Origin of the sequence: Mangrovicoccus sp. HB161399 (assembly GCF_013184745.1) — a bacterium.
Classification (GTDB): Bacteria; Pseudomonadota; Alphaproteobacteria; order Rhodobacterales; family Rhodobacteraceae; genus Mangrovicoccus.
Genome location: NZ_JAATVU010000029.1, coordinates 1 through 55419 on the forward strand (window position 1 = coordinate 1; position 55419 = coordinate 55419).

Genomic DNA, 55419 nt, shown 5'->3' on the forward strand with positions numbered 1-55419 from the left:
TAGAGGCGTCCAATATGCTGCCGGTGACTACAGGCGGCTTCTCGATGCCTGGAAAGCCGTCGCCTCGATGAGCCGGAAGGGAGATTGCCTCGAGTTCAAGCTGGTCCGCGCCAGCGGATCGGATGATCCGGGGGATCATCCGAAGGCGCAGAACGCTCCCATGGAAAGCTTTTTCGGCTCCTTGAAGAATGAGCTGGTCCACCGCACCAGGTTCCGGTCTCGCCGCGAAGCCAAGGCCGAGCTGTTCGAGTACATCGCGATCTTTTACAATCGCCAGCGCCGCCACTCGAGCATCGGATATCGCACGCCGGAGCAGGCAAGGATCGACATGGCCGCCAAGATGGCCGCATAGTGAATATCGGCCCAGTCCGGCATCCGGGGGCAAGCTCAGATGCGCCGGGCGCCCGCATGCTTGAGGAGGCGGTAGACCTGCGTGATCGCGGTGAAGGTCTTGCCGGACCCGGTCGCCATCTGGACGAGAGCCCGGGGCTTGCCCGCAGCCAGCGAGATTTCCAGGTTGGTGATGGCGCTGACCTGACAGTCGCGCAGGCCATCCGTGTTCAGCGGCGGCAGGCAGCTCAGGCCGCTGCGGAACGACGCTCTGGCCGTCGCCCAGGCCTTGAGCGTCTCCGGACGGTGGAAGGTGAAGACCTCCCGCGACCGCGGCGCCGGATCACGCCCGTCGGTGAATCGGGTGATGATCCCGGTGCTCTCGTAGACGAACGGGAGCGGCGCAGAGCCGGAAACCCATTTCAGCTGCGCATGGGCGTAGCCGGAGGACTGGTGCTCCACCGTCGTGAGCTTTTCTCCCCAGGAGTCCGGCTTTGCCTCGACAACGCCTACCGGCTGGCGGTCCGCGAAGAGGACGTAGTCTGCCGGGCCGTTGTCGGTCTGGTACTCGCGCACGGCAATGCCCGGACCCGCGCTGAAATCCATGGCGGCCTTGTCCTGAACGACCCAGCCTGCCGCCTGCAGGCGCTGATCAATCCGGTCGCGTGCCAGCTGCTCGGGTGTCTGGTTAATGGTAGGGGACATAAAGCACCTTGTTCCAAGTCCCTTGGACGATGAGGTAGTTCGCGTTTGTTCGCAACTGCTTCCGGAGCCGGATCACAGCGATGCCCGGAGACTTCCAAGAGGGGCGACCGAGCTTGAGAAGGCCTGCGTGTTGGTGCGCGCCTTGTGTCAGCGTCCCCCTCGTCAGCCTTGAATTTGAGGCGCAACAGTCTGGCGCAGCGCCTCGTAGGGAGTTGCCTTCGGCCGTGGGGGCTCATCGGCGGGATGGCCTCCACCGCCCCCCATGCACCGCCGCGGCCGTCACCATGGCCACGCGCACGTGCCTGGCCACGCGCCAAGCACTTCACGTGCGCTCTGCCCACGCGCCGCACGCGCAGTCCGAAGGACCTTAGAGCTTCCGGCAATGGCAGCTTCAGCCTTGCCCCGAGCCGCCCGGTCCGGCGGCACAACAAAGGTACAAAACATGACGACCCACTACGACGACCAGGCTGGCTTCAACTCGGAGGTCTACCTCAGCACGCGCGACCTCACCCGAGAGGAGGTCGCAGCGATAAAGGTCCTGACAGGCGTGAACATGGATCCGCCGACCGACGACTCCGAAGAGGGTGCAGGGGACGACGCTGACGGGAACTACCCGCTGGCGATCTTCATCGTGAACGCCCTCATGTTCGACGCCTGCCCGCCTCTCGACTTTGACGATGAGGAGACGGTGTCAGACCTCGACACATTCGCGCTGTACTTGCAGGACGCGATGCACCTGATGACCAAGCAGACCGACCCGTCGGCCTTCGCTCAAGTAATTGCATCCATGACCGTCAGCGCGCAGGTCGAGGATTGGCAACGCGTCGAGGGCGCAGAGGGAGCGCCGACACGTTGGCAGCAGTATCTAGCCGAAGCGGACCGATTCCGGGCTGAACGCCTGGTGTCGCCCAAGAACAGCTGAGCTAGGCAAGGGTGGCAGCGCGTGTCGCTGCCACTCACAAACCTTGGGAAGCTGGCCAAAGGGTGGCGGACCTGGGTGGTCCCTTCGCAGCTGTCCGGAAATAGTCCGGAAAAACCACAGGGCCCCGGCACGGCAGCTACTCACCCCATGGCTATCATCTTATATTTCCGAAGAAATTTGGTGCCCCCACACGGACTCGAACCGCGGACCCACTGATTACAAATCAGTTGCTCTACCAGCTGAGCTATAGGGGCATCCATCAGGGCTCCCTGCCGTGCTGCAGAAAATGCCGGCATCAGTCAGGGCCTTGGACTGAGCTTCGGATATCAGTTGCTGCCATCCGCTGCAAGATGTGCCGGAACTTCCGATGAATGCGTCCGGCGCGGCCCCTCAGCACCTTTCGCCTTGGGAGGGCGGCAGTGGCCCGCGCGCCGCTCTCGACTTGGAGGCGCGGCTTGGCAGCCGGCTCACGGCCAGGGGTAGTCGGCGATGTAGATGCCTTCTGCTTCCAGTGTCGCGACCACCGCGCGGCGGAGGGTGACCACATCGGCCACCGGGATCGCGCGGCGCCGGGCAACCTCTTCCTCGGTGAAGGGCGTGCTGCTGCCATCGGACCATTCGCCGAGAATGTAGTTCATCACCTCCGCGATCTGGGCGTTGCCGAGCGATGCCCCTACCACGCCGGGCACGTGCATCATGTAGGTGCGGCCCTCGTCCAGGCCGGCGATCGCGCCGACGGAGCCGGGGAAGGCGGGCACGCCGCCTTCGACCGTGCCCTCGCCAGTCATGCCGTGGCAGCCGGCGCAGCGCAGGATGTAGTCGCTGCGCGCCTTGCCTTCGCCGGCCTGGAGCGGCGCGGCCAGCAGGGCGAGCAGCAGGGCAGGGGGAATGCAGCGGCGCATGGCGGTCTCCCTATTCGCCTGCCGGGCGCATCGCCCGAAGATCGGCATGCGACGGGTGCGCGTCGCGCGCGGCGGCGATGTCGGCCTCCGTCACGTCGGTGGCGAGCCCGCCCAGATCCTGCAGGACATAGCTCGCGGCGGCGGCCAGGTCGGCGTCTTCATAGCCCGCCACCGGCGGCATGATCAGGCCGACATAGGTCTGGCCTGCGGCCTCGATCCTGCCCGCGAGGCCGGAGGTCACCACGCCCGAGACATAGGAAACGGCCCGGTCGCCCAGCCCGGACCAGAAGCCGGGGCGGTTCAGCGCGGGCGCCAGGCCCGGATTGCCGATGCCCCCCTCGTTGTGGCAGGCGGCGCAGGCTTCGGCGAAGACCTCTGCGCCGTCGGCGGCAAGCGCGGGCAGCGCGGCGGCGGAGAGGAGGCAGCCCGCGAGGGCTGCCTTCAGCTTGGAGGTCATCGGGGTCACTCCGCCAGGCCGACGACGACCGACACGGTGCAGTGATAGCCCTTGTCGGTATTGGCCATGCACCAGTTGATGTCGTTGTAGAGGCCCATGCGGTAGCCGGGGCGCTCGCCTTCGGACGTGTAGCAGAAGGTCGCTGAGGAGACCATCGGCTTGCCGCAGCAGTCGTTGTAGCTGACCAGGTAGTCCTTGCCGTCCTCGGGGTTGGTGCAGGTGCCGACCCAGCTGACCGCGGAGGCGGAGGAGCCGGGCGGGCAGGAGGTCAGCGAGCCGCCCGAGGTCGAGCAGAGGTTGCCGTCGAGCGCGCAGTGGCGCCAGTAGCTGCACTCGTCGGACTCGGCGGCGCCGGCGGCGGAGGCGCGGCGGTCGAAGGGCAGGATCGGCGTGGCGGCTGCGGCGCCGACCATGGCCATCCCGGCCTTGGACAGGAAGCTGCGGCGGCCGACATTGCGGGCGGAGCCGCGCGCGGTCTTCTCCACCGCCTTGTCGAGGCCGCCAAGCAGCCGGTCGATGAACTTGGACATGTTGGGGGATCCTTTCTGTCTGAAATCCGGATCAGGCACTGAGGGGGGCGGACATCGCCGCCTGGAGCGAGGGGACGCCGGTCTCGGAGGCGGTGAACAGGCTCTCGAGCTGTTCGCGCGAGTTCACCAGCCCCTTGGCGAGCACCGTGCCGTGCGGGCCGATCAGCACCGCGAAGGGCAGCTTCGCGACCTTGAAGGCCATGCCGAGCTCGGAGCTGAGCACATACGGGAAGCTGCCGAGATCCTCGGACTCGATCAGCCGCCGATGCGCCGCCTCGCGTCCGTCCGAGGCCAGCACCACGTCCAGCCAGCGCGCTTCGTCATCGCGGATGGACCGGATCGCGGGCAGCAGCGCCTTGCAGATCGGGCAGGTGGTGGAGAGGAAGAAGACGAGCTGCGCCCGTCCCTCTCCGCCACCGAGCGGCAGGCTCTCGCCGTTGAGATTGGGCAGGGTGAGCGCCGGAACCGGCGCTCCGATTTCCGGTCCGTTGTCCGAGATCATCGCGCCGACGGGCGAGACGCGCTCGAACAGGATGCCGATCTGGCGGGCCAGCGCGAAGACGACCCCGATCAGGACCAGCACGGTGATCCACAGGACGATGTTCGTGAAGATCAGGAGTTCCATGGTCTTGGTTCCTTCCTTGGGTCAGGCGGTCCGCCGGATGTTGGGGAGATGCGAGGCGAGCTTTTCCGCGACGCCGTAGACGGCGAAGAAGGTCAGGCCCGCCGCGAGGCTGACGAGGGCGCCGGGAACCCCCACGGGACCGGCGGGGATCAGGGCTATGCCGAGGGCCAGGCCGGACAGGAGCGCGTTGCGCCCCAGCGTCAGGCCCGAGACCACCTGCGGGGCGCCGCCGCAGCCGCAGTCGATCTCGCTGCGGCCGTTCCTCAGGGCCAGGCCCATCAGCACGCCGTAGCCCGCGAACAGCCCCGCTGCCAGCAGCCCGCCGGAGGCGCGGGTCGCGGGCAGGAACATCAGGGCGATCGCCAGGATCTCCGCCGCCGTCAGCGCCCGCACGATCGGGTAGGTCCAGGCCGCCGGGACCAGCCCGTAGCCCTGGGCGAAGCCCACCGTCTCGTGATAGGCGGATGCCTTGTGCCAGGCGGCGCGCGCCAGGACGAGCACCGTGAAACCCGTCACCGCCGCCGAGGCGTAGGGGACAAGCGCCTCCATGCTACCGGTCCAGCTTCAGCAGCGTGACGAAGCCTGCGCCGGTCTCGAATTCCTCGGCCATCGCCAGCGAGACCTCGTCGCCCATCGTCACGTCGTAGCGGACGACATTGCCCTCTTCGGTCGCGCCGTAGAGGATCGGCTCCTCGGTCTGGGTCACCGCCAGGCCGTTCTCGTGATGCGCCGGCGAGCGGCCGACCACGGTCTTGGTCTCCATGTCGATCGACCAGATCTCGGTCGCCGGGTTCTTGTGCGACCCGTCATAGGTATCCGAATGCATCAGCACGAAGGCGGTGTCCGTGGGGGCGTTGTAGGCTATCAGCTCGGAGCCGGAGGGCGCCCAGCGGCCCAGAACGCCTTCGGTCAGCGGCGCGGTCCCGGTCAGCACCGGCGCCTCGCCCGAGTCGTCGACGAAGTAGAGGTTGCCGTTGAACGAGACGAAGACCAGCTCGCTGCCGATCCGCACGCCGTTGGTGAACAGCGCGTCCTCGTCGACGTCGAAGATCTTCTCAGACTTGGCCGGGTCGCCGAAGCTGCCGTCGGCGGCGAAGCTGTAGCTCGCCAGCGTGCCGTCGCCGCAGATCGTGGTGAATTTCAGGCCCTCGACGGCCGGGAAGGCGCCCCAGCAGCCCGGGGTCGGGATCTCGGCCAGCTGGGTGCCCGCGGCCAGGTCGACCACGGTGATCGAGGTGGCGGGGGTCGCGTTCTGGGCCAGCAGGTAGCCTTCGTCCGCGGTCAGCGACAGCAGCGCGGGCTGCGATTCCACATGGGCCAGGCGGTTCGAGATCTCGAACTCGCGGCGCACCGACAGGGTGGGCACGTCCCATTCGTGCATCACCACGGTCACCGGACCGTAGGTGTAGCGCTCCATGTAGACCGAGGTGGTGTAGAGCGTGCCGCCGTCCTTCGACAGCGCCATCTGGGCCGTGGTGCCGGGGCCCATGTTGCCCTTCACGGCGAAATCGTCCGCGCCCAGCACGTCGACCTTGCTCGGTCCGGCCCAGGCCTGGTCCATCACGAAGACGTTCGGGCCCTCGGAAATGGTCTCCTCGATGGTCAGCGTCTCGGGAACGAACTCCGCCGTGCTGTCCTGGGCCATGGCCTGGCCTGCAGCCACGGCAGAGGCCAGCGTGACGGCATAGGTTGCTTTCATGGTAATTCTCCTCACGGGTACTCGGAGCGGGCATAGCGGCGCCGCGGCCGTGCCCGCTATCCAAGCTCGGCCGGAAAATGCGGTGAAAAAATGGGCATATGGCAAAATCCGGGCCACGCTGCCGTGAACGGAAGCTGGGAGCCGCGGCGCCTAATGTCTAATCATATCCCATCGCCACCATCCGTGGCGGCAAGGGGAATCATCGTCATGGACATGCAGCAACCTGCGGGCGCGGCCCGCCGGGCGGCGCGCCTGTCGCGCCGGGTATCGCAGAGCTTTCTCGAGCACGAGCAGGCGCTGGACGGCTGGGAGCAGATCTACCGCCAGCTTTCGGCCGGGCAGTTCTCCGGCCGGGTGGAGGCGCTCGAGATCGGCGGGATGTGCCTGCAGCGAGAGCGGGTGGAATGCTGCGTGGAGAACCAGTTCCGCGTGCCCGAGGGTTCGGTGGTGATCGGCTTCAACCTGCCGGGCTCGGACATGTACAATTCCGATCTCGGCCCGGTTGCCGCCTGGGAGCCCCTGGTGATCGAGAGCGCGCGCGACCACCGGGTCTATGCCCGCGGCTGCTTCGACGTGCTGATGGTGAGCTTCCCGCAGGACCGCCTGCCCGAGGAACTTCGGGCGACCGCGCGGCTGGCCGACGATCCTCAGGGGCAGACGGCGCGGTGGCTGCTGTCGCTGCTGGGCAGCGTGCAGTCCGGCCATGCCAGCGACAGCCTGCTGCAGATGGCGCCCGACCTCGTGGCCGATGCGCTGTCCTTCTGGGGCGGCACCGCGGCGGTGCCGGACCTGCCCGCGCGGCGCAGCATGGCGCTGTTCGACGAGATCCTGGCGGCGGCGGAGACCGCGCTGCCCGAGGCGCTGTCGGTGACCGGCCTCGCGGCCGCCCTCGGGCGCCCCCGCGCCGAGCTGCGCGCCGCCTGCCGGACGGTGACCGGGGTCGACCTGGCCCAGTTCCTTCAGGCGCGGCGGCTCAGCGAGGTGCACCGCGTGCTGGCGGCGGGCACGGCGCAGGGGACCAAGGTCTCGGATGTCGCGATGGATCACGGCTTCCTGCATTGGGGCCGCTTCTCGCAGGCCTACCGCAAGATGTTCGGCGAGCGTCCTTCCGACACGCTGCAGCGGCCGGGCCCGGCGCTGCGTGCGGCCGGACCCCTGCTTGCCTGAGCGGACTCAGCGGCGCTGCGGAACGCCCGGCAGCGCGCAGAGCATCTCGTAGAGGAAATTCGCAGCGATCACGGCGGTGTTTCCGGCCATGTCATAGGGCGGGGACACTTCCACCAGGTCGCAGCCGACGAGGTTGAGGCCCGCGCAGCCGCGGATGATCTCCAGCCCCTGCATCGTGGTCAGCCCGCCGACCTCCACCGTGCCGGTGCCGGGCGCGAAGCCGGGATCGAGGCTGTCGATGTCATAGCTCAGATAGACCGGCGCATCGCCGATCTTCGCGCGGATCTCGGCCATCAGCGGCACCAGCGAGCGGTGCCAGCACTCGTCGGCGCGGACCACCGTCCAGCCCTGCTTCTGCCCCCAGTCGAACTCCCCCGGCGAATAGCCCGAACCCCTCAGCCCGATCTGGAACACCTTGTCGTTCTGCAGGCAGCCCTCTTCCCAGGCGCGGCGGAACGGGCAGCCATGGGCAACGGTCTCGCCGAACATCTCCTCGTTGGTGTCCGAATGCGCGTCGACATGGATCAGCGCGACCGGACCGTGGCGTTCCTTCATCGCCCGCAGGATCGGCCAGGTCAGCGTGTGGTCGCCGCCCAGCGTCAGCGGGATGGCACCGTGGGACAGCACCCCCCGGTAATGCTCCGCGATGATCTCCACCGATTTCTTCAGGTCGTAGAGGTTGATCGGCACGTCGCCGATATCGGCGACCTGCAGGTGCTCGAAGGGCGCGGCCCCGGTGGCCATGTTGCAGGGGCGGATCATCCGGCTCTCGTCGCGGATCTGGCGCGGCCCCAGCCGGGTGCCCGGGCGGTTCGAGGTGCCGATGTCCATCGGGATGCCGAGGAAGCAGGCGTCGAGCCCTTCGGCGGTGTCCTGCGAGGGCAGGCGCATCATCGTCGCGGGGCCGCCGGTCCGGGGCATCTGGTCGCCGCCGAGCGGCTGGTTGAAGCGGTGGCTGGTCATGTCAGGTCCTTTCGCGGGCGGGCCGGATGGGCCGCGGGGAGGTGCGGCATCCGGAAAATCTCGGAAAATTGCGGAACCGTGCGGGAACGCGCCCTGTTGGTCTTCACGTAACCTTCAGTTCGCAACTTGGAGTCAGTCATTTGGAACAGCTCGCCCGACGTCTCGGCCTCAGGACCGACCCGACGATCTTCTTCCTTTCGGCAGGCATCACTGTGGCGTTCGTGCTCGCGCTGGTGCTCTTTCCGGAACCGATCGGCAGCGCCTTCGCGGCCGGGCGCGCCTGGATCGTGACCAATCTGGGCTGGTTCTTCGTGGCGGGCGTCAATCTCTGGCTCGGCTTCCTGATCTGGGCGGCAGCCTCGCGCTACGGCCATATCCGTCTGGGCCGCGAGGGCTCGCGCCCGGAGTATTCCAATCTCAGCTGGTTCACCATGCTCTTTGCCGGCGGCATCGGCACCGTTCTGATGTTCTGGGGCGTGGCCGAGCCTATCAGCCATTTCGCCGCTCCGCCGCTGCCGGGCGTCGATCCCTTCACCGAGGAGGCCGCGCAGGACGCCATGTCCATCGCGATCTACCATCTGGGGCTGCACACCTGGACGATCTTCACCCTGCCGGGGCTGGCCTTCGCCTATTTCATCAACCGCTACGACCTGCCGGTCCGGGTCAGCTCGGTCTTCTACCCGCTGCTGGGCGAGGGCATCCACGGGCCGGTGGGCAAGGCGATCGACATCGCCTCGATCCTCGGCACGCTCTTCGGCGTCGCTGTCTCGCTGGGGCTCGGCTCCAGCCAGATCGCGGCCGGGCTCGACGCGCTCTGGGGGACCGGCGACGGGGTCACGGTGAAGGTCGCGATCCTTGCCGTACTGACCGTCGTGGCCGTGGGGTCGATCGTCGCCGGGCTGGATGCCGGGGTGAAGCTCCTGTCGAACATCAATATCGGCATGGCGGTCGGGCTGATGGTCTTCGTGCTGGTCACCGGCTCGACCCTGTTCCTGCTGCGCGGCATCGTCGAGACCTTCGGGCTCTACTTCTCCAACCTGCCGCACCTGGCCTTCTGGAACGACATGCTGGCCGACGAGAACCCGTCGAACGACGGCTGGGGCTGGCAAGGGTCCTGGACGGTGTTCTACTGGGCCTGGACGGTGACCTGGTCGCCCTTCATCGGGCTTTTCGTGGCGCGCATCTCGCGCGGCCGGACGATCCGCGAATTCGTCTTCGGCGTGCTGCTGGCGCCGTCGCTCTTCACTCTCGTCTGGTTCGCCATCTTCGGCTGGCAGGCGATGGAGTTCGACGGGCTGGGCCTTGCCGCGCGCGAGGCGATGGGGGGCAGCGCCGGGCAGATCAGCGATGCGGTGGCCGAAAGCGTGCCGCTCGCCATGTTCGCCTTCTTCGAGAACTTGCCCTGGACGCCGCTGATCCAGGGGCTGGCCGTGGTGATCGTGGCGATCTTCTTTGCCACCTCCTCGGATTCGGCCTCGCTGGTCGTCGACATGCTCTGCACCGGCACGGCGCAGCCCGGCCCGGTGCACCAGCGGGTGTTCTGGGGCGCGGCCGAGGGGCTGGTCGCCGCCATGCTGATCGTGCTGGCGGGCGAGGCCGGGCTGACCGCGCTTCAGGAGGTGATCACCGTCGTCGGCCTGCCGATCTTCGCGCTGGTCTGCATGATGATCCCCTCGCTGATCCGCGGGCTGGCGCTCGAGGACATCGACCATGTCACGGTCGGCGCGCGCCCGGATCTGGAGGAATTCGGCCATGGCGCGGAGTCAGGCGCCGTGGCTGGCCAGCCAGGCCGTGATCATGGCGCGCAGCCGGTCCCCGGAGAATGACGGGAAGTGCCCGCCATGGACGGTCCTGACCGGCAGGGACAGGAGCCGCTCCATGGAGCGGACGTAACCGGCGGCATCGGCATGGTAGGTGTCCTCGATCAGCGGCCCGTCATAGACGATGTCGCCGGAGATCAGGATGCCGGTCGCCGCCTCCCAGAGCGCGATGCCCCCCGGACTGTGGCCCGGCGTGTGGATCACCTCGAAATGGCGGTCGCCGAGGTCGATCATGTCGCCATCCTCGAGGATCCGCGTCGCGGGCGCGGCCTTCACCGCATAGGTCGCGGACTGGTAGGGCACATCCGGCAGCGCGTCGAAGATATCGTCGGTGACGTAGGGATCCGCCAGTGTCGAGGCGCGGGTCGGCGCGGCGAGGATATCGGCCTCGCAGCGGTGGCAGAGCCGGTCAGGGAATTCGTGGTGGCAGCCGACATGGTCGAAATGGGTGTGGCTCGCAACGGCGTCGAGCGGCCGCTCGCTGACCAAGGGCACCCATTGGCGCAAGCTGACGACGCCCATGCCGCTATCCACCATCATGTCGCGGTCGCGGCCGCGGACATGCCAGATGTTGCAGCGGTAGAACTCCTGGATGAACGGCTCGTCGATCCAGGTGATGCCATCCCCGACCTTGCGCAGCCGGTACCAGTCCTTCGGGGGAATGCGGGTCATGCGGCCTCCGGCAGGATGACGGGATCGCGGCCGAAGAGCTCCACCTCGGCGCCGATCTCGGGGTGGCTGCCCTGCGGGAGGTGCGCGACGAGGCGCATGTCCGGGGCCGAGAGGGGCGCGAAATGGCAGCGGTGATGCGCGCCGAAGAAGGCGGCCTCGGTCAGGCGGGCGCGGCCGAGGCTGAAGCTGCCCGTCAGTCCGACGCTTTCGGGGCGCAGGCAGAGGATGCCCTCCGAGGGCGGAACGGGCAGGGGGCCGAGCGGACTGGCGACGCCGCTGCCGTCGGGACGGACCGGCAGGCGGTTGAGCTCGCCCATGAAATTCGCCGAGAACAGCGTGCGGGGGCGCAGATAGACCTCTTCCGGCGTGCCGCAATGCTCGATCTTCCCGGCATTCATCACCACGATCCGGTCGGCGATGGCCATGGCCTCTTCCTGGTCGTGGGTGACATGGATGAAGGTGGTGCCGACGCGGCGCTGGATCGACTTCAGCTCGTCCTGCATCTGCCGCCGCAGCTTCAGGTCGAGCGCGCCGAGCGGCTCGTCGAGCAGCAGAACGTCTGGCTCCGCCGCCAGAGCGCGGGCCAGCGCTACGCGCTGCCGCTGCCCGCCCGACAGCGCATGGGGCTTGCGTCCCGCCTTGTCGTCGAGCCCCACCATGGCGAGCATCTCCATCGCCTTGGCATCGCGCGCGCGCCGCGCCATCCCGCGCATCCTCAGCCCGAAGCCGACATTGTCCCTGAGCGTCATGTGCGGGAAGAGCGCGTAGTCCTGGAACATGGTCGTGGTGGGCCTGAGCTTCGGCCCGACATGGGTCATGTCCCTGCCGCCGATCAGGATCTGGCCCTCCGAGGGCGTCAGGAACCCGCCGATCAGCGACAGCAACGTGGTCTTGCCGCAGCCGGAGGGCCCGAGCAGCACGACGAACTCGCCGGCATTGATCGACAGGTCGATGCGGTGCAGCGCGGTGAACAGCTCGAACCGGTGCTCGACGGCCCGGATTTCCACGTCAGCAGTCATTTGGAAGCCTTTCGGAATAGCGCGAGTTCCAGCGTCACGACCAGGAGGACCGAGACGAGGAAGACTAGCGAGCCCACGGCATTGGTCTCGGGCGAGAGGCCGGAGCGGAGCATCGACCAGATCTCCACCGGCAGGGTCACGTCGAAGCGGGTAAGCAGGAAGGCGATGATGAACTCGTCCCAGCTGAAGGTGAAGGACAGGAAGAAGGCCGCGGCCAGCGAGGGCGCGATCATCGGCGCGAGGATCAGCAGCAGGACCTGCGCCTCTCCCGCGCCGAGATCGCGGGCCGCCTTCAGCGCGGATTTCTGAGGCGCACCGATCGCCGCCGACAGGATGGCAAAGCAGAGCGGCAGGTTGATCACCACATGGCCGATCCCGGTCGCCATCAGCGAAGGGCGGACGCCCGCCCAGTTGAACATCTGCAGCAGGCCAAGCCCGATGATCAGGTAGCTGACCGTCATCGGCGCGATGATCAGCCCGCGCATCAGCGCCCCGCCGGGCAGGCGCGTCTGCGCGAAGCCCGCTGCGGCGAGGAAGCCGAGAGCCAGCGCTACCGCCGAGGACAGCAGCGCCACCAGCATCGAGTTGCCGAGTGCCGCCATCAGGTCGCGGTCGCCCAGCACCTTTGCGTACCACTCCGTCGTCGGCCCGTTGAACGGCGGCACCGGCAGGCGGCCGTCCTGGAAGGAAAAGACCACCAGCACTGCCACCGGCAGCAGGATGAAGCCGAACATCACGGCCAGATAGGCCCAGGAAAGATAGCGCATCAGACCCGCTCCATCTTCAGCCAGCGCGCGCACGCGGCATAGGCGAGGGTCACCATGACCATCAGCACGACCGACAGGCCGGAGGCCAGCGGATAGTCGCCGCGCCGCCCGAGCTGCAGCATGATCAGCTGCGGCAGGCTGAGCTCGTTGTTGCCGCCGAGGATCTGCGGCGTGATGTAGTCGCCGATGCACAGCACGAAGGTCAGGAAGGCGCCGGTCATCACCCCGGGCAGGGTCAGCGGCAGGATCACCAGCCGGATCACCTGCCAGCGCGACGCACCCAGGTCTTCGGCCGCGCGGGCGTAGTTCGGCGAAAGCTGCACGAGGTTGGAATAGATCGTCAGCGTCAGCAGCATGACGAAGAAATGGGTGAAGCCGATCACGGTGGCGGCGCGCGTCGCCAAGATCTGCACCGGCTCGGCGAGGATGCCCAGCCCGGTCAGCGCGTTCATGATCACGCCCTTTTCGCCCAGAACCAGCGCCCAGGAATAGGAGCGGACGACATAGGAGGTCCAGAACGGCAGCACCGCGAGCAAGAGCGCCAGCCGCCGCCAGCGCGCCGGGACCCGCGTGGCGATGATCCAGGCCAGCGGCCAGGCGAGCAGCACCGAGAGCACCGTGACCGTTGCGGTGATCTCCAGCGAGACGCGGATGCCCTTGTAGAGCGACGGATCGGTGAAGATCCGGGCGTAGGTCCCGAGATCGGGACCGGGGACGACCGTGCGTCCCTCCAGATGGCCGAGGCTCATCCAGACCATCGCCGCGAAGGGCAGGACGAAGAAGGCCCCCGTCCAGAGCAGGGCCGGCGCGGCCAGCCCCGCGCCCAGGCGTTTCTCGGTGCGCTCGATGCTCATGGCGTCAGTTCTGCAGCATGTCCGTCCAGAGGTCCTGCATCGCCGTGTCGGTCTCGGCATCCGGGACCGGGTAGAGCTGGGCGCGGGCCAGGTAGCCTTCCTGCTCGTCCCAGCGCAGCACGGATTTCTGGTCGTCGGTCAGAACCTCGCCCGCCGCCTTGTTCGCGGGCATCCCCCAGTAGCAGGACGATGTCGCCAGCCGTGCCTGGCCCTCGGGCGACAGGATGTACTTGATGAACTCGACGGCCAGATCGGGCTTCTCGGTGCCCTCGACCATGGCGATGGACTGGGTCCAGACCAGGCCGCCCTCCTCGGGGATGGTCCAGTCGAGATCGGGGTTCTCCGCGTTCAGCACCGCGGTCAGCCACTCGCCGCCGCCGACCAGAACGTCGACCTCGCCGGTGGCCAGCGCGGTCTGGCTGCCCACCACGTCGGACACCTGGCGCGAGGCGGCGCGCAGCTTCATCAGCGGATCGCGCAGGGCGTCCAGCGCGGCGGCGTCCAGATCGGCGGTGTCCACGCCCTCGGCCAGCCCGACGATCCCCAGCACCGGCATGTAGTAGTCGTAGATCGCGATCTTGCCGTCATACTTGCCGGACCAGAGCGATTTCAGGCTCTTCATGTCCTCCGGATCGACCGCCGCCTTGTTGTAGGCAATGGTGTTGTAGCCGTATTTCTCGGTCACGCCGTAGAGCTTGCCGTCCACCGTCATCGCATCCGCCAGCGCGACCTCCCGAAAGGTGCCGGAGGTGTCGATAGCGCCCTCGGGCAGCGGCGCGAGAAAACCGGCCTCGGCCGCGCGGGCCACGTCGACCCCGTCGATGACCATCACGTCCCAGTCGCCCGGGCGGGATTGCTCGAGGATTGTCAGGCCCGCGGCGGTGCCCTCGTATTCCTTGACGTTGACGCGCACGTCATGGGCCTTCTCGAACGGCTCCAGCAGCGCCGCATCGGCATGGTCGCACCAGATCAGCGCGTTGAGGTTCTCGGCCGCCTGCAGCGCGGTGGTCGAAAGCAGCCCGCCGAAAGCGGCAAGGCCCAGGGTTTGCATCCTGAAGGTCATCTATGGTCCCCGTTGTCGGTTTTCTTGCTGTTTTTCCGGCTTCAGCTTGACCAGCTCAAAATCTGTAGTCAATCTGAACTTGAAGTCACTACAGGTTTTTCGAAATGGCAGGTCTGCGCGAGCGGAAAAAAGCGGCAACGCGCAAACGCATCCTCGACTGCGCGGCGCAGATGTTCCGGGAGGACGGCTACGAGGCGTCGCGGATCGAGGACATCGCCGAGGCGGCCGAGCTGTCGGTGGCGACCTTCTACAACTACTTCGGATCGAAGGCGGATCTGCTGCTGGCCGCGGTGCTGGAAGAGACCGCGATGGTGATGGAGGCGGTGGAGGCTTGCATCCGCGCCCCGGTCGCGACGCTGGAGGAGGGCTTCGGCGCCATCGTGGCGACCTATTTCCGGACATCCTTCCAGTACAGCTCGCGCGAGGTCTGGCGGATGGCCGTGGCGCGCACGATGCTCGATCCCGAGGCGGAATTCTCGCGCCGCTACATAGAGATCGACCGGGAGCTTTCCGATCAGCTCTGCCGCTTCCTCGCCGAGATGCAGGGCAGGGGGCTGGTGCGGGCGGATGTCGGGACCGAGCCGGCCGGGCGGCTGCTGTTCAACAACGTCAACATGAACTTCATCGAGTTCATGCGCGCCTCCGCCATGACGGCGGAGGAGATCAGGTCGAAGGTAATGGCCGAAAGCGCGCCGCTGCTGTCGCGGCTGGCGGCCTAGCTAGCCTGCCGCGGCAGGCTCCGCCGCGCGGGGCGCGGGCTCCGGAACGGGCTCCGGGGCGGTCATGTCGTCCCAAGCGGCCAGCTGGCGGCGGAAGCTGCGGATCACCGCGGGCGGGTCGTCCTGGATGGTGCTGGTCATCAGCCGCGAGGTCTGGCGGTGCGAGGTCCAGGCGATCAGGCAGGGCGCCATCAGCAGCGGGACGCCGACCGGCATCAGCCAGGGGATCAGCCGAGGCGCGAAGACGGCGGCGACGGCAAAGAGCAGGATCCCCGCGAGGCTCATCCACCAGCTGCCGGCGAAAGCGGTCTTCAGCGGCACCTCCGCGCTGTCGCGGCTTGCCGTGGGCCAGCCGCCGTCGCGGCCCGACAGGATCTGCCACAGCGCGCGCAGCTGGAACATCATCAGCAGGGGCGCGATGACCGAGGACAGCAGCAGCTCCGTCATGGTCGAGACGAAGGTGTTGCCCGCCCCGCCGAATTCCTTCGCCCGCCCGGTCACCAGCGCGTGGCCCAGCACCAGGAACTTCGAGATGAACAGCAGCCCGATCACGCCGGCGAAGAGGCCGACCGCGGCTGCGGTGCGCTCGCCGGGGAAGACCGGAACCGGGAAATCCGGCATCGGGAAGTAGTTGATCGTGCTCTCGGTCGCGGCGGCGGCGAGGCTGAGGATCAGGAACAGCGCCCAGATTGCCGGCGCCGTGTAGGCGACGATCCCCTGGAACAGGGCGAAGCGGCTCCAGCCCTTCAGGCCCGGGGCGAAGATCAGCCGGCCGTGCTGCAGGTTGCCCTGCGCCCAGCGGCGGTCGCGCTTGGCGTATTCGATCAGGTCGTCGGGGCCTTCCTCGAAGGATCCGGTCAGGTCGGGGTCGATCCGCACCTGCCAGTCGGCCCGCGCGAGCAGCGCCGCCTCCACCGAGTCGTGGCTCAGGATGTGCCCGCCGAAGGGCGGCTTGCCGCGCAGTTCGGGCAGGCCGCAGCTCTGGGCGAAGGCCTTGACCCGCACGACGGCATTGTGGCCCCAGAAGGATCCGGTGCGCCCCGCCAGCGCAGTCAGGCCGTTGCAGTAGATCGGCGCGTAGAACCCGGCCGAGAACTGCATCATCCGGCCGAAGCGCGAGCGCGCGCCGATCACCCGCGGCAGGCTCTGCAGCAGGCCGACATTGGGCGACTCTTCCATGCGGCGCACCATCTCGCCGATCGTGGCGCCGGACATCAGGCTGTCGGCGTCGAGGATCAGGGCGAAATCGTATGCGCCGCCGGAGCGCATGATGAAGTCTTCGATGTTGCCGGCCTTGCGCCCGGCATTGTCGGTGCGGCGGCGGTAGAAGATCCGGCCCGTGCCGCCGGTGACGTCGAGCAGCCGCGCCAGCTCCTCTTCCTCGCGCTGGGCCACGTCGGCCTTGCGCGTGTCGGAGAGGATGGCGAAGTGGAACTTCTCGGCGATGCCTTCGGCCCGCAGGTCGGCATCCATCGCCGCGATCCGCGCGTACACGGCCACGGGGTCCTCGTTGTAGACGGGGACGAGGATGCAGGTCCGGCTGGCGATCGGGCCGTCATGCGTCGGGCGGCGCGGCACAGGCGTGACAAGTCCCGTCACGCCCTGGCAGGCGCCCCACGCGATCCACCACGTGGCCATCGCGATCACCACCGCAATCACGACATCGAGCAGGACGATGCCGACGCTTCCGGCGTGATAGATGTAGAGCGCGCCGGCCAGCACGCCGGCAGCGGCAGCCGCGGCAAGGCAGATCGCCCGCCGCACCCACGTGGCTAGGTCGAGCATCGGCTTATCCGTGCAGGCCGCGCCAGCTGACCAGGGCGATCAGCACGGTCAGCCAGGACATGCCCGGCCGCATTTCCGCGGAGGCTTCGAGAACTTGTTCCGGCATCGCCATCGGGCTGTCGGGAAGGGCAGTGACCGTGGCAAGCGAGTCGGGGACGTGAATTGCATCAGGCTTGGTCATTTCGGCACCCATTGATAGGTCCAGGTTTCGGAAAGGACACTGTCGAAACCCTCGAGCCATGCTCTTAGTTCCAACGGATCTGCGCCGGACGGCCTGACATCGAAAACCAGGCGCCAGAGCCCGGTTCCCTCGATCCTGCGCAGGGCGGGCGTGTCCACCAGCCCGCCGTTGACGGTGACCTTCGGCTGCACGGAGTCGATCTCCGTTACGCCGTCCAGCCGTCCGCCCTTGAAGTCGATGACGAATTTGCGTCCGCCTTCTTCGTTCTTGCTGCCCGATACTCCAGCTTCCCCGCTTGCGGTAGTCACCACATAGGCAAGTTTTTCTTCGTTTTGTCCCGCCAGATCGCCCCAGAGCATGCGATAGCGGTATTCCTTGCTGGACCCGGCTTCCGCAGGGTCGGCCGGCCGCCAGTAGGCGACGATGTTGTCGGTCGCCTCCTGCTCGGTCGGGATCTCGATCAGCCGGACATAGCCGGTGCCCCAGTCGTTGAGGGGCTGCACTTCGATGGAGGGGCGCTTCTCGAAGCGCGACTCGGCATCGGAGTATTCGTCGAACTGCCGGTCGCGCTGGTAGAGCCCGAAGCTCTTGATCGCGGTGGCGTTGATCCAGGACTGGCCCAGCCGCGGCGGGTTGGCGAGCGTCCGCCAGATGCGGCGCCCGTCTTCCTGCCGGATGCCCAGCCCGTTGCTGTCATGCACCTGCGGCCGGTAGTCGTGGAACCGGCCGGGCGTGGTGCGGTCGAACAGGAACATCGAGGTCAGCGGCGCGATGCCCATCTCCTCGACGGTCTCGCGGAAGAACAGCCGTGTGGTGACTTCCATCTCGGTGATGGCGCCGGGCGTGATCACGAACCGGTAGGCCCCGGTTACGCGGCGGCTGTCGAGCGCGGCATTGACGATCACCGTCTCCACGCCGGGCGCCGGGCGCTCGAAGTAGAAGGCGGAGAAGCGCGGGAATTCCTCGGCGCGGCCGGTGGCGGTGTCGATCGCCAGCCCGCGGGCCGAGGCGCCGTAGACGCTGCCCTGGCCGAGCGCGCGGAAATAGCTGGCGCCGAGGAAGGCGACGAGCTCGTCGAAACGGTCGGCGGTGTTCAGCCGCGACAGCATCCGCCAGCCGGCGACGCCGGGGATCGGCGTGCCGGGCTCGAGCCGGCCTTCCAGTTCCTCGCGGTACTCGAAATCGTCGGTGGTGAAGTTGAACGGCTTGGCCGTGCCCGAGGACACGTCGAACATCGCCACCGCGTCCGGGAACAGCCAGCCGCGATGGAAGGCGTGAAGCCGGAACTCGTCCGTCTTCTCGTTCCAGCGCGCGGCTTCCGGACGGAAGGCAATGTTGCGGTAGGAGTCATAATCCAGTCCGTCGAGCAGCAGCGGCGGGCGATAGGAGCCGGGGTCGGGCTGTTCTGCCCGTTTTTTCATCGCCTCGGCGAGCAGCTCGAAACTGAACGGCTCCCCTTCCGCCATCGGTGCTCCGGTATTGGGTTCGGCACGGACCATCGGGGCAAGCGCCATCGACAGCCCGAAGGCCGCAGCACTGCCGAGAAGTCTCCGCCTGGAGCACCCTGAGTCGGTCGTCATACGTTTGCTATCCCGCATCCAAGTTTGCAAATGCACAAGGTTTCCGGTCTCGTGCGTGAATGACTGGTTAACTGGTGCCCTGGCCGGGGGGTTCCCGCCCTGTGGTAAATCAAGGTCCTGTGGCGTGCTTCTGCCCAACGGAGCGAGTCGCTGCCCAGTATTCCATCATTATATCGGCAAACTCTTGCTGCGTGTGCATAATAAGCTAGCTGCCGCGGCGGGACATGGGGGATTCCGACCCCGCTTACAAGGATTTCCGGAATGACGGATGAAAAAATTTGCGTGGATAGCCGGATTGCCACAGCCCGCGCCGCCGCAGCCCGCTCCATGGCCCGCGCGATCTCCGCGACGGGGCTGTCGCAGCACCGCGCGGGCTTCGGCTGGCACGTGGTTCCGGCCCGCGGATCGGTCCTGGCCTCGATTCGCCCGGACCACTGGGATCCGGAGCCCGACTATTTCCACCACTGGGTCCGGGACGCCGCCATCATCGCCCGCGCCATGCCGCTGGCCATGGCCGCGGATGGCGACCGGGAGGGCTGGATGGCGCGGCTCAACGACTACATCGCCTTTTCCCTGCGCATTTCGGATCCGGCGCGGCGGGGCCCTGCGGCCAATCCGCTGCGGCCGACCACCGATGCCGAGCACCTGCAGTTCCTGCGCCCGGATGCGGAGCTTGCGGCGCTGCACGGATCCGCCTGGCTGGAGGAGCCGCGCTGCGCCGCCGATGGCGGGCCGGATCTCGAACGCTGGGCGCGGCCGCAGGATGACGGGCCCGCGCTGAGGGCGCGGTCGCTGCTGGCGCTTCTGGAGGCCCTGCCCGGGCTGGACGGCGCAGAGGCCGGGCTGCTCCTGCGCCGCGACCTGTCTCATCTGCTGGAGGTCGCCGGCCGTCCCGCCATCGGCCCCTGGGAGGAGGAGCCGCCGCGGCGCTGCAGCTTCACGCTGATCGCGCAGGCGGATGCACTGGAACGCGGCGCGGACTGGGCGCGCGGGCGCGATCCGCGCTTCGCCGCCGCGCTGAGGGCGAAATCCGGGGAGCTGACGGTGCTGCTCCGGCAGGCGGAGGAGCCCGATGGCAGCCTGCGCGAGAGCATCGAGATGCCGGGTCGCCACGATATCGGCACGGTCATGGCGCTGCTCGATGTTGGCCGCCGCGACGGACCGCTGGCGCTGGACGGGCGCTGGATGGCGGCGACGGTGGCGGCGCTGGAGGCGGTGTTCAGCGAAATCTACCCGATCAACGCGGGCCGCGCGGTCCCGGCGATGGGGCGCTGGCGCGAGGATGTCTTCTTCGGCGGCAATCCCTGGTATCCCTGCACGCTGGCCTGCGCCGAGCTCGACTACCGGCTGGCGGCGATGCACCGCGACCGGACCCGGTTCGGGCGCGGCGAGGCGCGGATGCAGATGGTGCTGGATCTGGCGCCGGAAGGCGACGCGCTGCCCGAGCAGTTCGACCGGCTGACGGGGGCCCCCCGGTCCTGCCCGGCGCTGACCTGGTCCTCGGCGGCCTTCCTGCAGGCCGCCGAAGCGCGCGATCTCGCCTGTCAGGCGCTGGGCGGCAGCTGAGGTGACGAGAATCCCAGCGCGGCCAGCCCGCGCCGGATCTCCGGCCGCTTCATGACCAGCTTCCACAGCAGTCCCGAGCGGTGGTTTTCGAGCCCCACGACGATCGGCCCCTGGTCGATCGCCAGACGGCTCTCCGCCACCCAGCCATGGTGCAGGCTGAACCCGTCGACGAAGCCCGCCTCGCCGAAAATCCTGTCGCCCAGATCGTCATGCATGTGCCGGACCGCGGGCATCGCCTCGTCCGGCACCATCGGGAAGGAGGTCAGCACCGCGGTCGGCGTGATCACACCGGTATCCTCCTTCGGGGAATGCGCGACATAGCCGGTGTGGTCGTCGCCCGCGGTCAGCCCCCACAGATCCGGCCCGTAGCCTTTCCAGCCATGCGGGTTCGCCAGGCAGTGCGCGCGGTTGATCAGCGCGTGGTTCCGCGCCAGCACGCCGTAATCGGCATAGGCGTCCTTCAGTCCGCGCGGATCGATCCCGAGGAACGGATACTGCGACAGGAAGAGCGGGCCGCCCCAGTCGGGCCCCAGAGGCAGCGGGATGCCCGCGAATTCCCAGCCGTTCAGGAAGCTGCGCGCCTTCGCCCAGCGGTCATGGTAGATGCCTGCGGGGATGCGGTGCGCCGGGTCCTCCGCCCCGGCGCCAAGCACGAAGACCGGGAAGGCCTCGTTCCAGCCGCCGAGATCCAGCGCCTTTTCGGGGAAGGGCCGGCCGGGATGGGCGTGCCACATGACGCCCTTGGGGCCGACATGCGCCGACCAGTCGATGCCGTGGACAATCGCCTCCATCCGCGCGGCAAGCTCCGGCACGTCGGAGAAATACTCCGCCGCCGCCAGCAGGCCGATGGCCAGGAAGGACGTCTCGACGATGTCGCCGCCATCGTCCCCGGCCATGAAGGGGATCACCTTGCCGGTCGAGCCGAAATAGAAATGCGCATAGACCCCGTTGAAGCGGTCCGCCGTCTCCAGGAACCCGGCCAGCTTTTCCAGCCGGTCGAGGATTTCCTGCCGCGGACGCCAGCCGCGCTCGGCGGCGGCGACCTGCGCCATGATGCCGAAGCCGGTGCCGCCGGTCGTGACCGTCTCCTCGACATCGTAGCCGAAGGCCCCGGCGGAGCGTTCCCGCGCCATGCCGCTGGCAGGATGGCTCCAGTCGAGGAAATAGCCGGCCGTCGCCTGGGCGATCCGGTCGCGCAGCTGGGCATCGTCGAGCCCGGTGGTCACGCCCCCCATGTGATCTCGACCGATTTGGTGGCGCGGCTGTCTGGCCCGACATGCACGACGATCCGGCCCGGATCCCAGACTTTCCTGGCTTCGGCCAGGCTGGGCGCGACGTGGTAGCTCAGCATTTCCGGCGTGATCTCGAAGGTGACGCGCTTGGTCGATCCCGGGGCGACCGGCACGCGGCGGAAATCCTTCAGCAGGCGGCCCGGCCGGGTGATCTGCGCCTCGGGGTCGGAAATGTAGAGCTGCACCGTCTCGGTCACCGCCCGCTCCGACGTGTTGGTGATGTCGACATGGACTTCGGCCATGCCGTCCTCGCCGCCGCCGGGCACGTCCGCCACGACATCGGAATAGTCGACATGGCCATAGGTCAGGCCGAACCCGAAGGGGTAGGAGGCAGGCACCGCGCTGTCATCCAGATCCAGCCAGCCGGTCAGGAACTTCTGGAAATGCCCGGGGAAGGGGCGGCCGGTGGGTTCGGTCGCATAGCTCAGCGGGGTTTCGCCCGGATGCACCGGCAGGGTGACGGCGAGCTTGCCGGTGGGTTCCGCCGCGCCGGTGAGGATGTCGGTGACGCCCTCGGGGCCGGCCACGCCGCCATGCCAGGCATAGAGCAGCGCGTCGACCTGCTCCGGCACCTGTCCCAGCGCCAGCGGCCGCCCGGCGAAGACCACCGCCACGACCGGCGTGCAGCCGGCCGCCAGCTCGGCGACCAGCCGCCGCTGCGGCTCCGGCAGGTCGGGGCAGAGGCGCGAGGAGCTTTCGCCCGCATGTTCCTTGGCTTCGCCGATGGCAAGGATCACCACGTCGGCGGCCTCGGCCGCCGCCTTGGCTTCGCGGAGCAGCTCCGCCTCGTCGCGGGGGTCGGGGGTGACGGTGACGCCATGGACGTTCAGCCGGTCGACCATCCATTTTTCGCGCACGAGGTTGGCGCCGACCGCCGTGGTCAGGGCGGCCCAGTTCTGGCTGCGCAGCGCGTCTTCCAGGCTGACCACGTCGCGCGCATCGCCCGAGACCGACCAGGTGCCCAGCATGTTGGCGCGGTCCGACCCCAGCGGCCCGATCAGGGCGACCTTCTGGCCGGGCTTCAGGGGCAGCAGGTGGTTGTTCTTCAGCAGCACGCAGGAGCCGGCCGCGGCCTTGCGTGCCAGAGCGCGGCCCGCCTTGCGGTTCGGCGTGGGGGCCAGCGGGTCCATGCCCTTGAAGGGATCCTCGAACAGCCCCTGCAGCGCCTTGAATTTCAGGACGCGCAGGCAGGCGCGGTCGATCAGCCCGCGGATCGTCTCGGCGGAGATCGACAGGCCGATCTGCGGCGCGTCGAGGCCGTTTTCGGCCAGACCCGGCAGGTGGCGCAGGTAGTCCTCGCCGACCATGTCCATGTCGATCCCGGCATGGAGCGCGCGGGCGACCACCATCTCGGGCGTCCCGATGCCGTGGGCGGTGAGCTCCTTGACGCCGGTGTAGTCCGAGACCACCAGCCCGTCGAACCCGGCGGTGCCGCGCAGCCAGCCCTCGATCAGCGGCTCATGGGCATGCATCGGCATCTTGTTGACCGCGTTGAAGGAGGCCATGACGCCTTCGGCCCCGGCTCTCACCCCCGCCTCGAAGGGCGGCAGGTAGATGTCCAGGAGGTCCTCCCAGGCCATGGTCGCGTTGTCGTAGTCGCGCCCCGACTGGGTGGCGCCATAGGCGACGAAGTGCTTGAGGCAGGCCGAGACCCGGCCGCCGTTGTTCTCCTGCAGCCCGCGGGTCATCGCCTCGGCGATGCACGACGCCAGATAGGGATCCTCGCCCGGGCCCTCGGCGACCCGGCCCCAGCGCGGATCGCGGCTGATGTCGATCATCGGCGCATAGACCTGGTGCAGCCCCTCGGATGAGGCCTCTTCGGCGGAGAAGGCGGCGCAGGCGCGGATCAGCTCCATGTCCCAGGAACAGGCTTGGGCGATGTTGAGCGGAAAGATCGTGCGGTGGCCGTGGATCACGTCCTCGGCGAAGAACAGCGGGATCCCGAGGCGGGACCCGGCGATTGCGCGTTCCTGCATCGCGCGGGTGGAGGCGCGGGACTTGGTGCCGAAGATGGCGCCGACCTCGCCCGCATCCAGCCGCTTCGCCAGCGGCGTCGAGGTCTCCGCCCCGGTGGTCAGGCCCTCGCCCGCGGCGAGGAGGTTGAGCTGGCCGATCTTCTCTTCCAGCGTCATCCGGGCCAGCAGGCCCTGCGGATCGTCTTGCGTGGTCACGTATGGACCCCCTTGCTACGGGGTCACTCCGCGACGAGCTGCGCGACCCCCAGATTGCCCTTGCCGACAGGACGGACCATGCCGATTCCGTTCCGGATTCCAAGCACCGCGTTGTAGAACGGCAAACCGTCCGGATCATGCGGCACTTCCTTGCCGTGCAGAACGGCAAGCACCGAAGTCTCGGGAAGTTCCTCGCGGATCGTCATGTGGAATTCCGCCGTGGCGACCATGTCCATCGCCGAGGTCGCCTCGTCCAGAAGCAGGACCTCGGGCTTGTGGAGCAGGATGCGCGCCAGCACGAGGCGCTGCTTCTGCCCGCCGGAGAAGACGTTCCGCCAAAGCTGGCCGTCGTGCAGCTCCTCCTTCATGGCGCCGATGAACTGGCCGAGTCCGACGCGGTTCAGGACATGTGCGACCCGGATGTCGTCGAACGCGGTTTCGCGGGAAGGGTAGGTGGCCAGAGCCTTGAGCGTCAAACGGTCGGGCAGGTCGGGCTCCTGCCCGGCGAAGAACAGCCGGCTGTCGTCGCGGCGGCTGACCGTGCCGGTGCCGTAGGGCCAGAGCCCTGCCACGGCCTTCAGCAGCGAGCTCTTCCCGCAGCCGTTGCGGCCGTGGAAATAGATCCAGTCGCCCTTCCACAGCTCCAGCCGCGGAACCGAGACGAAGGCGTCGGCGCCATGGCCGCGGTGGTTCAGCGACAGGCCGGTGAGCTTCAGCACCGGGCCCGACCCGTGCGTGGCCTGGCGGAACTCGTTGACGCCGGTCTCGCGGTAGAAGGCCTCGCGGTCCTGCACGCGCTCCACCGCCCGGGCCAGCTCGGTCAGCCGGTCGGCATTGGCGCGCAGGTTGGCGATGGCGGGCATCACGTTGATGAACCAGGAGGTGTCGGCGATCAGCGCGGCGGTCAGTTCCGAGCTGGCCGCGAAGGTGCGGAAGCTCATCTGCCCGGCCATGTAGGCCGGCAGCGCCGGAAGATAGGCGAAGAGCCGCGAAGACAGGAAATTGTAGCTGTCGGTGAACAGCAGCATCCCCGCCGACCAGCGGTTCTGGCGGCCCCAGGTGCGGTCGATGTCGCCATAGAGCCGCTCGTTCACGTCGCGCTGCACGGTCTGGCCCTTGGAGGCCGCGAGCCGGGTGACGCGGTTCAGCATGGAGTTCCACTCGCCCCGCCAGGCGCCGTCATGGCGCTGGCGCAGCACGGTCAGGGTCTCGATCACCTTGCCGATCATCCAGGCGATGGCGGTGACCGTGGGGACATAGGTCAGCACCAGCAGGCCCGACAGGATCGCGGTGCCGTGCAGGCCCGGCTCGATCACGATGGCCTGGGCGAGGCCGGGCAATCCGAGCGCGGCGATGCCGTCCCGGGCCCAGGCGGCCCAGCTGTCGAGGAAGGCGACCGCCTGGCTGCGTTCCAGGAGCGCCTGCGACACGAACCAGATCGAGGCGATCGCGCCCCACAGCCCCATGGCCAGGCCGATCACTCCGCCGAACAGCCCGATCGAGCATTCGTCGATGCGCTGGTCGATGGCGTCGGGCAGGCGCTGGGCGCCGGGTTCGCCGCCCTTGTCCGAGCTGAGGTCGAGCGCGACGCGCTGGTCGGCCAGCACGGCGGCGTCGAAGCGGCTGACCATCCAGGAGCGCGCCTTGCGGTGCAGGTGGCTCGACATCAGATGGCGCGCGGCGACGCCGGCGGACTTGCCGAGGAAGATCGCCACGAAGACGACGGCGGCGGTGAAGAGGATGCCGACCGCGTCCTCGCCGGTGTTGAGGTTGCGGTGGAAGCCGGCCAGCGAGGCGATGAAATCTGCGCTGGCAGTGGCGGTCCAGACGCTTGCCTTGCTCAGCAGGGTCGTCAGCGCGAAGATCGCAACGGTCAGCAGCCAGGCTTCGCGCCAGCGCTCGGATACCCAGTAGGCCGTGATCAGGCCCCAGAAACTTGTGAACTTCTTCATGCCCGTTCCCCATTCGCGGAACCCCGGGAGAGCATGCTTGTTGACACAGGTTAACAAACTGCCTAGCGGCAGTGCCTGGGTGTCTGTGACGTTACGTGCAACTCGCCTGAATTCCTGTTTTCGCCCGCGCCCCGGTCTTTGGTGAGGTCTTCATGAGCCCTTTCCTTGTAGGCGGATTTTCGCCACCTGTCCAATTATTGATGAATTTTTCAGGTCTAAATAGAGGTTTTCCGGATCACGATTAACGGCTCCGAAGGATTTTCCGCCGGCAGATTCGGTCAGCGCGGGAACCTTTTCGGGGAGCTGCGCGTTTAGCGCGACTTCCGCGGCCGATTCGTTAACGCCGGAACGGTCCGCGCGGCGCCTGCTGCCCATCGCCGCGCGGCCGCTGCCGCGCTTGACCGCGGCGGCCCGGCAGCCCAGCCTGAACGCATTTCCGCCACCGGAGCCTGTCCATGACCGTCCGCGCCGCCGCCCTCTGCCTCGCCGCCTTCTCCCTGCCTGCCGCCGCCCAGGACGCGCCGTCCCGCATCGCGGTGATGTCGGCCTTCGCCCCGGAATGGGGGATGCTGGTCGAGGCGCTGGAGGGCGCGGAAAGCACCAGCCTCAACGGCGTGACCTTCGTCACGGGACGCCTGGCGGGCCAGGAGGTCGTGCTGTTCCTGTCGGGCATTTCCATGGTCAATGCGGCAATGACGACGCAGCTGGCGCTGGACCATTTCGACGTCTCCGCCATCGTCTTTTCCGGCATCGCCGGCGGCGTCGACCCGTCGCTGCATATCGGCGACGTGGTCGTGGCCGGGCAGTGGGGGTCCTACCTGGAGGCGCTGCTGGCCCGCGAGACATCGGACGGCTACATGCAACTGCCCTTCGTGCCGACGGATTTCCCCAATTACGGCATGATCTTCCCGAAGGCGGTGGAGGTGATGCGCGAGGGCATCGACGCGCCCGAGCGGAAATTCTGGTTCGAGGCCGATCCCGCCCTGCTGGCCACGGCGGAGAAGGTTGCCGCCGAGATCGAGTTCGAGGATTGCGCGTCCGAAACCGATTGCCTCAGCGAGCCCCCCGAGGTCGTGGTCGGCGGCAACGGCGTCTCGGGCATGGCCTTCCTCGACAATGCGGATTTCCGCCGATACGTCTTCGAGACCTTCGACGCCCATGTGGTCGACATGGAAAGCGCGGCGGTCGCCCAGGTGGCCTGGGCCAACCAGGTGCCGTTCATCGCCTTCCGCTCGCTGTCGGATCTGGCGGGCGGCGGCGAGGGCGCAAACGAGATGGGCACGTTCTTCGCGCTGGCGGCCGGAAACTCGGCGACTTTGGTCACCGCCTTCCTTGCGGCGCTGGAGTGACAGGTAACGATCTGCCGCCGACGCCTGTGGACAAAGGGTCGCGCTTCCGCTAGAGGTCCCCATTCCTTGCGCCGGGACGGACCCCGCGCCGACCCGATGGACACGCCCCCATGATCACGACCCTCCAAGATGCCCTCGCCGAGCGCGGGTATGACAGCCTGACCTCCGTCCAGGAGGCCGTCACCAATCCCGAGCTCGCCGACAGCGACCTTCTCGTTTCCGCGCAGACCGGCTCCGGCAAGACGGTGGGCTTCGGCCTCGCCATCGCGCCGACGCTGCTGGGAGAGGCCGAGACGCTGGGCCCGGCGGCCGCGCCGCTGGCGCTGGTCGTGGCACCGACGCGGGAACTGGCGCTGCAGGTCGCGCGCGAACTGGGCTGGCTCTATGCCAAGGCGGGCGCAAGGATCTCGACCTGCATCGGCGGCATGGACGCCCGCGACGAGCGCCGTTCGCTGGAGCGCGGCGCGCATATCGTCGTCGGCACCCCCGGCCGCCTGCGCGACCACATCACCCGCGGCTCGCTGGATCTGAACGACATCCGCGCCGTCGTGCTCGACGAGGCCGACGAGATGCTCGATCTCGGCTTCCGCGAAGACCTGGAATTCATGCTGGGCGAGGCGCCCGAAGAGCGCCGCACGCTGCTGTTCTCCGCGACCGTGCCGCGCACGATCGAGGACATGGCGCGCACCTACCAGCGCGACGCGGTCCGCGTGACCACGCTCGACAAGGGCTCGCAGCATACCGACATCACCTACCAGGCCGTGCAGGTCTCGCCGGGCGACGAGGAAAACGCGATCATCAACCTGCTGCGCTTCCACGATGCGCCGACCGCGATCGTCTTCGCCAATACCCGCGCGGCCGTGACCCGGCTGTCGGCGCGGCTGGCGAACCGCGGCTTCCTCGTGGCCAGCCTCTCGGGCGAGCTCAGCCAGGACGAGCGCAGCCATGCGCTCCAGTCGATGCGCGACGGCCGGGCGCGGGTCTGCGTGGCCACCGACGTGGCGGCGCGCGGCATCGACCTGCCGAATCTCGATCTGGTGGTCCATGCCGACCTGCCGCAGAGCACCGAGGCGCTGCTGCACCGTTCGGGCCGGACCGGCCGGGCCGGGCGCAAGGGCATCTCGGCGCTGATCGTCACCGACCGCGCCGTGAACAAGGCGGGCCGCATCCTGAAATGGGCGAAGGTCCAGGCGGAATGGGTGTTTGCGCCCTCCGCCGACGAGATCCTCGACAAGGACGAGGCGCGCCTGCTGGATGACGAGGCCTGGTCGCAGGAGCCGAACGAGCGCGAGGCCGCTTTCGCCGCCAAGCTGATCGAGGCCTTCACCCCCGAGCAGATCGCGATTGCCTGCTTCCGCCTCTACCAGAACAAGCTGTCGGCCCCCGAGGAGCTGAACGTCGCGCCGATGCGCAAGCCGCGCGACGACCGCGAGCCGCGCGAACGCGGCGAGCGTCCCGAGCGCCGCGAATTCGGTCCCTCGGTCTGGGCGAAGCTGTCGATCGGCCGCGACAAGAACGCGGAGCCGCGCTGGATCCTGCCGCTGCTGTGCCGCGCGGGCGGGCTCGACAAGACCCAGATCGGCAAGATCCGGGTGACGGATGAGGCGACCTATGTGGAACTGGCCGAGGCGGCCGGTCCGGGCCTCGGCGCGCATCTGGGCGAGGGCGGCGTGCTGGAGGACGACATCCGCCTGGAGATGGTCGACAGCGTGCCCGACGAGGTGACCCGCCCGGCGCCCCGGCGCACCGGTGGCCCGCGCCGCGACCGCGACGACGATGCCCGTCCGCACCGCAAGGGCCCGCCGCGCCGCGACCGCGAGGCGGCAGCCGAGGGCGGTTCGTCCTACCGTTCCGCGCCTGCCGGCGACGCTCCGCGTCCGCCGCGTCCCGTGCGCCGCGAGGAGGGCGAGTTCCGGCCGAAGAAGCGCGAGTTCTCCCGCGACGGCGACCGCGACGAGCGCCCTAAGAAGCGCGAATTTTCCCGTGACGGCGATGCCGGCGAATTCCGCAAGAAGCGCGACTTCGACCGTGGCGGCGACGACAAGCGCCCGGCGGCGAAGCCGAAGGACGCGCGGTTCGGCGATGCCTCGAAGAGCTTCCGCCGTCCCGAAGCGGGCGAGCATTCCAAGTCGCGCCGTCCCGCGGGCGACAAGCCCTGGGCCAAGAAGGACGGCGACGAGCGTCCGCGTTCGGGCTTCGGCAAGCCGCGCGCCGCGGGCGAAGGCGCCAAGCCGCCCTACCGCGCCAAGACCGAAGGGTTCCGGCCGAAGACTGCAGGCGCCAAGCCGCGCCCGGCAGGCGGGCCGAAGAAGCCCGGCAAGAAATTCTGAGAACACAGGAAGGGGGCCCGCGCGGCCCCCTTTTTCATGCCGCCGGATCCCCGCGGCCGGTCCGGTGCAGCCCCGCCGGGCAGGGTATCCCCGCATCTGCCCTGCCACAGGGCAAGCAGGTCTTGGGCAGGGGAGTCGTGGCGCATCATCGACCGGAAGGCGGCTGCGGGAGCTGCAGCGAAGCGCCCGGCGGGCGCGCCCGCTGGCTGCGGATGCGTTGCCTGGTTTCAGGCGCTCCAAGGCCACGCTGCCCGTGAGGCAGGCTGCGGGCCTGCCAGAACGCGGATACCGGAAAGCTGCCCCCGCCAGCGCGCCCGGTGCCGGTCCTGCCCGGGGCGGCCGCGCAGATCGCCTCAGCCCCCGCTGCGCTCGCCTGCCTGTTTGCCGGACCGGAGCAACGCGGTGCCGGATGCGTCAGTCGAGCCGTTTCTCGTAGAACACCCGGGCGAAGCCGTCCTGTTCGCCGCGGCCGGTCTCCACGTAGCCCAGCCGCGGATAGATCGACAGGTTCGCCTCCATCTTCTGGTTGGTGTGGAGCGTCACCAGCGGCAGGCCCAGCCGCCGCGCCTCCGCCTCGCAGAAGGCAATGAGCGCCTTGCCGATGCCCTGGCCCGCCGCTTCCGGCAGCACGCCGATGGCATCGAGATGCATGGCGCCGTCCTCGGGGCAGAAGATGACGTAGCCTGCGACCCTGCCTGTGGCGTCTGCCGAGACATGGGTCTGCCCGGCGGCGATCTTCGCGGCGAAATCGGCATCCATCGGGGCCGGGCGGCGGCCGATCAGCGGCACGTAGCGGGCGAAGGCCGCTTCGGCGCAGGCGCGGATGGCTGCTTCGTCCGCGGGAAGGGCAGGGCGGATCATGGCGGGCTCTCCTCTGGCTGGGCCCAAGAAAAAACCGCGCCTTTCGGGGGCGCGGTTCGCAAGGTCCGGGACGCGGGGACGCGTCAGACGCGCATCGGCATCACGACATAGACGGCGGAGGTGTCGGAGCCCTCGCGCATCAGCGTCGGGTCGCCGGAGCTGTTGAACATGAAGACGGCGTTCTCGCGGTCGACCTGGGAGGCGATCTCCAGCAGGTATTTCGCGTTGAAGCCGATCTCCAGCTTCTCGTCGCCATAGGCCACGGCCAGCTCCTCGGTCGCGGCGCCGCTGTCGGGCGCGTTGACCGACAGGACCAGCCGGTCCTCGTCCATGGAGAGCTTCACCGCGCGGGAGCGCTCGGACGACACGGTCGCGACGCGGTCCACCGCCTTGGCGAAATCGGCGGCATCGACCTCCAGCCGCTTCGGGTTGTTGGCGGGAATGACGCGGGTGTAGTCGGGGAAGGTGCCGTCGATCACCTTCGAGGTCAGCGTCACGTCCGGCGTGGCGAAGCGCACCTTGGTCTCCGAGACCGAGACGGCGATGTCGGCATCGTCTTCGTCCAGCAGCTTCCGCAGCTCGCCCACGGTCTTGCGCGGCACGATCACGCCCGGCATCTCCTCGGCGCCCGAGGGCAGCTCCGCGTCGATGCGGGCCAGCCGGTGGCCGTCGGTCGCGACGCAGCGCAGCACGCGGCCTTCCTCGGACTCGGCGACATGCATGTAGACGCCGTTGAGGTAGTAGCGGGTCTCCTCGGTGGAGATCGCGAATTTCGACTTGTCGAAGAGGCGGCGCAGCACCTCGGCCTTCACGGTGAAGTTCGAGCTGTACTGGCTCGAGGGCATGACCGGGAAGTCTTCCTTCGGCAGGGTGTTCAGCTGGAACTGCGACCGGCCGGCCTCGACGGTCACGATGTTGGAGGTCGGGTCGGCATTCAGCGTCACCAGCGCGCCGTCGGGCAGCTTGCGGACGATCTCGTGCAGGGTCACGGCGGAGACCGTGGTCGACCCGGCGCGCTCGACCATGGCCGGGGCCTTGTCGACGACCTCGATGTCCAGGTCCGTCGCGCGGAAGGTGACGTCCGATCCCTCTGCCTCGACCAGGACGTTGCCGAGGATCGGGATCGTGTTGCGCCGCTCGACGACGGACTGTGCCTGCGATACCGCGCGAAGCAGTGCGGCACGTTCGATGCTGATCCTCATGGCGCGCAACCTTTTCCGGTGGGACGGGATTGCGACACTATCCTAAAGGCCCGTCGGCTCAAGCCCCTTTCGGCAGGTTTTACAGGCGCTAACGCCGAATGCCCGCGGATGCGGCAGAATGACCACACCGCCGGAGGCGTCACGCCTCCAGCGATCGGCGCAGCAGCTCCAGATCGTCTGCGATCTGGGTGTCCTTTTCCTTCAGTTCCTCGATGCGCTTCACGCCGTGCATGATGGTGGTGTGGTCGCGCCCGCCGAAGCGGCGGCCGATTTCCGGAAGGCTGCGGGTGGTCATGTACTTGCACAGGTACATGGCGATCTGGCGCGGCCGGGCGACGGTGCGCACGCGGGTCGGGCCGATCATTTCGCTGAGGCGGATGTTGTAGTGCTCGGCCACGCGGCGCTGGATCTCGTCGATGGACACCTTGCGCTCGGAGGCGCGCAGGATGTCGGCGAGGCAGTCCTGGGTCATCGCCATGTCGATCTTGCGGCCGACCAGCGAAGCCATCGCGAAGAGCCGCATCAGCGCGCCTTCCAGCACGCGGACATTGGTGCTGATCCGGTGGGAGAGGAATTCCAGCACGCCGTTCTCGATCGACAGCTGCGGATACTGCTCCGCATAGGCCTCGACCTTCTGCTGCAGGATGCCGAGCCGCAGCTCGTAGTCGGTGGGGTGCAGGTCGACGACCAGGCCGGACTGCAGCCGCGACACGATGCGGTTCTCCATGTCCGACATCTCGGTCGGCGTGCGGTCGCCGGAGATGACGATCTGCTTGTTCTGGTCCACCAGCGCGTTGAACGTGTGGAAGAACTCCTCCTGGGTGGAGTCCTTGCCGGCGATGAACTGGACGTCATCGACCATCAGCACGTCGACCGAGCGGAAGAGCTGCTTGAAATCCATCATCTGCTTCTCGCGCAGCGCCTGCACGAAGCGGTACATGAACTGCTCGGCCGAGAGGAACAGGATGTTCAGCCCCGGCTGCTGCTGGCGCATGTGCCAGGCGATGGCGTGCATCAGGTGGGTCTTGCCCAGGCCGACGCCGCCGTAGAGGAACAGCGGATTGAAGGTCACCGGGCCGCCCTCGGCGACGCGGCGCGCCGCGGCATGGGCCAGCTCGTTGGGCTTGCCGACCACGAAGGTGTCGAAGGTGTAGCGCGCATCCAGCGCGGCGCCGTGCACGTCGGTGCCGTTCAGCGAGCCGCGCGGGCGGGCCGGAACGGCCTCGGCCTGGGCTGCCGGAGCAGGGGCTGCGGCAGGCGCGCGTGCTGCGGCAGCGGCGGGGGCAGGGGCCGCATCGGAATCCGCGGTGGCCGGCACGCGGTCGCGGATGCAGGGGGTGCGGGCGGCGGCATTGGCCACCTCGAAGACCAGGCGGCTGGCCTCTTCGCCAGCCTGGTGCAGGCTGATCAGGATGGCATCGCCGAAGTTGCGGTTCACCCAGGTCCCGAAGAAGCTCGTCGGCACGGAGAGCCGCACGACGCCTTCCTCGCAGGAACGGAACGAGATGGGTTGGATCCAGGTCTGGTAGTTGTTTTCCCCGACTTGCTGACGGAGTGCGCCTTGAACCTTGCCCCAAGTCTCTTCGGTCATCTGCTCCAAACCCGTATCCTTGACTGCTGCCACGTGCAGCTTGACTGCTTCACTCATCTTTGCCGCCCGTTCCTCCCTGCCCGGAGGACAGAACAGCCGTTCCCGCGCAGGGCGCGGGTTGGCGGCCGGAACACGGCCGCACGGAAGGACCCGGGCCCGAACGATCGGCCCGGAGCACTTCCGGTTCATTTCTGGACATTTTGACCGGCTGGCCTGGCAGGGCCGATGAGCCGGGGTCCGCGTGCAGGTCTTCCTGCTTCTGCGGACGCGATGCGTTGGTCAAACCGGAGAGGGCCCTGTTCTGCCTGTGACAGGGCGGGACCCTCCGGTCCGATCAGCGTATCCATGTCCCCCAAGTACGACGCGAGTCGCCTAGGAAATTTATCAACGCCGCCGGAGGGGGCGCAACAGAACTTCGAAGTTGACAGGTTTTTAAGGAAATCCGAATCCGACAGCGTTGCTGAATTAGTATTTCCTAACAAAAAAGAACGCGGCGGACGATTTTCATCGTCAGCCGCGCTGGGGTCCGGAGTCCGGAGGCGCCCGGCCGGGCCGGGTGCGCAGGTATCTCAGTAGCTTCGCTGCCTCCGCCCGCGAAGGGGGCAGGGGCAAAGCCGGAGGATCAGGCGATCGCCTTCACGCGGGCGGAAAGACGGGACATCTTACGGGCCGCGGTGTTCTTGTGCAGGATGCCCTTTGTGACGCCGCGCATCAGCTCGGGCTGGGCGGACTGCAGGGCAGTTGCAGCGGCGGACTTGTCGCCGGTTGCGATGGCTTCTTCCACCTTGCGCAGGAAGGTGCGGATCCGCGACTTGCGGTTTTTGTTGACGGCGGCGCGGCGCTCGTTCTGGCGGGCGCGCTTCTTGGATTGTGGCGTGTTGGCCATGTGACAGCTTCCCAACGATTGCAGGGTGAATTTGTGAAGCGCGTCGTTAGACCCGACTCGGCCGTAAGTCAAGCGCCTGTGGACAAGTTCCGGCCCTATTTGTCCCGGAACTGCGCTTCGCGCTTCTCGAGATAGGCGGCCATGCCCTCTTTCTGGTCGTTCGTCCCGAACAGGGCATGGAACATGCGCCGCTCGTAGAGCAGCCCTTCGCGCAGCGGCATCTCGAAGGCGCGGTTCACCACCTCCTTCACCGCGCGGGTGCTGACGGTGGATTTCTCGCCGATCCGCGAGGCGGCGGTGCGGGCTTCCTCGGCCAGCTTCTTGACCGGCACGACACGGCTGACGAGGCCTGCGCGCTCGGCTTCCTCGGCCGACATGAAGCGCCCGGTCATCAGCATGTCCATCGCCTTGGCCTTGCCGATGGCGCGGACCAGGCGCTGGGTGCCGCCGAGTGCGGGAATCACCCCCAGGTTGACGTCGGGCATGCCGAACTTGGCGCTGTCCGCGGCGATCACGAGGTCGCACATCATCGCCAGCTCGCAGCCTGCGCCCACGGCATAGCCCGACACGGCGGCGATCACCGGCTTGCGGCAGCGGATCAGAGGGTCGGCATCGGGGCCGTAGTAGCTGCCGCAGAACAGGTCGGCGAAGCTCGCCTCGGCAAGCTCGGACACGTCGACGCCCGCGGAGAACACCTTCTCGTTGCCGCACAGCATGATGCAGCGCACCTTGTCGTTGCGGTCCGCCGATTGCAGCGCATCGGTGAGTTCGGCGGTCATCAGCTTGTTGAGGGAGTTCTTTGCGTCCGGACGGTTCAGCTTGATCTGGGCGATGTGGTCATCGACCTCTACGATCAGCGTCTCATAGGCCATGGGGACTGCCCTGATTGTTTCAACAGCCCACAGCCTTAACAGCCTCAGCCGCGCGTTCAAGCTATCTTTGGCATTTCGGACAGTAGAAGGACGACCGCGAAGACTGGACGATTCGCGTTACGGTGCCTGTGCAGCCGTCGGTCGGGCAGGGCTGCCCTTCGCGATCATAGACACGGAATCCGTGCTGGAAATAGCCCAGATCGCCCGAAGCCTGACGAAAGTCGCGCAGCGAGGATCCGCCGGCCGCGATCGCCTCTTCCAGCACCTGCCGGATGGCGGCGTGCAGCACCGCGATCCGCGCCGCCGAGATGTGCCCGGCAAGCCGCTTCGGCGAGATGCCCGACCGGTGCAGCGCCTCGCAGACATAGATGTTCCCCAGCCCCGCCACGATCTTCTGGTCGAGAAGCGCCGCCTTCACCGGGCTCGCCTTGCCGCGGAACGCCTCGGCCAGATGCGCCGCGCTGAAGGCGTTGCCCAGCGGTTCCGGCCCGAGCTTGTCCAGCAGCTTGTGGCCGGTTTCGGTCGGGAACAGGTCCATCGCCCCGAAGCGGCGCGGATCGTTGAAGGTCACCCGCATGCCGTTGTCGAAATCCAGAACCACATGGTCATGCTTTTCCGGCGCGGCGTGGCCATGGACATAAGTTCCTATGGCAACGGCATTTTCATCCTTCGTCACCAGCATCCGCCCGGACATGCCGAGATGGATCAGCAGCGTCTCGCCGCCGTCGAGATCGGCCAGCAGGTATTTCGAGCGCCGCCGCAGCGCCGCCACATGGCGCCCGGCCAGCCGCTCGGCCATGCGGTCCGGGAAGGGCCAGCGCAGGTCGGGGCGGTTGACCTGGGCACGGGTGATCACGGCATCGGCCATCACCGGCTCCAGTCCGCGGCGGACGGTCTCGACCTCGGGCAATTCGGGCATGGGATCCTCTCGGGACGTTCACAGACTGCCGCAGGAGCGTGAGCCGCTATCGCGTTGCTCCCCCGGCGGGGCGTCCTATAAGGAGGGTGAAACGACCGAGGCGGCAAGACCCATGAGTGACGCGGAAAGCAAGACCACCCATTTCGGTGCCAAGACAGTGCGCGAGGACGAGAAGGCCGGGCTGGTCCATGGCGTCTTCTCCTCGGTGGCGAACAAGTACGACGTGATGAACGACGTCATGTCCATGGGCATCCACCGCCTGTGGAAGGACGCGATGATGGACTGGCTGGCGCCGCGCGGCGGGATGAAGTCGCTCGACGTTGCGGGCGGCACCGGCGACATCGCCTTCCGCATCCTGAAGCGCGCCCCCGGCGCCGAGGTCACCGTGCTCGACCTGACCGAGGACATGCTGATCGAGGGCCAGCGCCGCGCCGAGGCGGAAAGCTTCGCCGACCGGCTGACCTGGGTGGTGGGCGACGCGATGGCGCTGCCGTTCGAAGACAACACCTTCGACACCTACACGATCAGCTTCGGCATCCGGAACGTGACCCGCGTCCAGGACGCGCTGAACGAGGCCTACAGGGTGCTCAAGCCCGGCGGGCGGCTCCTGGTGCTGGAATTCAGCCAGCTGCCCTCTGCGCCCTTGCAGAAGGCCTACGACCTCTATTCGTTCAATGTGATCCCTCGCATGGGCCAGGCGATCGCCAATGACCGCGACAGCTACCAGTACCTGGTGGAGTCGATCCGCAACTTCCCCGACCAGGAGACCTTCGCCGGGATGATCCGGCTGGCGGGCTTCGGGCAGGTGAAGTACCGCAACCTGTCCATGGGCATCGCCGCGCTGCATTCGGGCTGGAAGATCTAGGTGCGCGGCCCCCACAATATCTGGCGGCTCGTCCGGACCGGCGCGACCTTCGAACGGACCGGCGCGATGAAGCTGGTGCTCGACGCGATGGACGCGCCGAAGCCCCTGCGCATTGCCGCCCGCGTGCTCGGCTGGCCGTTCAAGTGGCTGGGGATCGAGGGCGATCCGTCGATGCCGCCCGCCACCCGCGCGCTGACCGCTCTGGGACCGGCCTACATCAAGTTCGGCCAGGTGCTGTCGACCCGGCCCGACGTGGTCGGCGACGACCTGGCGCGCCAGCTGCGCGTGCTGCAGGACCGGCTGCCGCCGTTCTCGCTGGCCGAGGCGCGGGTGCAGATCGAGCGCGAGCTGGAAAAGCCGGTCGAGGAGATCTTCTCCGAGCTGAGCGAACCGATCGCTGCCGCCTCGATCGCGCAGGTCCATCAGGGACGTCTGGCCGAGACCGGCGAGAAGGTCGCCGTCAAGGTGCTGCGCCCGGGCATCGAGCGCGCCTTCCGCAAGGATGTCGACGCCTTCTACCTGGCCGCGCGGCTGGTGGAGCTGCTGTCGCCCTCGTCGCGCCGCCTGCGGCCGATGGACGTGATCCGGCATTTCGACGGGGTGGTGCGCGGCGAGCTGGACCTGCGGCTGGAATCCTCGGCGGCCGCCGAATACGCGGCGACCACGGCCAAGGACGAGGGCTTCTGCGTGCCGGCGGTCCACTGGGCCTATTCCTCGCGCCGGGTGATGACGCTGGAATGGGCGAACGGCATCAACGCCAACGATCTGGACGCGATCGACGCGGCCGGCGTGGACCGTGCCGCCGCGGGCGAGCGCGTGCTGCAGATGTTCCTGAACCACGCGCTCAGGGACGGCTATTTCCATGCCGACATGCATCAGGGCAACCTGAAGATCACCGCCGCGGGCGAGATCGTGGCGATGGATTTCGGCATCATGGGCCGGATCGACGAATATACCCGCCGGGTCTATGCCGAGATCCTGTTCGGCTTCATCCGCAAGGATTACCGCCGCGTCGCCGAGGTGCATTTCGAGGCGGGCTACGTCCCGGCCGACCAGGACATCGACGAATTTGCCCGTGCGCTGCGGGTCATCGGCGAGCCGATCTTCGGCATGGATGCCTCGCGGATCTCGATGGCGCGGCTGCTGGCCTATCTCTTCGAGGTGACCGAACGTTTCGGCATGCAGACCCGGACCGAGCTGATCCTGCTGCAGCGCACCATGGTGGTGGTCGAAGGGGTGGCGCGCTCGCTGAACCCGCACATCAACATCTGGGACGTTGCCCGTCCGGTGGTCGAGACCTACATCGCCAAGAATGTCGGGGTGCATGCGCTGGCGCGCGACCTGGCGCTGACGGCGCGGGTGCTGACCCGGATCGGACCGCGGCTGCCGGGACTGGCGGAGGCGGCCCTGGTCGCCCAGTCGCAGCCCAAGCCGCAGCCCGGGCGCGCCGGCGGGATCCTGTGGTTCCTCGCAGGCGCCGGGACGGCCGCGGCCTGCATCCTGATCGGCACGCAAATCCCGTCCTGAGTGTTTCCGCCTGGGCGGAAACCCGCCCGCGGCGAGAAGATTTCTTCGACATCGGGGACCCTTTCCGGCATTCGGAGGTTCACAGGGGGAAAGGAGATCTTCCGATGCTCAAGAAGACAGTGACCACTACGCTCTGCCTCGCGGTCCTCGCTGCGCCGGTGCTTGCCGAGCCGCACGGGCACAAGCCTGGCTGGAAGAAGCATGGCGATGGCCATCACGAACGCTCCCATGACGACCGCGACGGCCGCTACTGGCTCGCCGGGAACGGCAACGGCCATGGCAACGGAAACGGCAACTTCGTGCCGCCGGGGCTGGACAAGAAGCCGGGCAACATGCCGCCGGGCCAGTACAAGAAGATCCACGGCGACCGGATCGACTGGCACGACTACCGCCTGCCGCGGCCGCCGGACGGGCAGATCTATGTCCGCCAGGGCGACCAGCTCTACCGGGTGATGCGCGACACCATGATCGTGGCCGCGGCCCTCGGCGTGATCTCGCAATACCTCAAGTAGCGCTCAGCGCCGCCGCTTCGGGGAGCTCTTCCCCGAAGCCCAGGGCATCCACATGTCGATCCAGGCCTCCGTGCCGGAATTCACGGCCTCGGTCCATTGCGCCTGGCAGGTCTTCATCATCGCCTGCTGCTGGCGCGTGACTTCCTTCGCCCAATCCTCCTGCGCGGCACGGGCGGTGCGGTGGTAGTCGCTGAGCCAGGCGCTCATGAACGGGTTCTTCTTCACCTTGCCGGGCCTCCTCTGCAGATAGTTTCCTTTAGGGTACCACAAAAACGCGCGCCGTGCCGACTGCGCCTTTCGGGCAGGTCAGTAGCCCGCCGCCCGGTCGACGAGATTGAGCAGCGGAAGGCCCGACTCGCAGCGCCTGACGTTCTCCGCGATCACCCGCGAGGCCGAGGCCGCTCGCGTTTCCGCAGCGATATGCGGCGTCACCGTGACCTTGGGATGCGCCCAGAACGGGTGCTCCGCGGGCAGCGGCTCGGTGCGGAACACGTCCAGTGTGGCATGGCCCAGATGGCCGGCATCCAGCGAGGCCAGCAGTGCCGCCTCGTCGACCAGCGCGCCGCGGCCGGGATTGATGACCGCCGCGCCCTGCGGCATCCGCGCCAGGGTTGCGGCATTCACGATGTTCTCGGTCTCGGGCGTGCGCGGCAGCAGCAGCACCAGGATCTCGGCCCGCGCCAGCGCTTCGTCCAGTCCGTCCGCGCCGGAGAGGCAGGTGATTCCCTCGATCTCCTTCGGACGGCGGCTCCAGCCCGCCACGTCGAAGCGCAGGCCCGCCAGCGCCTGCGCGCAGGCGGTGCCGAGCTGGCCCAGCCCCAGCACAGTCACCTTGCGGTCGCGCGCCAGCGGCGGGACGACCTTGTTCCAGCCGGTGGCGCCGATGAAGCGGTCGATCCCCAGATGGTAGCGCAGCACATGGCCGGTGACGTATTCGACCATGCCCTCGGTCAGGCTGTCATCGACCATCCGCGCCAGCGGCTGGGTCAGGGTCTTGTCGCCGACGATGGTCTCCACCCCGGCCCAGAGGCTCAGCACGGCCTTGGCGTTGGTAAAGGGCGTGAAATCGGGCACGGTGCCGGGCAGGTAGACGAGGTAGTCCACCGCGGCCGGATCGGGGCAGGTTGGGGACAGCACTGCGGCGACGCCCGCCTGCTTCAGGGCGACCAGCAGCGGGCCCTTGTAGCGGCGCCAGGCCTCGTGGCCGCCGGTGAAGTAGATGTTCGCAGTCATGGTGGATTACCTCGGACGGTGCACATGGGCGCTCTGGACAAGGCCGAAGGCGCCGAGCAGCACCATCATCGCCGAGCCGCCGTAGCTGACCAGCGGCAGGGGCACGCCGACCACCGGCGCCATGCCCATGACCATCGCCATGTTGACGGAGAAGAACAGGAAGAAGGTCGCCGCGATCCCGAGGATCAAGAGCGACGAGAAGCGGTCGCGGTTGGCCAGCGCGGAGACGTAGCAGAAGACCAGCACCAGCGCGTAGAGACCCAGCAGCGACGAGGCCCCGACGAAGCCGAATTCCTCGGCCAGGGTGGTGAAGATGAAGTCGGTATGCTTCTCGGGCAGGAAGTTCAGCCGCGACTGCGTCCCCTGCATGAAGCCGCGGCCGGTCCAGCCGCCCGAGCCGAGCGCGATCGTCGCCTGGGTGATGTGGTACCCCGCGCCCAGCGGATCGGTGGTCGGGTCGAGGAAGGTGTCGATGCGGCGGAACTGGTAGTCCTTGATCAGCTGCCAGTCGGTGCCGCGCGAGGCCATGACGGCATAGACCAGCGACGCGCCCGAGGCGATCACCGCCAGGAAGTAGGCCCAGTGGACGCCCGCCAGCCACATGATGAAGCCGCCGCCCGCCAGAAGCAGGATCGCGGTGCCCAAGTCGGGCTGCTTCAGCACCAGCGCGGTCGGCACCAGGATCAGCAGGATCGGCGGCAGCATCCACAGCGGCCGGCTGACCTTGTCGACGTCGAGCCAGTCGTAATAGGCCGCCAGCACCATGATCAGCGCGATCTTCATCAGTTCGGAGGGCTGGAGCTGGAAGAAGCCGAGATCGATCCAGCGCTGCGCGCCCATGCCGATTTCGCCCATGATCTCCACCGCCACCAGCAGGAGCAGCGCCACCGCGTAGGCGACGAAGGAGACGTTGCGCCAGAACCAGATCGGCACCATCGCGACGGCGAACATCGCGGCCATCCCGGCGGCGAAGCGCTCCATCTGCGGTTCCATCCAGGGCTGTGGCGAGCCTCCGGCCACGGAATAGAGCATCAGGAAGCCGACCGAGCAGATCGCGCTGAGCAGGAAGACCAGCGGCCAGTTGAGATATAGCACCTTGCGGATGCCCGAAGGCACCGTCTTCACCGCGTATTCGAGATAGCTCATGCCCGGCTCTTTCCCTTGCCGGTCCGGAACTGGTCGCGCATCGGCATGGCCTCGAAGCGCGCGGCCACCTCGTCGCGCTGCGAGGACGGATAGGCCGAGAGCGGCGGCACGCCGCCCGACATCGCCGCCAGCAGCACGTCGCGCGCGATCGGCGCCGCGGCCGAGGAGCCGCCGCCGCCATGCTCCACGATCACTGCCACCGCATAGCGCGGCGACGGCACCGGGCCGTAGGCGACGAACAGCGCGTGGTCGCGCCGTTCCCAGGGCAGCTGGTCGTTGCGGGTCACGCCGCGGGCGCGCTCGGCCTTGGTGATGTTGCGGACCTGGCTGGTGCCGGACTTGCCGGCGATCTTCATGGCGTCATCCACGACCCGGCTGCGGTAGCCGGTGCCGCGGTTGGAGTTGCTGACCGCGTCCATCCCGCCCTGCACCGCGCGCAGGTGGCGCGGATTCAGGCCCAGCGGCTCGGCGCTGACCGGCTGCTCGACCCCGTCGATGGTCTTGATCAGCCGCGGCACCACCGCGTTGCCGCTGGCGATCCGCGCCGTCATCACCGCGAGCTGCAGCGGCGAGGCCAGCACGTAGCCCTGGCCGATCGAGGCGTTCACCGTGTCGCCGATCTGCCAGTCCTGGCCGTAGCTCTTTCGCTTCCAGTCCTTGTTGGGCGCGATGCCCTCGGAGACCGCGGAAAGCGGCAGGTCGAAGCGGGTTCCGAGGCCCAGCCGCTGCGCCATGGCGGAAATGCGGTCGATCCCGACCTTCTGCGCTACGTTGTAGTAGTAGACGTCGCAGCTCTGCTGCAGCGAGGCATTGAGGTTCACCGTGCCGTGGCCGCCATGCTTCCAGCAGTGGAAGCGGCGGCCGCCGGTCTCCAGGTAGCCCGGGCACCATTCGGTGCTTTCGGGCGTGATCACACCGGCCTCCAGCGCGGCGAGCCCGACGACCATCTTGAAGGTCGAGCCGGGCGGATAGGTGCCCTGCACGGTCTTCGAGGCCAGCGGCCGGTACTTGTTGCCGGTCAGCGCCTTGTAGTCGGCCACCGAGATGCCGCGGACGAACAGGTTCGGGTCGAAGCTGGGCGAGGAGACCGCGGCAACGATGTCGCCGTTGGTGGTGTCGACCACCACCACGCCCGAGCTTTCGCCGTCGAGCCGCGCCTGTGTGAAGTTCTGCAGCCCGGCATCGATGGTCAGCTGCAGGTTCTTGCCGGACGCGCCCTCGGTGCGGGACAGCTCGCGCATCACCCGGCCGACGGCGTTGACCTCGATCTGGCTGTTGCCTGCCTTGCCGCGCAGCACCTCTTCCATCCGCGCCTCGACGCCCGACTTGCCGATCTGGAACTTCGGGATCTGCATCAGCGGATCGGGGTCTTCCATCTTGGACAGGTCGTAGTCGCTGACCGGGCCGACATAGCCGGTGACATGGGCGAAATCCTGGCCCAGCGGATAGTTGCGGGTCTGGCCGACCTCCGGCCGGACGCCGGGCAGGGCGGGCGCGTTGATCGCCACCCGCGCGAGATCCTCCCAGGGCAGCTGGTCCTTGACCGTCACCGGCACGAAGGCGGAGCGGCGGCCGACCTCGCGCAGCGTGCGCTCGATATCCTCGGGCGACAGCGGGATCAGCTCGGACAGCCGCTCCAGCACCGCGGCGACATCGCCGGCATCCTCGCGCACGATCACCACGCGGTAGTTCTGGTCGTTCTCGGCGACCGGGCGGCCCTGGCGGTCGAAGATCAGCCCGCGCTGCGGCGCCAGCAGCCGCACGTTGATGCGGTTTTCCTCGGCCAGCATGCGGTACTCGTCGGCCTGCTCGACCTGCATGTGGCGCAGGCGCAGCCCCAGCGCGCCCATCATCGCGACCTGCAGCCCGCCGAGGACAAGGCCGCGGCGGGTGATCATCCCCGCGCTTTTCTCGACATCTTTTTCGGAACGCTTCATGTCCGGGTCCTTCGGATCACCCCTTGAGGGTAGTCGAGGCGGCGGATCCCGGCAAGCCGCAGGGCAAGCGCGGGAAGGGGATATGCCGCGATGGTGACCGCTGTCGCCGCCAGCATGTGCGCCAGCGGCGCATGGCTGGCCAGCGTGACGGTCAGCAGCACCCAGTCGGCCAGAGCCATCGCCGAGATCAGCAGCGCCACCAGCGCCCATTCCATCGCGAAGGACAGCGGCCGCGCGGTGCGGCGCCGGCTGCGCAGCACTTCGGACGCCGCCAGCGCCAGCGCCGCCCAGAGCCCGGGCGGGCGCTGCAGCATCAGGTCGGCGGTCAGCATCACCGCGGCGATCAGCAGGACCGGCACCTGCTCGGGACGGCGCAGCACCCAGGCAAAGGTCAGCCCGGTCAGCAGGTCGGGTCCGGGCAGCCCCCCGGGCGGGATCCAGAGCGGCATCAGCAGCACCGCCATCAGCCCCAGCGCGGCCCCCGCATAGGCGGCATGCGCAAGCCAGAGCCGGAGCCCGCGCGACCTAGCCATCGGGCAGGTCCGGGCCCTGCATCTCCGGCGCGGCGAGCATCGGGTTGGGCTCGATCAGCCGGCCGGCATCGTCGATCTTCTCGCGTTCGGGCGTGCGCAGCACCTGCAGCACCTCGAGCCGCGAGTAATCCGCCGCCAGCCGCACACGCAGCCGCCCGTCCGGGGTCTGGGCCACCTGGCCGACCAGCAGTCCCGGCGGCAGCACGCCGCCCGCGCCGGACGTCACCACCCGGTCGCCCGGCCGCACCAGCTCGGCGCTTTCGAGGAATTCGATGAAGGGCGCGACCGTGTTGTCGCCCTGCAGCAGCGCCTTCTGCCCGGAGGGCTGGATGGTCACCGGCACGGCCGAGTTCGAGTCGGTCAGCAGCAGCACCCGCGAGGTGTTCTGCGCGACGCCGGAGATGCGGCCGACCACGCCCAGCCCGTCCATCACGGCCCAGCCGTCGCGGATGCGGTCATGCGCGCCGATATTGATCAGCACCGACTGGCGGAAGGGCGAGCCCGAGTCGGCCAGAACCGTGCCGCTGACATAGGTCAGCTTGGGATCGAGCCGCACGTTGTTGAGGTCCAGCAGCTTGGCGTTCTTCTGCTCGAGCTGGAGCGCCGCCTCCTTCCAGGCCTTCATCTGCTGGAGTTCGCGGCGCAGTTGCTGGTTCTGCTCCCAGAGCCGGTTGTAGGACTGGAAGTCCTCGGCGATCTTGCCCGCCCAGGTCACCGGCGCGGTCACCCAGGCGAAGCGCGGCGCCAGCTCGTCGATCACCGCCATGCGCAGGCGCTCGGCGCGCGGGCTGTCGATCCGCCAGAACAGGAAGATCCCCAGCAGGCACAGGATCAGGATCCCGACCAGGATGCGCCGGATCGGGCGGGTATAGGGGGCGCTGCTGTCCTTGTCCTGTGGCAATCCGGACCTCTCGACCGAAGCCTGACGCGGTCAGGTTACCGCGGTCAGCTGTCGTAATCGATGACGTGGCGCAGCAGGTTCTCGTATTCCAGCGCCTTGCCGGTGCCGAGCGCCACGCAATTGAGCGACTCCTCGGCCACCGAGACGGCCAAGCCGGTCTGCTCGCGCAGCGCCATGTCCAGGTCGCCCAGCAGCGCGCCGCCGCCCGTGAGCATTACGCCGCGGTCGACGATGTCGGCGGCCAGGTCCGGCGGGGTGGCTTCCAGCGCGCTCATCACCGCCTCGGTGATCTGCTGCACCGGCTCGGCCAGCGCCTCGGCCACCTGGGCCTGGGTGATCTCGATTTCCTTCGGCACGCCGTTCAGCAGGTCGCGGCCGCGGATCTGCATCGACGCGCCGCGCCCGTCATCGGGCATGCGCGCGGTGCCGATCGTCGTCTTGATCCGCTCCGCCGTGGCCTCGCCGATCAGCAGGTTGTGCTGGCGCCGCAGGTAGCTGATGATCGCCTCGTCCATGCGGTCGCCGCCGACGCGGACCGAGCGGGCATAGACGATGTCGCCCAGGGACAGCACGGCCACTTCGGTCGTCCCGCCGCCGATGTCGACCACCATGTTGCCGGTCGGGTCGGTGATCGGCATGCCCGCGCCGATCGCGGCCGAGATCGGCTCGGCGATCAGGCCCGCGCGGCGCGCGCCGGCCGACAGCACCGACTGGCGGATCGCGCGCTTCTCCACCGGAGTGGCGCCATGCGGCACGCAGACGATGATCTTCGGCTTGGAGAAGGTCGTGCGGCGGTGCACCTTGCGGATGAAATGCTTGATCATCTCCTCGGCGACGTCGAAATCCGCGATCACGCCCTCGCGCATCGGCCGGATCGCCTCGATCGAGCCGGGGGTGCGGCCCAGCATCAGCTTCGCGTCCTCGCCATAGGCCAGCACCTTCTTCACGCCGTCCTTGACGTGATAGGCGACCACGGAGGGTTCGTTCAGGATGACGCCGCGCCCCTTCACGTAGACCAGCGTATTGGCCGTGCCGAGGTCGATCGCCATGTCAGACGAAAACAGTCCGCCGAAAAGTCCCATGCGCAGAGGTCCTGTGTGCTGCCCGTGTATGCATTGCAGGTCCGCTGAGTCGGAACGCGCGGACTTCGCGGCCTTATACGGAGGGGCGCGCAAAGGCGAAAGGGGCAGATGCGCGCCGGTCCCCCTTTCCCTCGGCGGCGGCTGGGCGATGTTCCGCCGATCTCCGCCCGCGGAAGCGGCAGCAGGGCGTGGACATTGCGGAAATCCCTGCTTGGGCAGCCGTGGCGGCGGCGCTAGGGTCGGGCCGGATGACCGAGGAGACCGCGAGATGATGACTGTGCTGATCCGGGCGGGGCTCGTGGCGCTGCTGCCGGCGGCGGCCATGGGCGACGAAGTGACCGATGCGATCGACGCCGCGCGCAAGGCCTATGACGCCGGGGATGCCGGGGCGGCGATGGACGAGCTGACCTACGCGATGGGCCTCCTGCAGGCGATGCGGGCCGACGGGCTGGCGGCCTTCCTGCCGCCCGCGCCCGAAGGCTGGACCCGCGAGACCAGCACCGAAATGGCCGGGGCGATGGCGATGATGGGCGGCGGAACGGGGGTGGAGGCGACCTATGCCTCGCCCGGCGCGACCTTCTCGATCTCGGTGATGGCCGACAGCCCGATGCTGATGGCGATGTCGCCGATGCTGGCCAATCCGATGATGCTCTCGTCCTCGGGCGGCAAGCTGCACCGCCTTGGTGACATCAAGGCGGTCGAGATGGACGGATCGCTGATGGCGCTGGTGGCCAACCGCTTCCTGGTCCAGGCCGAGGGCGCTCCGGTCGAGACCATGCTGCCGCTTTTCGGACAGGTCGATTTCGCCGGGATCGAAGGCTACATGCCCTGACCGGGCCGGCTCCCTCTCCCCCGCGGGGGAGAGGGCCGGGGTGAGGGGGCCACGCGCCGGGGGCTCAGGGCCGGAAGGCCTCGAAGCGCAGCCGCACGTAATCGGCATGGGCAGTGCTGGTCTCGTCGGTGAGGCCGGAAAGCCTGCGGGCGCAATCGGCGGCGACCGCCCGCGCCGCCGTCTCGGACAGCTCGCCCAGGAACGGCCCGCCGAACGTGGCCAGCCAGCCCTCCCAGCCGGTCGGCAGCGGCGTGGAGCGCGGCACCAGCCCGATCCGCGCCACCCGGAATCCCGCCCTTTCCAGGCGCGCGGCCTGCACCGCGGGCGTCGGGAAGTCCCAGGGCTCAGCCGCCGGGCCCAGCCCCTGCGCCTCCAGCGCGGCGGCCAGCGCCACGCGGATCGCCGCGACATTGCCGAAGCCGCCCTGCTCGGCGACGAAGCGCCCGCCGGGCTTCAGCGCGGCGAATGCATTTGCCAGCACCGGTTCCGGATCGCGGATCCAGTGCAGCGCCGCATTCGAGAACACCGCGTCGAAGGCAGCCTCGCCGAAGGGCTGCCGCGCATCCTGCTCCAGCACCGCAAGGCCCTTCGCGCGTGCCGCGGCCGCCATCGACGGGTCGGGCTCCAGCCCGGTGGCCACGGCCCCGGCCCCGGCGAGGCGCGCCGTCAGCACGCCGTCGCCGCAGCCCAGGTCGAGAATGGCCTCGCCCGGCCTGGGGGCGAGGGCCGCGAAGATGTCCGAGCCGCGCTCGGCGACGAAGCCTGCGTGATGCGCATAGCCCGCCGCATCCCAGGCCTGTCCGGCCCGGGGCGTGTAAGTTCCGCTCATCGGGAATGGCCGGCGAGGCGGGCGCCTCAGCCGACATCCTTGTAGCTGACCGGACGGCCGGCGTCGCGCTTGACCAGCAGCCGGTTCAGCGCGCCGACATAGGCCTTGCAGGAGGCGACCACCGTGTCGGTATCCGCGCTCTGGCCGGTGACGATGCGCCCGTCCTCTTCCATCCGCACCGACACCGTCGCCTGCGCGTCGGTGCCTTCGGTCACGGCATGCACCTGGTAGAGCTGCAGCCGCGCGTTGTGCGGCACCAGCTTCTTCACTGCGTTGAAGGCGGCATCCACCGGACCGTCGCCCTGGGCGGTGACCTGCTGGTCCTTGCCGTCGATGGTCAGGATCAGGTCGGCCGATTGCGGCGCCTCGGTGCCGCAGATCACGCGCAGGAACTTGACCTGGATGCGGTCCAGATCCTCGCCCGCCACGGTGTCGCGCATCAGCGCGACCAGGTCGTCGTCATAGACTTCCTTCTTGCGGTCGGCCAGCGCCTTGAAGCGGACGAAAACGTCCTGCAGCTGGTTGTCGGCCAGGTCGTAGCCCAGGTCCTTCAGCTTCTGGCGCAGCGCGGCGCGGCCGGAATGCTTGCCCATGACCAGGTTGGTGTCGGTCAGGCCGACATCCGCGGGGCGCATGATCTCGAAGGTCTCGGCATTCTTCAGCATGCCGTCCTGGTGGATGCCGGACTCATGCGCGAAGGCGTTCTTGCCGACCACGGCCTTGTTGTACTGCACCGGGAAGCCCGAGACGGTCGAGACCAGCCGCGAGGCCTTCATGATCTTGGTCGTGTCGATGCCGGTGCGGAAGGGCATGACGTCGTTGCGCACCTTCAGCGCCATGACGACCTCTTCCAGCGCGGTGTTGCCCGCGCGTTCGCCCAGGCCGTTGATCGTGCATTCGATCTGGCGCGCGCCGGCCTCGACGGCAGCCAGCGAGTTCGCCGTCGCCATGCCCAGGTCGTTGTGGCAATGCGTGGCGAAGATCACGCCGTCGGCGCCCGGCACCTCGTTGATCAGCATCTCGATGATCTTGGCGCTCTCGCGCGGGATCGTGTAGCCGACGGTGTCGGGGATGTTGATCGTGGTGGCGCCGGCCTTGATGGCGATCTCGACGACCTTCTTCAGGTAGTCATGCTCTGTGCGGATCGCGTCCATCGGCGACCACTGGACGTTGTCGCAGAGGTTGCGCGCATGGGTGACGGTCTCGTGGATCTTCTCGGCCATCGCGTCCTGCGACAGCTGGGTGATGTCGCGGTGCAGCGGCGAGGTGCCGATGAAGGTGTGGATGCGCGGCTGGCGGGCGTGCTTCACGGCCTCCCAGCAGCGGTCGATATCCTTGTAGTTGGCGCGCGCCAGGCCGCAGATCACCGAATTGACGGAGTTCTTCGCGATCTCGCTGACCGCCGCGAAGTCGCCCTCGGAGGCAATCGGGAAGCCGGCCTCGATGATGTCCACGCCCATCTCGTCGAGCAGCGCGGCGATCTCCAGCTTCTCGGCATGGGTCATGGTTGCGCCGGGGCTCTGTTCGCCGTCGCGCAGGGTCGTGTCGAAAATCAGCACGCGGGGCTGTTCGGTCATGGGTCTTGTCCTGTCTTGCGCCTCGGTGGACGCGATCTCTTTTCCGTTGGGTGAGTGTGGCGCGGCGGATACCCCTGAGCGGTCGCGCCGAATGGCACGCTCAGAGGCGCGTAAGGAGAAGGAGAGCCAGGGACAGGATCTGTGCGCGGTGTGCCATGCCCGGCGTTATAGCGCCTGACCGGCGAATGAAAAGCAAAAACTGCCCCGGCCGGGCGATGGACGCGGGGCGGGCAATCGCCTAAGTCTCGGGCAGTTGGCAATGAAGGAAGTTCCATGCGCTGCGTGCTGGCGGTCCTCGGGGCGGGGGTGGCGGTGGTCTTCGGGCCGCTCGTCTGGCTCTGGCTGACGGTGCCGATCGAGACCGTGGAGACCGCGCGGCCGGCTGAGGCGGCGCTGGTTTTCGGCGCCCTGGTGCGCGACGGCGCGATATCGCCGCTGCATGCCGAACGGCTGGAGACCGGGATCGCGCTGCTCGACGCGGGAAAGACCGGAGTGATCGTCGTCTCGAACGCGGAACGCGCGGCGTCGATCATGAAGGACTACCTGCTGGAAAGGGGCGTGCCCGAGGCGCGGATCGAGGTCGACGGCGAAGCGCTGTCGACCCCGGATACCTGCGTGAGCGAAGCGGCCCGGGCGGAGCCGCGCAGCGTGCAGCTGGTCAGCCAGGCCTACCATCTGCCGCGGATCGCGCTGCAATGCCGGCGGCTGGGCGTCCGCGGCCAGTACGTGGCCGCGATCCGGAAGGAGGGCGACGAAGGCACTTCGCTCTGGACCAAGATCCGGGTGCGGTCCTCCCGCCACACCCGCGAAGCGCTTCTGGTCTGGGCCGAGCTTCTCGGCCAGTACCGGGAGCTGGAGCGGTCGGTTTCTCCCTAGCCCCGCGGCAGCCCGAGGGCCGGCAGTCCCGACAGCACGCAGCCGCCCGGATCGTCGGCCGAGGCGGCCATCGGCGGGATGTCGTCGTCGCCGGTCGGCTCGTAGGTGAAGGCCGTGATCATGTCGCCGTCGTCATAGGCGATGAAGACCGTGTTGGTGTCGGGCTGGATGGTGATGCCCTCGGCATCGTAGCCGCCCATCGCCAGCGGGATCACGTCGAGCAGCTGGCCCTGGGCGTTGAACTCGAAGAGGCTGTCGGATGCGTCGGCATCGTCCACCACAAGGAAATGGCCGGAGCGCGGGTCGCGGGTGATGCCCTGCGGCTCCATCAGCGGCGAGGCCTGAGAGGCGCCGTCGACGCGCTGCATCACGGTTCCGTCGGAGCTGACGCGCACCAGCTGGGCGATGCTGTCATCGGCAACCCAGTAGTCGCCGGTATCGTGGTCGACATAGAGCCCGTCGGTATCCATCAGGATGCTGGCCAGCCGGAACGGCTCGCCATGGGGCTGGCCGCCGCGGTCGACCCGCTGGTACAGGCCGTTGCCGTCCGACAGCACCAGGTCGTCGCCGTCGATCGCGATCGCGTCGACGCGGCTGAGATTGGCCTCGAAGCTCATGATCTCGTCGCCCCAAGGGGAGATGAGCACGACATGGCGGGACTCGCTTGCTACCCAAATTCCGCAGTACCGGGCGTCATAGGTCAGCCCGGAAGGTCCGGAATAGGAAAAGCTTCGTAAAAGGGTCAGTTCTGCTGATACAGCTGGCACGGCAGCCGTCAGCAGGGCGAGGGCGGGGGCAACAATGGCACTGATCTTGGTCATGGGATAAGGGTGGAGGACTGACCCTTTCCGGAGAATTACAACATCGGTCGCAGTGTCGTGGCAGATTGCCACGCTGCATTGCAGCAACGGCGGTTCCGGGCTGTTTCCGCCATGTCGGGCGCCCGGTTTTCCGCCTGCACCGGGAGCGGCGGAAAGCCGGGCGCCAACAGGCCTCGACGTGACCGCTGGGCCGGTTGGACGCGCACCTGCCCCACGGCTTGCAGCGCCGCGCGAGTGGTGCCGCACCCGGACCAACGCTGGGCCCCGGCGCGTCCGTGGCTGGCCGCCGCCGGCCAAGTGTGCGTGTAACGGAAATATGAAAATCAATTATTTATGCCCCAAGGGAAAGCGGCCATCCCTCCGGCCGCGGTCATCTCCGGCGGGTCTCAGGCCGGGCCGTCCGCCGCCGCAGCCATGCAATTCCTGGATGCGGCTGCCCGGTGATTTGCAGGAAGGGAATGGGTCCCGCGGCAGGGCGCGGCGCCTCCGGCGTCGCCGCCCTTGCTGCACCTGCGAAGGCGCGCGGCGCTTTGCCTATGGCTGGCCCGGAAAAACCGCATCGCCGCGGGGCTCGCTGCGGCGCGGCATGAGTGGCGGAGCCTGAATGGCCCGCCGGTCACCGCCCCAAGGCGCAATTTCCGGAAGCAGAGGGAAATGTGCGCAATATATGATCAAATCGGAGATTTCAGATCATAAAGTGGGCGTTTCGGGTCGGCTTCCCTAGGGTGATTCGTCATGCCGGCTGCGGAGCCGCGGTGTTGCTGCTCCGCGGCATTGGCCTGCGATGCGGCCTTTCCTGCGACATCTTCCGGTAACCAGCCACCCGAGTTTGTGCTAGGCCGGAGCCAGGGCAACGAAACCGGGCCCGGCCGCGTACAGGGCAGGCGGACCGGGCGGAGCAAGCAAGGAGGACCCGCATGGCTGACGCTGCGAATGGGCTGGTGCCGGAGCACCTGCCATTCTTCATCACAGGACCGGGACAGACGGACACGCTGTTCACGGTCATCACCGTCTTCGTGATCGTGGCGGTTCTCGGCATCGGCGTGTTCTACCTGCACCTGCATTCCATCCCCGACCGGATGGCGCACCAGGTGAACCACACGCAGCTGCAGCTGATCGGCATCCTGACGCTGATCGCGCTGCTGACGCACAGCAACATCTTCTGGGTGATCGCCATCATCATCGCGGCGATCAACCCGCCGGATTTCGTCACCCCGCTGAACTCGATGGCCCGGTCGCTGCGCCGCCTGGCCAGCGAGCCGGAGCCCGCGCCGGAAGAGAAGCCGGCCGAGGAGACCGCGCACCATGTTTGAGTTCATGTTCTGCTCGATGCTGACGATCCTGCCGGACTACCTCTACCGCCGCTACGGGCAGGGGAAGCGCATCGGCAAGGAGATCAACCTCTATTCGATGTGGTTCGAGCTGCGCTACGGCATCGTGTCCTGCGCCGTGCTGACGATCTCGCTGATCACGGTGATCTTCTACTACCACCCGGCGACGACCAACATCACGTCCTTCTACCGCACGGTCACCATCCTGCCGGAGAGCCCCGGCCGCGTGACCGAAATCATGGTGAAGAATTTCGACGTGGTGGAGCCGGGCCAGCCGCTCTTCCGGCTCGATGACAGCCGCCAGAAGGCCGCGGTCGAGGCAGCACGGTCGCAGCTGGCCGAGGTCGAGGCCGCCATCGCGGTCGGCGCCTCGGAAATCGCGGCGGCCGAGGGGCAGGTCTCCGGCGCGCAGGGCGCGCTGAAGCAGGCAACCGACGAGCTCGAGACCCGCCAGACCCTGCTGGACCGCGGGTCCAACGCGGTCAGCGAGCGGGATGTCGAGCGCCTGGAGAACACGGTGAACCAGCGGCAGGGCGCGCTGGATGCGGCGACGTCGAACCGCGACGCAGTCGAGGCCAAGGTCACGACGCTGCTGCCCGCGCAGCGCGACGCGGCGGCGGCGGCGCTGGCCAGCGCCCAGGCGGATCTGGACAAGACCGTCATCTATGCCGGCATCCAGGGGATCGTCGAGCAGTTCGCCCTGGCGGTCGGCGATTTCGTCAGCCCGATGCTGCGCCCTGCGGGCATCCTGGTGGCGAACGAGAATTACGGCCTGCGCTACGCGGCCGGCTTCAACCAGATCACCGCTCAAGTGATCAAGCCCGGCATGCTGGCCGAGATCGTCTGCGTGTCGAACCCGTTCGACGTGGTGCCGATGGTGGTGACCGAGGTGCAGGACGTGATTTCCGCCGGCCAGTTCCGTCCCTCCGACCAGCTGGTGGACGTGACCAGCCGGGCGGCGCCGGGAACGCTCACCGTCTTCATGGAGCCGCTCTGGCCGGAACAGGTGAAGCCGATTCCGCCGGGCAGCAAATGCGCGGGCAATGCCTATACCTCGAACCATGACCGTCTGGCCCATGAGGATCTGAGCACTGCGAAGTACCTGTGGCTGCACGTGATCGACACGGTCGGCGTGGTCCATGCCGCGATCCTCAGGATGCAGGCGCTGCTCCTGCCGGTGCAGACCCTGGTGCTGACCGGGCACTGAGCCGGGCATCTGCAGGCGGAACGGACGCCCCGCCGGGAGACCGGCGGGGCGTTTTCCGTCCGGGCGCCGGACACGAAAAGACGCGCCGGAGGGGATCCGGCGCGTCGAATGCGGGCGCGGGAGGGCGCCCGGGGAGCTTCGGTCACTCGGCGGAGGCGAGCTGCTTGGGCAGGCGGAAGGTCCAGAGCATCGCGCCCTGGTTCAGGTAGTTGACCTTGCTGGCCACTTCGCCGCCCCAGAGCGGAACCGCGCCGCCCCAGCCCGACAGGATCGAGACATACTGCTCGCCGTCCTGTTCCCAGGTGATCGGCTGGCCGACGATGCCCGAACCGGTCTGGAACGACCACAGGACCTCGCCGGTCTCGTCGTCCAGCGCCAGGAACTCGCCTTCGGGATTGCCGGTGAAGACCAGGCCGCCCGCGGTCGACATCACGCCGGCCCAGAGCGGGGCCTCGTTGTGGTACTCCCACTTGATCTCGCCGGTCATCGGATCCAGCGCCTTGAGCGCGCCGATATAGTCTTCGTAGAGCGGCTTGATCGTGAAGCCTGCGCCCAGATAGGCCGCGCCCTTCTTGTAGCTGATCGGCTCGTTCCAGATGTCCATGCCCCACTCGTTCGAGGGCACGTAGAAATTGCCGGTCTTCTGGCTGAAGGACATCGGCATCCAGTTCTTGCCGCCCAGGAAGGACGGCACCGAGAAGATGGTCTCGCCCTTCTCGCCGTCGGCCGCGGCCAGCGGATTGCCGGGACGGTTGGCCTCGTTGTAGATGGGCCGCCCGGTCTCGTCGATGCCCTCGGCCCAGGTGATCTCCTTCACGAAGGGATGCGCGGTGACGAAGGCGCCGTCCTCGCGGTTCAGCACGTAGAAGAAGCCGTTGCGGTCGGCGGTGCCGAAGCGCTTGTTGCCGTCGCGGTCGGTGAAGGCCACGACCTCGTTCACGCCGTCGAAGTCCCAGCCCTCGCGCGGGGTGGTCTGGAAGTGCCACTTGATCTCGCCGGTGGCCGGATCGATGCCGAGGCGGCTGGCGGCATAGAGGTTGTCGCCGGAATTGTCGTCATTGGGCTCGCCCGCGCCGCGCAGGTGGCTGTTCCAGGGCGCGGGGTTGCCCGCGCCGAAGACCAGCGTGTCGGTCTCGGCGTCATACGAGCCGCCCAGCCAGGTCGCGCCGCCGCCGGTCTTCCACATGTCGCCCGGCCAAGTCTTGTTCATCTCGCCGGTCATGGTGGAGGGCTCGCCGTTCAGCTCGCCCATGTGGCCCTCGATGGTCGGGCGCTTCCACAGCATGTCGCCGGTCTCTGCGTCATAGGCCGACACCGCGCCGACCACGCCGAATTCGCCGCCCGAATTGCCGACGATCACCTTGCCGTCGACGATCATCGGCGCCGCGGTGTAGGAATAGCCTTCCTTGTAGTTCTCCATCTTCTTGTTCCAGACGACGTCGCCGGTCTTGCGGTCGAGCGCGACCAGGCGGGCATCCAGCGTGCCGAAGAAGATCTTGTCGCCGTAGATCGCGGCGCCGCGGTTGATCACGTCGCAGCAGGGCAGGATGCCCTCGGGCAGGCGGGCGTCGTACTGCCAGACTTCCTTGCCGGTCATCGCGTCGATGGCGAAGAGGCGGGAATACGATCCGGTGACGTAGATGATGCCGTCATAGACGATCGGCTGCGCTTCCTGGCCGCGCTGCTTCTCGCCGCCCATGGAGAAGGCCCAGGCGGGGACCAGGTTCTTGACGTTGTCCTTGTTGAGGATCTCGAGCGGGCTGTAGCGCTGCAGGTCGCGCCCCATGCCGTTGGTGACCACCTGGCTGGTGTCCGACTGGTCGTTTGCCAGGTCCTCGTCGGTCACCTGGGCGTGGGCCGACGTGGCAATGAGCGCCGCGCAGACGGCGAGCGTGAAACGGTTCATGGGTCTCCTCCGGTGTTGCAGCGCACGGGGGCCGGCGCCGTCATTCTGGTTGGCACCAGAAATCACCCGGAACGGTTCGCCTTGAAATTGAACATTGGTCGTACGGGATGCCCGCGGCCTAGGACCAAGACCCGATGGCGCGGGCCCGCAGTTCCGGCATGCCGGGCGACTCAGGCCTTGTGGTAGGGGGATCCGGCGAGGATCGTCGCCGCGCGGTAGAGCTGTTCGGCCAGCATGGCGCGGGCCAGCATGTGGGGCCAGACCATCGATCCGAAGCTCAGCAGCAGGTCGGCGCGCTGCCTCAGCCCGCCGGAATGGCCGTCGGCGCCGCCGATGGCGAAGACGGTCTCGCCGATGCCGTCGTCGCGCCACCGTGCCAGCTGCGCGGCGAAATCCGGCGAGGTCATCACCCGCCCGCGCTCGTCCAGCGCGACCAGCTTCGCGCCGTCGGGCACGCCTTTCAGCAGGAGGCGCGTCTCTTCCTCCTGCCCGCCCTTCTTGGCCTCGACCTCGCGGATGTCAGCGGGGCCGAGCGATAAGGCGCGCCCGGTCC

General features: G+C 68.1%; 52 protein-coding genes and 1 tRNA gene (1 of these 53 only partly in view). 15 read left to right on the plus strand and 38 right to left on the minus strand.

Translation table 11 applies throughout. The features are described from left to right. Positions 1–352 (plus strand): IS3 family transposase (locus HCC78_RS16735; RefSeq protein ID WP_172329940.1); only part of this gene is annotated, 352 nt, incomplete at its 5' end. 35 nt (positions 353–387) lie between these two features. On the opposite strand, the gene HCC78_RS16740 is transcribed toward HCC78_RS16735, so the two are convergent. Then, the gene (locus HCC78_RS16740; protein WP_216671197.1) at positions 388–936 is read right to left on the minus strand and encodes a DEAD/DEAH box helicase family protein; all 549 of its coding nucleotides are present in this window, start codon (positions 934–936) and stop codon (positions 388–390) included. Between the two features lie 541 nt (positions 937–1477). Between HCC78_RS16740 and HCC78_RS16745 the strand changes: the two genes are divergently transcribed. Then, positions 1478–1957 (plus strand): hypothetical protein, encoded by a 480-nt coding sequence (locus tag HCC78_RS16745; RefSeq protein ID WP_172329942.1) that lies wholly within the window; start codon positions 1478–1480, stop codon positions 1955–1957. A 178-nt stretch (positions 1958–2135) separates the two neighbouring features. On the opposite strand, the gene HCC78_RS16750 is transcribed toward HCC78_RS16745, so the two are convergent. The 7 genes from HCC78_RS16750 to HCC78_RS16780 all read right to left on the minus strand — a co-directional run bounded on the left by HCC78_RS16750 (position 2136) and on the right by HCC78_RS16780 (position 6170). After that, a tRNA-Thr gene (locus HCC78_RS16750) sits at positions 2136–2211 on the minus strand. A 213-nt stretch (positions 2212–2424) separates the two neighbouring features. Continuing rightward, entirely contained in the window at positions 2425–2859 is a 435-nt protein-coding gene (locus tag HCC78_RS16755) for a cytochrome C (protein WP_172329943.1), read from the minus strand. A 10-nt stretch (positions 2860–2869) separates the two neighbouring features. Continuing rightward, positions 2870–3316 (minus strand): cytochrome c, encoded by a 447-nt coding sequence (locus HCC78_RS16760; RefSeq protein ID WP_172329944.1) that lies wholly within the window; start codon positions 3314–3316, stop codon positions 2870–2872. A 5-nt stretch (positions 3317–3321) separates the two neighbouring features. After that, positions 3322–3846 carry a methylamine dehydrogenase light chain gene (locus tag HCC78_RS16765; RefSeq protein WP_172329945.1) on the minus strand — a complete coding sequence of 175 codons (525 nt, stop codon included), beginning with the start codon at positions 3844–3846 and terminating at the stop codon, positions 3322–3324. 31 nt (positions 3847–3877) lie between these two features. Continuing rightward, complete coding sequence (locus HCC78_RS16770; protein WP_172329946.1) at positions 3878–4471, minus strand: redoxin domain-containing protein; 594 nt, start codon at positions 4469–4471, stop codon at positions 3878–3880. Positions 4472–4492: 21 nt separating this feature from the next. Continuing rightward, entirely contained in the window at positions 4493–5020 is a 528-nt protein-coding gene (locus tag HCC78_RS16775; RefSeq protein ID WP_172329947.1) for a MauE/DoxX family redox-associated membrane protein, read from the minus strand. Between the two features lies 1 nt (position 5021). Next, the gene (locus tag HCC78_RS16780) at positions 5022–6170 is read right to left on the minus strand and encodes an amine dehydrogenase large subunit (protein WP_172329948.1); all 1149 of its coding nucleotides are present in this window, start codon (positions 6168–6170) and stop codon (positions 5022–5024) included. Positions 6171–6377: 207 nt separating this feature from the next. Between HCC78_RS16780 and HCC78_RS16785 the strand changes: the two genes are divergently transcribed. Then, positions 6378–7337 carry an AraC family transcriptional regulator gene (locus HCC78_RS16785; protein ID WP_172329949.1) on the plus strand — a complete coding sequence of 320 codons (960 nt, stop codon included), beginning with the start codon at positions 6378–6380 and terminating at the stop codon, positions 7335–7337. Positions 7338–7343: 6 nt separating this feature from the next. On the opposite strand, the gene speB is transcribed toward HCC78_RS16785, so the two are convergent. Continuing rightward, positions 7344–8300, minus strand: coding sequence for an agmatinase (speB, locus tag HCC78_RS16790; RefSeq protein WP_172329950.1), 957 nt, complete (start codon positions 8298–8300; stop codon positions 7344–7346). Positions 8301–8440: 140 nt separating this feature from the next. On the opposite strand from speB, the gene HCC78_RS16795 reads away from it, so the two are divergent. Beyond that, a complete protein-coding gene (locus HCC78_RS16795) occupies positions 8441–10126 on the plus strand; it encodes a BCCT family transporter (RefSeq protein ID WP_172329951.1) in 1686 nt (561 codons plus the stop codon). Here the strand turns inward: HCC78_RS16795 and HCC78_RS16800 are convergent. Genes HCC78_RS16800 through HCC78_RS16820 form a run of 5 tightly spaced genes read right to left on the minus strand, consistent with a single transcriptional unit; the run spans position 10064 to position 14495 of the window. Then, a complete protein-coding gene (locus tag HCC78_RS16800) occupies positions 10064–10792 on the minus strand; it encodes an MBL fold metallo-hydrolase (RefSeq protein ID WP_172329952.1) in 729 nt (242 codons plus the stop codon). The two genes, HCC78_RS16795 and HCC78_RS16800, sit on opposite strands and share 63 nt — an antisense overlap. After that, on the minus strand, positions 10789–11811 hold the full coding sequence (locus HCC78_RS16805) for an ABC transporter ATP-binding protein (protein WP_172329953.1): 1023 nt from the start codon (positions 11809–11811) through the stop codon (positions 10789–10791). Before HCC78_RS16805 ends, HCC78_RS16800 begins: the two co-directional genes overlap by 4 nt. Next, positions 11808–12578, minus strand: a complete 771-nt coding sequence (locus tag HCC78_RS16810) for an ABC transporter permease (protein WP_172329954.1) — start codon at positions 12576–12578, stop codon at positions 11808–11810. The genes HCC78_RS16805 and HCC78_RS16810 overlap by 4 nt, the downstream gene beginning before the upstream one ends. Then, positions 12578–13432 carry an ABC transporter permease gene (locus HCC78_RS16815; protein ID WP_172329955.1) on the minus strand — a complete coding sequence of 285 codons (855 nt, stop codon included), beginning with the start codon at positions 13430–13432 and terminating at the stop codon, positions 12578–12580. Before HCC78_RS16815 ends, HCC78_RS16810 begins: the two co-directional genes overlap by 1 nt. Before the next feature lie 4 nt (positions 13433–13436). After that, positions 13437–14495 carry an extracellular solute-binding protein gene (locus HCC78_RS16820; protein WP_253949222.1) on the minus strand — a complete coding sequence of 353 codons (1059 nt, stop codon included), beginning with the start codon at positions 14493–14495 and terminating at the stop codon, positions 13437–13439. Between the two features lie 104 nt (positions 14496–14599). Between HCC78_RS16820 and HCC78_RS16825 the strand changes: the two genes are divergently transcribed. Next, the gene (locus HCC78_RS16825) at positions 14600–15214 is read left to right on the plus strand and encodes a TetR/AcrR family transcriptional regulator (protein ID WP_172329956.1); all 615 of its coding nucleotides are present in this window, start codon (positions 14600–14602) and stop codon (positions 15212–15214) included. Here the strand turns inward: HCC78_RS16825 and mdoH are convergent, their stop codons facing one another. Genes mdoH through HCC78_RS16840 form a run of 3 tightly spaced genes read right to left on the minus strand, consistent with a single transcriptional unit; the run spans position 15215 to position 18760 of the window. Continuing rightward, entirely contained in the window at positions 15215–16999 is a 1785-nt protein-coding gene (mdoH, locus tag HCC78_RS16830; protein ID WP_172329957.1) for a glucans biosynthesis glucosyltransferase MdoH, read from the minus strand. A 4-nt stretch (positions 17000–17003) separates the two neighbouring features. Continuing rightward, positions 17004–17180, minus strand: a complete 177-nt coding sequence (locus HCC78_RS16835) for a hypothetical protein (protein WP_172329958.1) — start codon at positions 17178–17180, stop codon at positions 17004–17006. Next, complete coding sequence (locus HCC78_RS16840) at positions 17177–18760, minus strand: glucan biosynthesis protein (protein WP_172329959.1); 1584 nt, start codon at positions 18758–18760, stop codon at positions 17177–17179. Before HCC78_RS16840 ends, HCC78_RS16835 begins: the two co-directional genes overlap by 4 nt. Positions 18761–19042: 282 nt before the next feature. On the opposite strand from HCC78_RS16840, the gene HCC78_RS16845 reads away from it, so the two are divergent. Continuing rightward, on the plus strand, positions 19043–20326 hold the full coding sequence (locus HCC78_RS16845) for a glycoside hydrolase family 15 protein (protein ID WP_172329960.1): 1284 nt from the start codon (positions 19043–19045) through the stop codon (positions 20324–20326). Here HCC78_RS16845 and HCC78_RS16850 read toward each other — a convergent pair. The 3 genes from HCC78_RS16850 to HCC78_RS16860 are packed head-to-tail and all read right to left on the minus strand — an operon-like array spanning position 20305 to position 25741. Then, positions 20305–21561: a glucoamylase family protein gene (locus HCC78_RS16850; RefSeq protein ID WP_172329961.1), complete on the minus strand. Its 1257-nt coding sequence runs from the start codon at positions 21559–21561 to the stop codon at positions 20305–20307. The two genes, HCC78_RS16845 and HCC78_RS16850, sit on opposite strands and share 22 nt — an antisense overlap. After that, positions 21549–23789: a glycoside hydrolase family 3 N-terminal domain-containing protein gene (locus HCC78_RS16855; protein WP_172329962.1), complete on the minus strand. Its 2241-nt coding sequence runs from the start codon at positions 23787–23789 to the stop codon at positions 21549–21551. Before HCC78_RS16855 ends, HCC78_RS16850 begins: the two co-directional genes overlap by 13 nt. Before the next feature lie 23 nt (positions 23790–23812). Then, positions 23813–25741: an ATP-binding cassette domain-containing protein gene (locus HCC78_RS16860; protein ID WP_172329963.1), complete on the minus strand. Its 1929-nt coding sequence runs from the start codon at positions 25739–25741 to the stop codon at positions 23813–23815. Between the two features lie 455 nt (positions 25742–26196). Between HCC78_RS16860 and HCC78_RS16865 the strand changes: the two genes are divergently transcribed. Next, positions 26197–27090 (plus strand): 5'-methylthioadenosine/S-adenosylhomocysteine nucleosidase, encoded by an 894-nt coding sequence (locus HCC78_RS16865; RefSeq protein ID WP_172329964.1) that lies wholly within the window; start codon positions 26197–26199, stop codon positions 27088–27090. A gap of 110 nt (positions 27091–27200) precedes the next feature. Then, positions 27201–29420 (plus strand): DEAD/DEAH box helicase, encoded by a 2220-nt coding sequence (locus HCC78_RS16870; protein WP_172329965.1) that lies wholly within the window; start codon positions 27201–27203, stop codon positions 29418–29420. A gap of 414 nt (positions 29421–29834) precedes the next feature. Here HCC78_RS16870 and HCC78_RS16875 read toward each other — a convergent pair whose 3' ends face one another. From HCC78_RS16875 to mutM, 6 genes are all read right to left on the minus strand, one after another. After that, positions 29835–30281 (minus strand): GNAT family N-acetyltransferase, encoded by a 447-nt coding sequence (locus tag HCC78_RS16875; protein WP_172329966.1) that lies wholly within the window; start codon positions 30279–30281, stop codon positions 29835–29837. Positions 30282–30364: 83 nt separating this feature from the next. Then, positions 30365–31483 carry a DNA polymerase III subunit beta gene (gene dnaN, locus HCC78_RS16880; RefSeq protein ID WP_172329967.1) on the minus strand — a complete coding sequence of 373 codons (1119 nt, stop codon included), beginning with the start codon at positions 31481–31483 and terminating at the stop codon, positions 30365–30367. A 139-nt stretch (positions 31484–31622) separates the two neighbouring features. Continuing rightward, positions 31623–33074, minus strand: coding sequence for a chromosomal replication initiator protein DnaA (gene dnaA / locus HCC78_RS16885; protein WP_216671198.1), 1452 nt, complete (start codon positions 33072–33074; stop codon positions 31623–31625). A 622-nt stretch (positions 33075–33696) separates the two neighbouring features. Beyond that, positions 33697–33960, minus strand: coding sequence for a 30S ribosomal protein S20 (rpsT, locus tag HCC78_RS16890; protein ID WP_172329969.1), 264 nt, complete (start codon positions 33958–33960; stop codon positions 33697–33699). 95 nt (positions 33961–34055) lie between these two features. Further along, positions 34056–34832: an enoyl-CoA hydratase-related protein gene (locus tag HCC78_RS16895; RefSeq protein ID WP_172329970.1), complete on the minus strand. Its 777-nt coding sequence runs from the start codon at positions 34830–34832 to the stop codon at positions 34056–34058. A 61-nt stretch (positions 34833–34893) separates the two neighbouring features. Beyond that, a complete protein-coding gene (gene mutM / locus HCC78_RS16900; RefSeq protein WP_172329971.1) occupies positions 34894–35751 on the minus strand; it encodes a bifunctional DNA-formamidopyrimidine glycosylase/DNA-(apurinic or apyrimidinic site) lyase in 858 nt (285 codons plus the stop codon). A 112-nt stretch (positions 35752–35863) separates the two neighbouring features. Here mutM and ubiE point away from each other — a divergent pair, with 112 nt between their 5' ends. The 3 genes from ubiE (at position 35864) to HCC78_RS16915 (ending at position 38655) form a co-directional block, all read left to right on the plus strand. Further along, on the plus strand, positions 35864–36616 hold the full coding sequence (gene ubiE / locus HCC78_RS16905) for a bifunctional demethylmenaquinone methyltransferase/2-methoxy-6-polyprenyl-1,4-benzoquinol methylase UbiE (RefSeq protein WP_172329972.1): 753 nt from the start codon (positions 35864–35866) through the stop codon (positions 36614–36616). Further along, on the plus strand, positions 36617–38143 hold the full coding sequence (gene ubiB, locus HCC78_RS16910; protein ID WP_172329973.1) for a 2-polyprenylphenol 6-hydroxylase: 1527 nt from the start codon (positions 36617–36619) through the stop codon (positions 38141–38143). It begins immediately after the preceding gene. A 104-nt stretch (positions 38144–38247) separates the two neighbouring features. Beyond that, entirely contained in the window at positions 38248–38655 is a 408-nt protein-coding gene (locus HCC78_RS16915; RefSeq protein WP_172329974.1) for an RcnB family protein, read from the plus strand. Positions 38656–38658: 3 nt separating this feature from the next. On the opposite strand, the gene HCC78_RS16920 is transcribed toward HCC78_RS16915, so the two are convergent. The 7 genes from HCC78_RS16920 to HCC78_RS16950 all read right to left on the minus strand — a co-directional run bounded on the left by HCC78_RS16920 (position 38659) and on the right by HCC78_RS16950 (position 45487). Then, positions 38659–38880, minus strand: coding sequence for a hypothetical protein (locus tag HCC78_RS16920; RefSeq protein ID WP_172329975.1), 222 nt, complete (start codon positions 38878–38880; stop codon positions 38659–38661). An 81-nt stretch (positions 38881–38961) separates the two neighbouring features. Beyond that, positions 38962–39888 carry a glyoxylate/hydroxypyruvate reductase A gene (locus tag HCC78_RS16925; protein ID WP_172329976.1) on the minus strand — a complete coding sequence of 309 codons (927 nt, stop codon included), beginning with the start codon at positions 39886–39888 and terminating at the stop codon, positions 38962–38964. Between the two features lie 6 nt (positions 39889–39894). Next, positions 39895–41034: a rod shape-determining protein RodA gene (gene rodA / locus HCC78_RS16930; RefSeq protein ID WP_172329977.1), complete on the minus strand. Its 1140-nt coding sequence runs from the start codon at positions 41032–41034 to the stop codon at positions 39895–39897. After that, a complete protein-coding gene (gene mrdA / locus HCC78_RS16935; RefSeq protein ID WP_172329978.1) occupies positions 41031–42971 on the minus strand; it encodes a penicillin-binding protein 2 in 1941 nt (646 codons plus the stop codon). The genes rodA and mrdA overlap by 4 nt, the downstream gene beginning before the upstream one ends. After that, the gene (locus tag HCC78_RS16940; protein ID WP_172329979.1) at positions 42968–43504 is read right to left on the minus strand and encodes a rod shape-determining protein MreD; all 537 of its coding nucleotides are present in this window, start codon (positions 43502–43504) and stop codon (positions 42968–42970) included. The genes mrdA and HCC78_RS16940 overlap by 4 nt, the downstream gene beginning before the upstream one ends. Then, positions 43497–44405, minus strand: a complete 909-nt coding sequence (gene mreC, locus HCC78_RS16945; protein WP_172329980.1) for a rod shape-determining protein MreC — start codon at positions 44403–44405, stop codon at positions 43497–43499. The genes HCC78_RS16940 and mreC overlap by 8 nt, the downstream gene beginning before the upstream one ends. A 44-nt stretch (positions 44406–44449) precedes the next feature. Next, positions 44450–45487, minus strand: coding sequence for a rod shape-determining protein (locus HCC78_RS16950; RefSeq protein ID WP_172329981.1), 1038 nt, complete (start codon positions 45485–45487; stop codon positions 44450–44452). Positions 45488–45755: 268 nt separating this feature from the next. On the opposite strand from HCC78_RS16950, the gene HCC78_RS16955 reads away from it, so the two are divergent. After that, positions 45756–46319 (plus strand): hypothetical protein, encoded by a 564-nt coding sequence (locus HCC78_RS16955; protein WP_172329982.1) that lies wholly within the window; start codon positions 45756–45758, stop codon positions 46317–46319. Between the two features lie 64 nt (positions 46320–46383). Here HCC78_RS16955 and HCC78_RS16960 read toward each other — a convergent pair whose 3' ends face one another. Both HCC78_RS16960 and HCC78_RS16965 read right to left on the minus strand, forming a co-directional pair. Next, positions 46384–47148 (minus strand): class I SAM-dependent methyltransferase, encoded by a 765-nt coding sequence (locus tag HCC78_RS16960; RefSeq protein WP_172329983.1) that lies wholly within the window; start codon positions 47146–47148, stop codon positions 46384–46386. Positions 47149–47174: 26 nt separating this feature from the next. Next, entirely contained in the window at positions 47175–48725 is a 1551-nt protein-coding gene (locus HCC78_RS16965; RefSeq protein ID WP_172329984.1) for a 2-isopropylmalate synthase, read from the minus strand. A gap of 273 nt (positions 48726–48998) precedes the next feature. Here HCC78_RS16965 and HCC78_RS16970 point away from each other — a divergent pair, with 273 nt between their 5' ends. Further along, entirely contained in the window at positions 48999–49601 is a 603-nt protein-coding gene (locus HCC78_RS16970; RefSeq protein WP_172329985.1) for a YdcF family protein, read from the plus strand. On the opposite strand, the gene HCC78_RS16975 is transcribed toward HCC78_RS16970, so the two are convergent. Further along, a complete protein-coding gene (locus HCC78_RS16975; protein WP_172329986.1) occupies positions 49598–50248 on the minus strand; it encodes a hypothetical protein in 651 nt (216 codons plus the stop codon). The genes HCC78_RS16970 and HCC78_RS16975 overlap by 4 nt on opposite strands. A gap of 1091 nt (positions 50249–51339) precedes the next feature. Between HCC78_RS16975 and HCC78_RS16980 the strand changes: the two genes are divergently transcribed. Then, the gene (locus HCC78_RS16980; protein ID WP_172329987.1) at positions 51340–51735 is read left to right on the plus strand and encodes a hypothetical protein; all 396 of its coding nucleotides are present in this window, start codon (positions 51340–51342) and stop codon (positions 51733–51735) included. Further along, a complete protein-coding gene (locus HCC78_RS16985; protein ID WP_172329988.1) occupies positions 51728–52960 on the plus strand; it encodes an HlyD family secretion protein in 1233 nt (410 codons plus the stop codon). Before HCC78_RS16980 ends, HCC78_RS16985 begins: the two co-directional genes overlap by 8 nt. 142 nt (positions 52961–53102) lie before the next feature. Here HCC78_RS16985 and HCC78_RS16990 read toward each other — a convergent pair whose 3' ends face one another. Continuing rightward, complete coding sequence (locus HCC78_RS16990) at positions 53103–54866, minus strand: PQQ-dependent methanol/ethanol family dehydrogenase (protein ID WP_172329989.1); 1764 nt, start codon at positions 54864–54866, stop codon at positions 53103–53105. Positions 54867–55036: 170 nt separating this feature from the next. Continuing rightward, positions 55037–55419: the 3' portion of a 23S rRNA (pseudouridine(1915)-N(3))-methyltransferase RlmH gene (gene rlmH, locus HCC78_RS16995; protein WP_172329990.1), read on the minus strand. The gene runs 85 nt beyond the window's last position; only the last 383 of its 468 coding nucleotides appear in the window; the start codon falls outside the window, past its right edge; it ends in the stop codon at positions 55037–55039.

Excerpts from the sequence above, each read along its gene's own strand:
- HCC78_RS16960 (WP_172329983.1), bottom strand. The coding sequence starts at position 47,148 with ATGAGCGGAACTTACACGCCCCGGGCCGGACAGGCCTGGGATGCGGCG.
- HCC78_RS16800 (WP_172329952.1), bottom strand. The coding sequence starts at position 10,792 with ATGACCCGCATTCCCCCGAAGGACTGGTACCGGCTGCGCAAGGTCGGG.
- HCC78_RS16815 (WP_172329955.1), bottom strand. The coding sequence starts at position 13,432 with ATGAGCATCGAGCGCACCGAGAAACGCCTGGGCGCGGGGCTGGCCGCG.
- HCC78_RS16825 (WP_172329956.1), top strand. The coding sequence starts at position 14,600 with ATGGCAGGTCTGCGCGAGCGGAAAAAAGCGGCAACGCGCAAACGCATC.
- HCC78_RS16865 (WP_172329964.1), top strand. The coding sequence starts at position 26,197 with ATGACCGTCCGCGCCGCCGCCCTCTGCCTCGCCGCCTTCTCCCTGCCT.
- HCC78_RS16940 (WP_172329979.1), bottom strand. The coding sequence starts at position 43,504 with ATGGCTAGGTCGCGCGGGCTCCGGCTCTGGCTTGCGCATGCCGCCTAT.
- dnaA (WP_216671198.1), bottom strand. The coding sequence starts at position 33,074 with ATGACCGAAGAGACTTGGGGCAAGGTTCAAGGCGCACTCCGTCAGCAA.
- HCC78_RS16980 (WP_172329987.1), top strand. The coding sequence starts at position 51,340 with ATGGCTGACGCTGCGAATGGGCTGGTGCCGGAGCACCTGCCATTCTTC.
- mrdA (WP_172329978.1), bottom strand. The coding sequence starts at position 42,971 with ATGAAGCGTTCCGAAAAAGATGTCGAGAAAAGCGCGGGGATGATCACC.
- HCC78_RS16990 (WP_172329989.1), bottom strand. The coding sequence starts at position 54,866 with ATGAACCGTTTCACGCTCGCCGTCTGCGCGGCGCTCATTGCCACGTCG.
- HCC78_RS16955 (WP_172329982.1), top strand. The coding sequence starts at position 45,756 with ATGATGACTGTGCTGATCCGGGCGGGGCTCGTGGCGCTGCTGCCGGCG.
- HCC78_RS16775 (WP_172329947.1), bottom strand. The coding sequence starts at position 5,020 with ATGGAGGCGCTTGTCCCCTACGCCTCGGCGGCGGTGACGGGTTTCACG.
- HCC78_RS16745 (WP_172329942.1), top strand. The coding sequence starts at position 1,478 with ATGACGACCCACTACGACGACCAGGCTGGCTTCAACTCGGAGGTCTAC.
- HCC78_RS16755 (WP_172329943.1), bottom strand. The coding sequence starts at position 2,859 with ATGCGCCGCTGCATTCCCCCTGCCCTGCTGCTCGCCCTGCTGGCCGCG.
- HCC78_RS16950 (WP_172329981.1), bottom strand. The coding sequence starts at position 45,487 with ATGGGACTTTTCGGCGGACTGTTTTCGTCTGACATGGCGATCGACCTC.
- ubiE (WP_172329972.1), top strand. The coding sequence starts at position 35,864 with ATGAGTGACGCGGAAAGCAAGACCACCCATTTCGGTGCCAAGACAGTG.
- HCC78_RS16925 (WP_172329976.1), bottom strand. The coding sequence starts at position 39,888 with ATGACTGCGAACATCTACTTCACCGGCGGCCACGAGGCCTGGCGCCGC.
- HCC78_RS16765 (WP_172329945.1), bottom strand. The coding sequence starts at position 3,846 with ATGTCCAAGTTCATCGACCGGCTGCTTGGCGGCCTCGACAAGGCGGTG.
- rpsT (WP_172329969.1), bottom strand. The coding sequence starts at position 33,960 with ATGGCCAACACGCCACAATCCAAGAAGCGCGCCCGCCAGAACGAGCGC.
- speB (WP_172329950.1), bottom strand. The coding sequence starts at position 8,300 with ATGACCAGCCACCGCTTCAACCAGCCGCTCGGCGGCGACCAGATGCCC.
- mdoH (WP_172329957.1), bottom strand. The coding sequence starts at position 16,999 with ATGCTCGACCTAGCCACGTGGGTGCGGCGGGCGATCTGCCTTGCCGCG.
- HCC78_RS16875 (WP_172329966.1), bottom strand. The coding sequence starts at position 30,281 with ATGATCCGCCCTGCCCTTCCCGCGGACGAAGCAGCCATCCGCGCCTGC.
- HCC78_RS16840 (WP_172329959.1), bottom strand. The coding sequence starts at position 18,760 with ATGACGACCGACTCAGGGTGCTCCAGGCGGAGACTTCTCGGCAGTGCT.
- HCC78_RS16820 (WP_253949222.1), bottom strand. The coding sequence starts at position 14,495 with ATGACCTTCAGGATGCAAACCCTGGGCCTTGCCGCTTTCGGCGGGCTG.
- HCC78_RS16740 (WP_216671197.1), bottom strand. The coding sequence starts at position 936 with ATGGATTTCAGCGCGGGTCCGGGCATTGCCGTGCGCGAGTACCAGACC.
- HCC78_RS16805 (WP_172329953.1), bottom strand. The coding sequence starts at position 11,811 with ATGACTGCTGACGTGGAAATCCGGGCCGTCGAGCACCGGTTCGAGCTG.
- HCC78_RS16785 (WP_172329949.1), top strand. The coding sequence starts at position 6,378 with ATGGACATGCAGCAACCTGCGGGCGCGGCCCGCCGGGCGGCGCGCCTG.
- HCC78_RS16860 (WP_172329963.1), bottom strand. The coding sequence starts at position 25,741 with ATGAAGAAGTTCACAAGTTTCTGGGGCCTGATCACGGCCTACTGGGTA.
- HCC78_RS16780 (WP_172329948.1), bottom strand. The coding sequence starts at position 6,170 with ATGAAAGCAACCTATGCCGTCACGCTGGCCTCTGCCGTGGCTGCAGGC.
- dnaN (WP_172329967.1), bottom strand. The coding sequence starts at position 31,483 with ATGAGGATCAGCATCGAACGTGCCGCACTGCTTCGCGCGGTATCGCAG.
- HCC78_RS16915 (WP_172329974.1), top strand. The coding sequence starts at position 38,248 with ATGCTCAAGAAGACAGTGACCACTACGCTCTGCCTCGCGGTCCTCGCT.
- HCC78_RS16760 (WP_172329944.1), bottom strand. The coding sequence starts at position 3,316 with ATGACCTCCAAGCTGAAGGCAGCCCTCGCGGGCTGCCTCCTCTCCGCC.
- HCC78_RS16970 (WP_172329985.1), top strand. The coding sequence starts at position 48,999 with ATGCGCTGCGTGCTGGCGGTCCTCGGGGCGGGGGTGGCGGTGGTCTTC.
- HCC78_RS16770 (WP_172329946.1), bottom strand. The coding sequence starts at position 4,471 with ATGGAACTCCTGATCTTCACGAACATCGTCCTGTGGATCACCGTGCTG.
- HCC78_RS16850 (WP_172329961.1), bottom strand. The coding sequence starts at position 21,561 with ATGGGGGGCGTGACCACCGGGCTCGACGATGCCCAGCTGCGCGACCGG.
- HCC78_RS16810 (WP_172329954.1), bottom strand. The coding sequence starts at position 12,578 with ATGCGCTATCTTTCCTGGGCCTATCTGGCCGTGATGTTCGGCTTCATC.
- HCC78_RS16835 (WP_172329958.1), bottom strand. The coding sequence starts at position 17,180 with ATGACCAAGCCTGATGCAATTCACGTCCCCGACTCGCTTGCCACGGTC.
- HCC78_RS16985 (WP_172329988.1), top strand. The coding sequence starts at position 51,728 with ATGTTTGAGTTCATGTTCTGCTCGATGCTGACGATCCTGCCGGACTAC.
- HCC78_RS16895 (WP_172329970.1), bottom strand. The coding sequence starts at position 34,832 with ATGGCCTATGAGACGCTGATCGTAGAGGTCGATGACCACATCGCCCAG.
- HCC78_RS16870 (WP_172329965.1), top strand. The coding sequence starts at position 27,201 with ATGATCACGACCCTCCAAGATGCCCTCGCCGAGCGCGGGTATGACAGC.
- HCC78_RS16965 (WP_172329984.1), bottom strand. The coding sequence starts at position 48,725 with ATGACCGAACAGCCCCGCGTGCTGATTTTCGACACGACCCTGCGCGAC.
- rodA (WP_172329977.1), bottom strand. The coding sequence starts at position 41,034 with ATGAGCTATCTCGAATACGCGGTGAAGACGGTGCCTTCGGGCATCCGC.
- mutM (WP_172329971.1), bottom strand. The coding sequence starts at position 35,751 with ATGCCCGAATTGCCCGAGGTCGAGACCGTCCGCCGCGGACTGGAGCCG.